This is a genomic window from Corynebacterium rouxii (assembly GCF_902702935.1).
In the GTDB taxonomy this organism is placed as follows: Bacteria; Actinomycetota; Actinomycetes; order Mycobacteriales; family Mycobacteriaceae; genus Corynebacterium; species Corynebacterium rouxii.
The window spans coordinates 1778799-1836469 of record NZ_LR738855.1 but is presented as its reverse complement, the minus strand read 5'-3'; the positions used below and the strand labels follow the sequence as shown (position 1 = coordinate 1836469).

General features: G+C 54.7%; 52 protein-coding genes (2 of these 52 cut by a window edge). 31 read left to right on the top strand and 21 right to left on the bottom strand.

What is annotated here, in order from left to right; all coding sequences use genetic code 11:
* From CIP100161_RS09020 to clpX, 3 genes are all read left to right on the top strand, one after another.
* A protein-coding gene (locus CIP100161_RS09020) for an ATP-dependent Clp protease proteolytic subunit (protein ID WP_003852475.1) crosses the window boundary here: on the top strand, positions 1 to 245 show its final stretch. 385 nt of this gene lie to the left of the window's left edge; the window shows 245 of its 630 coding nt (coding positions 386-630); the start codon falls outside the window, past its left edge; the stop codon is at positions 243 to 245.
* A gap of 91 nt (positions 246 to 336) precedes the next feature.
* Positions 337 to 2862: an aminodeoxychorismate synthase component I gene (pabB, locus tag CIP100161_RS09015; RefSeq protein ID WP_155873753.1), complete on the top strand. Its 2526-nt coding sequence runs from the start codon at positions 337 to 339 to the stop codon at positions 2860 to 2862.
* Between the two features lie 144 nt (positions 2863 to 3006).
* Positions 3007 to 4299 (top strand): ATP-dependent Clp protease ATP-binding subunit ClpX, encoded by a 1293-nt coding sequence (gene clpX / locus CIP100161_RS09010; RefSeq protein ID WP_155873751.1) that lies wholly within the window; start codon positions 3007 to 3009, stop codon positions 4297 to 4299.
* Positions 4300 to 4334: 35 nt separating this feature from the next.
* Here the strand turns inward: clpX and CIP100161_RS09005 are convergent, their stop codons facing one another.
* Positions 4335 to 5087 (bottom strand): TetR/AcrR family transcriptional regulator, encoded by a 753-nt coding sequence (locus tag CIP100161_RS09005; RefSeq protein ID WP_155873750.1) that lies wholly within the window; start codon positions 5085 to 5087, stop codon positions 4335 to 4337.
* Between the two features lie 513 nt (positions 5088 to 5600).
* Here CIP100161_RS09005 and CIP100161_RS09000 point away from each other — a divergent pair.
* The 4 genes from CIP100161_RS09000 to CIP100161_RS08985 all read left to right on the top strand — a co-directional run bounded on the left by CIP100161_RS09000 (position 5601) and on the right by CIP100161_RS08985 (position 11287).
* The gene (locus tag CIP100161_RS09000; RefSeq protein ID WP_155873748.1) at positions 5601 to 6581 is read left to right on the top strand and encodes a malate dehydrogenase; all 981 of its coding nucleotides are present in this window, start codon (positions 5601 to 5603) and stop codon (positions 6579 to 6581) included.
* A 94-nt stretch (positions 6582 to 6675) separates the two neighbouring features.
* The gene (locus CIP100161_RS08995) at positions 6676 to 9384 is read left to right on the top strand and encodes a valine--tRNA ligase (RefSeq protein WP_155873746.1); all 2709 of its coding nucleotides are present in this window, start codon (positions 6676 to 6678) and stop codon (positions 9382 to 9384) included.
* Entirely contained in the window at positions 9381 to 10877 is a 1497-nt protein-coding gene (folC, locus tag CIP100161_RS08990) for a bifunctional tetrahydrofolate synthase/dihydrofolate synthase (protein WP_155873744.1), read from the top strand. The genes CIP100161_RS08995 and folC overlap by 4 nt, the downstream gene beginning before the upstream one ends.
* Positions 10874 to 11287 (top strand): DUF4233 domain-containing protein, encoded by a 414-nt coding sequence (locus CIP100161_RS08985; protein WP_155873742.1) that lies wholly within the window; start codon positions 10874 to 10876, stop codon positions 11285 to 11287. Before folC ends, CIP100161_RS08985 begins: the two co-directional genes overlap by 4 nt.
* Here CIP100161_RS08985 and CIP100161_RS08980 read toward each other — a convergent pair whose 3' ends face one another.
* On the bottom strand, positions 11288 to 11839 hold the full coding sequence (locus CIP100161_RS08980) for a GNAT family N-acetyltransferase (protein ID WP_232053143.1): 552 nt from the start codon (positions 11837 to 11839) through the stop codon (positions 11288 to 11290).
* Between the two features lie 84 nt (positions 11840 to 11923).
* On the opposite strand from CIP100161_RS08980, the gene ndk reads away from it, so the two are divergent.
* The 17 genes from ndk (at position 11924) to CIP100161_RS08895 (ending at position 27882) form a co-directional block, all read left to right on the top strand.
* On the top strand, positions 11924 to 12334 hold the full coding sequence (gene ndk / locus CIP100161_RS08975) for a nucleoside-diphosphate kinase (RefSeq protein WP_155873738.1): 411 nt from the start codon (positions 11924 to 11926) through the stop codon (positions 12332 to 12334).
* Between the two features lie 279 nt (positions 12335 to 12613).
* Positions 12614 to 15559 (top strand): translation initiation factor IF-2 N-terminal domain-containing protein, encoded by a 2946-nt coding sequence (locus CIP100161_RS08970; protein WP_155873736.1) that lies wholly within the window; start codon positions 12614 to 12616, stop codon positions 15557 to 15559.
* A 174-nt stretch (positions 15560 to 15733) separates the two neighbouring features.
* Entirely contained in the window at positions 15734 to 16039 is a 306-nt protein-coding gene (rplU, locus tag CIP100161_RS08965; protein WP_003852455.1) for a 50S ribosomal protein L21, read from the top strand.
* Positions 16040 to 16079: 40 nt separating this feature from the next.
* Positions 16080 to 16346: a 50S ribosomal protein L27 gene (gene rpmA, locus CIP100161_RS08960; protein ID WP_003852453.1), complete on the top strand. Its 267-nt coding sequence runs from the start codon at positions 16080 to 16082 to the stop codon at positions 16344 to 16346.
* A gap of 160 nt (positions 16347 to 16506) precedes the next feature.
* Complete coding sequence (gene obgE, locus CIP100161_RS08955; RefSeq protein ID WP_155873734.1) at positions 16507 to 18033, top strand: GTPase ObgE; 1527 nt, start codon at positions 16507 to 16509, stop codon at positions 18031 to 18033.
* Positions 18034 to 18036: 3 nt separating this feature from the next.
* Entirely contained in the window at positions 18037 to 18288 is a 252-nt protein-coding gene (locus tag CIP100161_RS08950; protein ID WP_155873732.1) for a hypothetical protein, read from the top strand.
* Positions 18289 to 18308: 20 nt separating this feature from the next.
* The gene (proB, locus tag CIP100161_RS08945) at positions 18309 to 19439 is read left to right on the top strand and encodes a glutamate 5-kinase (protein WP_166443165.1); all 1131 of its coding nucleotides are present in this window, start codon (positions 18309 to 18311) and stop codon (positions 19437 to 19439) included.
* Between the two features lie 17 nt (positions 19440 to 19456).
* Positions 19457 to 20749, top strand: a complete 1293-nt coding sequence (locus CIP100161_RS08940; RefSeq protein WP_155873730.1) for a glutamate-5-semialdehyde dehydrogenase — start codon at positions 19457 to 19459, stop codon at positions 20747 to 20749.
* A 23-nt stretch (positions 20750 to 20772) separates the two neighbouring features.
* Positions 20773 to 21459 (top strand): nicotinate-nucleotide adenylyltransferase, encoded by a 687-nt coding sequence (gene nadD, locus CIP100161_RS08935; protein ID WP_155873728.1) that lies wholly within the window; start codon positions 20773 to 20775, stop codon positions 21457 to 21459.
* A gap of 22 nt (positions 21460 to 21481) precedes the next feature.
* Positions 21482 to 21949: a ribosome silencing factor gene (rsfS, locus tag CIP100161_RS08930; RefSeq protein WP_003852440.1), complete on the top strand. Its 468-nt coding sequence runs from the start codon at positions 21482 to 21484 to the stop codon at positions 21947 to 21949.
* Positions 21950 to 21955: 6 nt separating this feature from the next.
* Positions 21956 to 22678 carry a histidine phosphatase family protein gene (locus CIP100161_RS08925; RefSeq protein ID WP_155873726.1) on the top strand — a complete coding sequence of 241 codons (723 nt, stop codon included), beginning with the start codon at positions 21956 to 21958 and terminating at the stop codon, positions 22676 to 22678.
* Positions 22679 to 22682: 4 nt separating this feature from the next.
* Positions 22683 to 23504 (top strand): DegV family protein, encoded by an 822-nt coding sequence (locus CIP100161_RS08920; RefSeq protein WP_155873724.1) that lies wholly within the window; start codon positions 22683 to 22685, stop codon positions 23502 to 23504.
* 119 nt (positions 23505 to 23623) lie between these two features.
* Positions 23624 to 24244, top strand: a complete 621-nt coding sequence (locus CIP100161_RS08915; RefSeq protein WP_155874572.1) for a ComEA family DNA-binding protein — start codon at positions 23624 to 23626, stop codon at positions 24242 to 24244.
* Positions 24241 to 25914 (top strand): ComEC/Rec2 family competence protein, encoded by a 1674-nt coding sequence (locus tag CIP100161_RS08910; protein ID WP_155873722.1) that lies wholly within the window; start codon positions 24241 to 24243, stop codon positions 25912 to 25914. The genes CIP100161_RS08915 and CIP100161_RS08910 overlap by 4 nt, the downstream gene beginning before the upstream one ends.
* A complete protein-coding gene (holA, locus tag CIP100161_RS08905) occupies positions 25868 to 26842 on the top strand; it encodes a DNA polymerase III subunit delta (RefSeq protein WP_155873720.1) in 975 nt (324 codons plus the stop codon). The genes CIP100161_RS08910 and holA overlap by 47 nt, the downstream gene beginning before the upstream one ends.
* 10 nt (positions 26843 to 26852) lie before the next feature.
* Positions 26853 to 27254, top strand: coding sequence for an ankyrin repeat domain-containing protein (locus CIP100161_RS08900; RefSeq protein ID WP_155873718.1), 402 nt, complete (start codon positions 26853 to 26855; stop codon positions 27252 to 27254).
* Complete coding sequence (locus CIP100161_RS08895) at positions 27244 to 27882, top strand: LysE family translocator (RefSeq protein ID WP_155873716.1); 639 nt, start codon at positions 27244 to 27246, stop codon at positions 27880 to 27882. The genes CIP100161_RS08900 and CIP100161_RS08895 overlap by 11 nt, the downstream gene beginning before the upstream one ends.
* Positions 27883 to 27933: 51 nt before the next feature.
* Here CIP100161_RS08895 and rpsT read toward each other — a convergent pair whose 3' ends face one another.
* The 3 genes from rpsT to CIP100161_RS08880 form a co-directional block, all read right to left on the bottom strand.
* A complete protein-coding gene (rpsT, locus tag CIP100161_RS08890) occupies positions 27934 to 28197 on the bottom strand; it encodes a 30S ribosomal protein S20 (protein ID WP_155873714.1) in 264 nt (87 codons plus the stop codon).
* 160 nt (positions 28198 to 28357) lie between these two features.
* Positions 28358 to 28915 (bottom strand): type II toxin-antitoxin system PemK/MazF family toxin, encoded by a 558-nt coding sequence (locus CIP100161_RS08885; protein ID WP_155873712.1) that lies wholly within the window; start codon positions 28913 to 28915, stop codon positions 28358 to 28360.
* A 62-nt stretch (positions 28916 to 28977) separates the two neighbouring features.
* Positions 28978 to 29118, bottom strand: a complete 141-nt coding sequence (locus CIP100161_RS08880; protein WP_155873710.1) for a hypothetical protein — start codon at positions 29116 to 29118, stop codon at positions 28978 to 28980.
* 169 nt (positions 29119 to 29287) lie between these two features.
* On the opposite strand from CIP100161_RS08880, the gene lepA reads away from it, so the two are divergent.
* From lepA to CIP100161_RS08865, 3 genes are all read left to right on the top strand, one after another.
* Positions 29288 to 31135, top strand: a complete 1848-nt coding sequence (gene lepA / locus CIP100161_RS08875) for a translation elongation factor 4 (protein ID WP_003852416.1) — start codon at positions 29288 to 29290, stop codon at positions 31133 to 31135.
* 132 nt (positions 31136 to 31267) lie between these two features.
* Positions 31268 to 32395 (top strand): AAA family ATPase, encoded by a 1128-nt coding sequence (locus tag CIP100161_RS08870; protein ID WP_155873708.1) that lies wholly within the window; start codon positions 31268 to 31270, stop codon positions 32393 to 32395.
* A 938-nt stretch (positions 32396 to 33333) separates the two neighbouring features.
* Positions 33334 to 34056: a hypothetical protein gene (locus tag CIP100161_RS08865; RefSeq protein WP_155873706.1), complete on the top strand. Its 723-nt coding sequence runs from the start codon at positions 33334 to 33336 to the stop codon at positions 34054 to 34056.
* A 373-nt stretch (positions 34057 to 34429) separates the two neighbouring features.
* Here CIP100161_RS08865 and CIP100161_RS08860 read toward each other — a convergent pair whose 3' ends face one another.
* From CIP100161_RS08860 to uriT, 8 genes are all read right to left on the bottom strand, one after another.
* Positions 34430 to 34666 (bottom strand): hypothetical protein, encoded by a 237-nt coding sequence (locus CIP100161_RS08860; protein ID WP_174775764.1) that lies wholly within the window; start codon positions 34664 to 34666, stop codon positions 34430 to 34432.
* Between the two features lie 608 nt (positions 34667 to 35274).
* Positions 35275 to 36195, bottom strand: coding sequence for a restriction endonuclease (locus CIP100161_RS08855; RefSeq protein WP_155873704.1), 921 nt, complete (start codon positions 36193 to 36195; stop codon positions 35275 to 35277).
* Positions 36192 to 38987 (bottom strand): DNA methyltransferase, encoded by a 2796-nt coding sequence (locus tag CIP100161_RS08850; protein ID WP_155873702.1) that lies wholly within the window; start codon positions 38985 to 38987, stop codon positions 36192 to 36194. The genes CIP100161_RS08855 and CIP100161_RS08850 overlap by 4 nt, the downstream gene beginning before the upstream one ends.
* Positions 38988 to 39127: 140 nt before the next feature.
* Positions 39128 to 39787, bottom strand: a complete 660-nt coding sequence (locus CIP100161_RS08845; protein ID WP_155873700.1) for a hypothetical protein — start codon at positions 39785 to 39787, stop codon at positions 39128 to 39130.
* Positions 39788 to 39833: 46 nt separating this feature from the next.
* Positions 39834 to 41189, bottom strand: coding sequence for a TetR-like C-terminal domain-containing protein (locus tag CIP100161_RS08840; protein ID WP_155873698.1), 1356 nt, complete (start codon positions 41187 to 41189; stop codon positions 39834 to 39836).
* 74 nt (positions 41190 to 41263) lie between these two features.
* Positions 41264 to 42070: a hypothetical protein gene (locus tag CIP100161_RS08835; protein WP_155873696.1), complete on the bottom strand. Its 807-nt coding sequence runs from the start codon at positions 42068 to 42070 to the stop codon at positions 41264 to 41266.
* Between the two features lie 5 nt (positions 42071 to 42075).
* On the bottom strand, positions 42076 to 43014 hold the full coding sequence (uriH, locus tag CIP100161_RS08830; RefSeq protein WP_155873694.1) for a uridine-preferring nucleoside hydrolase UriH: 939 nt from the start codon (positions 43012 to 43014) through the stop codon (positions 42076 to 42078).
* Complete coding sequence (uriT, locus tag CIP100161_RS08825) at positions 43011 to 44414, bottom strand: uridine transporter UriT (protein ID WP_155873692.1); 1404 nt, start codon at positions 44412 to 44414, stop codon at positions 43011 to 43013. Before uriT ends, uriH begins: the two co-directional genes overlap by 4 nt.
* A 299-nt stretch (positions 44415 to 44713) precedes the next feature.
* On the opposite strand from uriT, the gene CIP100161_RS08820 reads away from it, so the two are divergent.
* Positions 44714 to 46270, top strand: a complete 1557-nt coding sequence (locus CIP100161_RS08820) for a cation:proton antiporter family protein (protein WP_166443164.1) — start codon at positions 44714 to 44716, stop codon at positions 46268 to 46270.
* On the opposite strand, the gene CIP100161_RS08815 is transcribed toward CIP100161_RS08820, so the two are convergent.
* Together CIP100161_RS08815 and CIP100161_RS08810 are read right to left on the bottom strand one after the other, a co-directional pair.
* Complete coding sequence (locus CIP100161_RS08815) at positions 46256 to 46513, bottom strand: metal-sensitive transcriptional regulator (protein WP_088267225.1); 258 nt, start codon at positions 46511 to 46513, stop codon at positions 46256 to 46258. The genes CIP100161_RS08820 and CIP100161_RS08815 overlap by 15 nt on opposite strands.
* Positions 46514 to 46524: 11 nt before the next feature.
* Positions 46525 to 48138: an FAD-dependent oxidoreductase gene (locus CIP100161_RS08810; protein WP_155873688.1), complete on the bottom strand. Its 1614-nt coding sequence runs from the start codon at positions 48136 to 48138 to the stop codon at positions 46525 to 46527.
* 408 nt (positions 48139 to 48546) lie between these two features.
* Between CIP100161_RS08810 and CIP100161_RS08805 the strand changes: the two genes are divergently transcribed.
* Positions 48547 to 49827: a YeeE/YedE thiosulfate transporter family protein gene (locus CIP100161_RS08805; RefSeq protein WP_155873686.1), complete on the top strand. Its 1281-nt coding sequence runs from the start codon at positions 48547 to 48549 to the stop codon at positions 49825 to 49827.
* Here the strand turns inward: CIP100161_RS08805 and CIP100161_RS08800 are convergent.
* Together CIP100161_RS08800 and CIP100161_RS08795 are read right to left on the bottom strand one after the other, a co-directional pair.
* Positions 49824 to 51212, bottom strand: coding sequence for an FGGY family carbohydrate kinase (locus CIP100161_RS08800; protein ID WP_155873684.1), 1389 nt, complete (start codon positions 51210 to 51212; stop codon positions 49824 to 49826). The two genes, CIP100161_RS08805 and CIP100161_RS08800, sit on opposite strands and share 4 nt — an antisense overlap.
* Entirely contained in the window at positions 51209 to 51874 is a 666-nt protein-coding gene (locus CIP100161_RS08795; RefSeq protein ID WP_155873682.1) for a YggS family pyridoxal phosphate-dependent enzyme, read from the bottom strand. Before CIP100161_RS08795 ends, CIP100161_RS08800 begins: the two co-directional genes overlap by 4 nt.
* Here CIP100161_RS08795 and CIP100161_RS08790 point away from each other — a divergent pair, their 5' ends adjacent.
* Together CIP100161_RS08790 and CIP100161_RS12380 are read left to right on the top strand one after the other, a co-directional pair.
* Complete coding sequence (locus tag CIP100161_RS08790; RefSeq protein ID WP_155873680.1) at positions 51875 to 53089, top strand: alpha/beta fold hydrolase; 1215 nt, start codon at positions 51875 to 51877, stop codon at positions 53087 to 53089.
* Between the two features lie 17 nt (positions 53090 to 53106).
* Positions 53107 to 53235 (top strand): hypothetical protein, encoded by a 129-nt coding sequence (locus CIP100161_RS12380; protein WP_003852383.1) that lies wholly within the window; start codon positions 53107 to 53109, stop codon positions 53233 to 53235.
* On the opposite strand, the gene CIP100161_RS08785 is transcribed toward CIP100161_RS12380, so the two are convergent.
* The 4 genes in view from CIP100161_RS08785 to CIP100161_RS08770 are tightly spaced (at most 6 nt apart) and all read right to left on the bottom strand, a layout consistent with a single transcriptional unit that may run on beyond the window.
* Positions 53232 to 54674 (bottom strand): ATP-binding cassette domain-containing protein, encoded by a 1443-nt coding sequence (locus CIP100161_RS08785; protein ID WP_155873678.1) that lies wholly within the window; start codon positions 54672 to 54674, stop codon positions 53232 to 53234. The genes CIP100161_RS12380 and CIP100161_RS08785 overlap by 4 nt on opposite strands.
* Positions 54671 to 55492, bottom strand: a complete 822-nt coding sequence (locus CIP100161_RS08780; RefSeq protein ID WP_155873676.1) for an ABC transporter permease — start codon at positions 55490 to 55492, stop codon at positions 54671 to 54673. Before CIP100161_RS08780 ends, CIP100161_RS08785 begins: the two co-directional genes overlap by 4 nt.
* Before the next feature lie 3 nt (positions 55493 to 55495).
* On the bottom strand, positions 55496 to 56443 hold the full coding sequence (locus tag CIP100161_RS08775) for an ABC transporter permease (RefSeq protein ID WP_155873674.1): 948 nt from the start codon (positions 56441 to 56443) through the stop codon (positions 55496 to 55498).
* 6 nt (positions 56444 to 56449) lie between these two features.
* Positions 56450 to 57671 carry the 3' portion of an ABC transporter substrate-binding protein gene (locus CIP100161_RS08770; protein WP_155873672.1) on the bottom strand. It continues 305 nt past the right edge of the window, so the window shows 1222 of its 1527 coding nt (coding positions 306-1527); its start codon lies beyond the right edge, outside the window; the stop codon is at positions 56450 to 56452.

Below are 57671 nucleotides of genomic sequence, written 5' to 3'. Positions count from 1 at the left end.
CACGTGTGCTGATTCACCAGCCAGCAACCCAAGGAACCCAAGGTCAGGTTTCCGATCTGGAAATCCAGGCGAAGGAGATCGAGCGCATGCGCACCTTGATGGAGCAAACGCTGGCACGTCATACTGGCCGCAGCGCAGAGCAGGTGCGCATCGACACCGACCGCGACAAGATCCTCACCGCTGAAGAAGCTGTGGAATACGGTATCGTGGATCAGGTTTTTGATTACCGCAAGCTCAATGGCTAATAGCTAAGCATGATTCCCCAAACACGAAGCAACCTCTTTGTGTTTGGGGATTGTTGCGTCGATAGGGTGTCACAAGGAACAATCAGGGGTTATGCAACGCGCGCATATTTTGGTGGTGGATAACTTTGATTCCTTCACCTACAACATCGTCGATTATCTCCACCGCTGCGGGGCCCACACCCATGTGGTCACCAACAATGTTTCCCCAGAAGATATTGATCTGGAATGCTATCACGGTGTGGTTATCTCGCCAGGTCCAGGCCATCCTAGCGTCGCCGCGGATGTGGGAGTAAGCGCGTGGGTATTAGAGACAGCACAGTGCCCAGTGCTGGGAGTATGCCTAGGTATGCAGCTGATGGTGGTCCACGAAGGTGGGCGAGTAGATCGCTCGCCGGAAGCTGTCCATGGGCGCGTGGATACCTTAAACATTGTGGCCGATGATGAGCTGTTTACAGGTATGCCCCGAGAGTTTTCGATTGTTCGCTACCATTCGCTCGCCGCGATCACGGTACCGCCCAGCGTGGAGGTTACTTCTTATAATCCCGAGGGGATTGTGATGTCGATACGTCATCACAGCCGCCCATGGTGGGGTGTGCAGTTCCATCCGGAGTCGGTGGCTGGTGATTTCGGTGTGGAGATCATCGACCGATTCGTTGACCTGTGCACGCCGGACTACCGCACAGAGGAAGTAGTGATCAGCTGTAGCCCCGTGGAGTTGTTTTCTGCGCTTGGCGGCAAGGGAACCCTGCTGGAATTTGAGGGAACGGCCATCATTGTGATCCCTAGTGGGCGGATGGCAACCAGCATTGATGAGCTAAAAGTGTCAGGGATTTCAGTAGCCCCTGAGGCGTGGGCACCCGTGGGCTGGTACGGCTACATCGGATACGAGGCTAACGACGCTTCCTTTGGCACTGCGGTCCATCAACCACAGCCGTCGGAAATTCCCACGACTGCCATGATGTACTGCACCGAGGTGATAGCGATTCGGGGTGATCGTGCCCAAATCACTGCGCCGAGTTCGCGCTGGGAGCAGTTGCGCGATGCGGTCGTGGCGGCGTCGATAAGCGCGCCTAAGGTGGCGCGTTTCGACCCCACTGCGATTGGTCGGCTGCAGGTACGCGACTCCCGAGAACGCTACATCGCTACGATCGAGCGGATTCAAGAGGCGATCCGAGCCGGCGAAACCTATGAAGTCTGCCTCACCACCGAACTGTTCGCCGAAGTATACGGTGAGGTGGACCCAGCTGCGATGTATCAAGCGCTGAGCACCGCCGTGCCAGCTCCTATGCGTTCGCTGGTGGTCACCGATGAGGTAGCGGTGGTGTCGGCCTCGCCGGAGCGTTTTATCACCATGAATGATCGCGTGGTGTTCTCCTCGCCGATTAAGGGCACGAGGAAACGCAGCGCCGATCCCGCCCACGACCAAGCCTTGGCTGATGATCTGCGCAGCAACCCCAAAGATCGCGCGGAAAATCTCATGATTGTCGACCTCGTGCGCAACGACCTCGCCCGTGTCTGCGAACCAGGTAGCGTCCGCGTACCCGAGCTATGCGCTGTGCATAGTTTCACCACCGTGCATCAGCTCATTTCAACTGTTGAAGGGCAACTTTGTTCCACCAGCACGCCTATCGACGTCCTACGCGCAACCTTCCCAGGCGGGTCCATGACCGGAGCGCCGAAACACCGCACCATGCACATCATCACTGAGCTCGAAGGCCACGAACGAGGTGTGTACTCCGGATGTATCGGATACATCGGCGACGATCTGCGCACCGACCTCGCCATGGTCATCCGCACGGTGGTCCTTAGCCCCACAACCTTGAGTTACGGGGTAGGCGGCGCCATCATCGCATTATCTGACCCAGCCGAAGAATGGGCAGAAATCACTACCAAATCCCGTGTGCTTCTCGACCTCCTCGACCAAGAATTCCCGCAATCACTCATCATCGATTCTTTCCTGATTAACGACGCTAAAACCCGTGGCCTCAATTTGCATCTCGACCGCTTCCGAACCTCCTGCTTGGAACTTGGCTACGCCACCGCGGAACATATCGACGCATTTTTCGCCGAAGCCCTAAGCAGTATCCCCGCAACAGGGAAGTGGTTCCCACGGCTAGAAGCCACCCCCACCGAACTGCGCATAGCGCTTCGGCCTGTCCCGCAGCTACGCCACACCACAACACTGACCTCGGTAACAGCAGTGCGAACAACCCCGAAGCACAAAGGCTTGGACCTCGACGACCTCGCCGATCTACGTAGCAGCACTGATACTGACGACGCCCTCCTGATCACTCCAGCCGGTATCATCGCCGAGACAACAACCGCCGCCGTCATCGCCTGGGATGGCGCCACATGGATGAGCATGGCTCCGGAGCGTTTAGAATCCGTCACCGAACGCCTGCTATTAGATAGTGCTCGCGCCCATGGCGAGGCGGTGGTTACCGCCGCCTTGACAGTGCCCGAGGCGCAGAAACTCAACCTGTGGGCTGTAAACTCCCTCCACGGTGTGACACCCATTACTGATATTGACGGGGTGGTACTCCCCAATAATTCGCAGCGCACCGCACTGCTACGTACCTGGCTGGCACAATCGGAAGAGAATATCTCCCAACAATGACAGTCGGGCACCCACTTAGTTTGACGCACCCAGTAGAGTATTGAAGAGTTTGGTCGTACAGATAACTGCGTTATGTTCGATCCTCCTCTTTACGGGAATGCCGTAGAGAACGTACCTTGAAGAATTGAGAGACTCCTACCTCTTATGACACGTATGCAAGAAAGCGCTGATCTCCTCAAATGTTCTTTCTGCGGAAAGAGCCAAAAACAGGTGAAGAAGCTCATCGCCGGTGGCGGTGTGTACATCTGCGATGAATGCATCGAGCTATGCAATGAAATCATCGAAGAGGAGCTCAGCTCGTCGTCGGCAGAAGCTAAAGATAATGGTGACCGACTGCCACGACCTTCGGAGATCTCCGCATTCTTGGATAAATACGTGATCGGTCAAGATGAGGCCAAGCGTATCCTGTCGGTGGCCGTGTACAACCACTACAAGCGGGTGCGTGCCGAGGAATCGCGCACGACGCACAAGCGTGCTTCGGAGGAAGAAACCGAACTCCAAAAGTCCAATATCTTGATGCTAGGACCCACCGGATCCGGCAAGACCTATCTTGCCCAAACTCTTGCCAGGCTTCTCGACGTCCCCTTCGCCATCGCCGATGCCACCTCGCTGACCGAAGCGGGCTACGTGGGCGAAGACGTAGAAAATATCCTGCTTAAGCTGCTACAAGCAGCCGATTTTGATGTGCAACGTGCCCAGCGCGGCATTATCTACGTTGACGAGGTAGACAAGATCTCCCGCAAGTCGGACAATCCGTCAATTACTCGCGACGTTTCCGGCGAGGGTGTGCAGCAGGCACTGCTGAAAATCCTCGAAGGTACTGTGGCCTCCATCCCGCCACAGGGCGGGCGTAAGCACCCCAACCAGGACTTTATCCAGCTCGACACCTCGAACATTTTGTTCATCGTGGCAGGAGCATTCGCTGGCCTTGAAAAGGTTATCGAAGAACGCCGCGGCAAAAAAGGCATTGGTTTCGGTGCCGATCTCACCACCAAAGCAGACGCCGACGCAGTCGATGTGTTCCGCGACGTACGACCAGAAGACCTCGTCAAATTTGGCTTGATCCCAGAATTTATCGGCCGATTACCCATCGTCGCCACCGTGAACAACTTGGACCAAGCATCCCTCGTCAAGGTGCTCACTGAGCCGCGCAACTCCCTTGTAAAGCAGTACCAGCGACTGTTTGATATGGACAGCGTGGACCTCGAATTCGACTATGAGGCGCTTCAGGCCATCGCTGACCTTGCTATCGACCGCGGCACCGGTGCTCGTGGACTGCGTGCAATTATGGAAGAACTACTCGTGCCGGTGATGTACGACATCCCAGACCGCGATGATGTCGCAGTGGTGCATATCAACGAGGCAGCTGTGCGCGGCCTGCAGGAGCCTGAGATGATTTTGCACAGTCAAAAAGACGAAGAGGAGAAGACAGCCTAGCGCTATCTTCTCCTCCGCACCGAGGGAAAGAATTTTTAAGAGAAAGGATCGGCTGCTACTTCGTAGGAGCCCTCCTCATCCACGTGCTCGGTCACCGTACTCAGCAGAGGACGGCTGAGGTAACTATCGGCATCGGTGCTCTTTAAGTTGGATGTTAAAAACGCAAGAACCGTGTCCACGGCCATACGGCGCATACCATCGGTGTTGTCAGCATTCATCATGTCGATGCCATAAAGGTTCAACGTGGTGGAACGCGAATTGATGCGGAATACCGCAATCGACGCGATGAGGGTGAATACATCCTGTGCAGAAATTCCTGGGCGGAATGCGCCTGCATCTTGGCCCAGCATAAGTAGGCGGTCCAACTGCAACGTAATTGCTGATTGGTCAGAAAGTGGGCTGGCTTCCGCTACTTTGCCGTAGTGGTGCAGATTTTCCATCTGTAGCATCCGTACAGCTTCTGGGTGCTGGACGTAGCGGTGGAATACTGCCTCGACGATGGTGCGTACACCCTCGACGGGCACAGCGCTGGCCAGATACATTTCCTCGGCGGTAGGGCGCAGGCGTCGTACCGCTTCTTCCAAGCAGCAGATGTACAGGCCTCGTTTGTCGCCGAAGTGGTAGTGGATCATGCGCTTAGACATGCCCGATTTTTTAGCAATTGCTTCTAGTTTGGCGTCCGAGAATCCGAGCTCAGAAAATAGGGAGAGCGCGATGTCAAGGACGGTGTCGGTGGAGACTTCCGTTGGGTCGTCTGCGACTGAGTCATGGGACGAAGATTCGTTCACGTTCTGCTCCTTGTGCGACCTGGGGATGAGGCAGATGAACGTTGATCTGTCTCTTAAAAAATTCTTTTCTCTGCTTCACTACAAAAGTCCGTGCTTTTGTTGTGTAAAAAGCAACGAACCTCACTGGTTAAGATAGCCGAAAGTGGTTCCTTGTAGGGGATGCGCGACCATAGGGGTGAATTCTGTGGATAATTCGGGGGTATTAAGGAGTCGATTCCTAGGGCGGATGTACGGGTTGGGCTGGTTCGTGTGGGTTTGGGGGTAGTTCAAAAGATAGGTGGACAAGTTGGCACTGGCGGGCAATTGTGTTGATTTATGTGAGTTCTACTTCACATGTGATGAAAAACTTAGGGTATGCGGGCGGGAATTTCTAAAATCGGGCAAGCAAAAATAGGCAGCACAGGTTACTCTGGGTGGTGTTGTTTGACGCAGTTCACAACAAAAGAATGCTTGATGTTGTTGTCATGTACGTTGTCGCTGCGTTCGTGAGACTGAAAAAGGAGAGGATTCGAGATGACCGAATCAGTAAAGAAGATTGCCGTAACCGGTGCTGCTGGCCAGATCGCCTACTCACTGTTGTGGCGCATTGCTAACGGTGACGTGTACGGCAAGAACACTCCAGTTGAATTGCAGCTGCTGGAAATCCCGCAGGCAATCGGTGGCGCAGAAGGTGTTGCCATGGAGCTTCTTGACTCGGCCTTCCCGCTGCTCAAGAATATCGTGGTCACCGACAAAGCAAAAGTTGCTTTCGACGGCACCAACGCAGCATTCCTCGTCGGTGCAAAGCCACGCGGTAAGGGAGAAGAGCGCGCTGACCTGCTCACCGCTAATGGCAAGATCTTTGGCCCGCAGGGCCAGGCGCTCAACGACAACGCTGCTGATGATATCCGCGTGCTCGTCGTGGGTAACCCAGCCAACACCAACGCGTTGATCGCACAGCATGCAGCCAAGGACATCCCAGCTGACCGCTTCAATGCCATGATGCGCTTAGACCACAACCGTGGTATCGCTCAGCTGTCTGAGAAGCTTGGCCGCGACAAGAACGGCATTGAGAAGTTCGTCGTATGGGGCAACCACTCTGCAGGCCAGTTCCCAGACATCAGTTACGCAACCATCGGTGGCGAGGCAATCTCTGGTCTGGTCGACCACGACTGGTACACCGGCGAGTTCATCCCACGCGTGGCAAAGCGCGGCGCTGAGATCATCGAGGTTCGTGGCAAGTCCTCGGCAGCCTCGGCAGCATCGTCTGCTGTCGACCACATGCATGACTGGATCAACGGCACCGATGGTCAGTGGCGCACAGCTGCTATCCCATCCGATGGCTCCTACGGTGTGCCAGAGGGCTTGATCTTCGGCTTCCCAACCATCTCTGAGGGCGGCCAGTGGAAGATCGTTCAGGATCTTGAACTCAGCGACTTCCAGAAAGAAGGCATCGCACGCAATGTCACCGAGCTGGAAGAGGAGCGCGAGGCAGTTAAGGATCTGCTCGGCTAATCTTTTCTGAACCGTTGTAGAACGAGAGCCCACCACAATGCTTGTGGTGGGCTCTCGTTCAGCTTCATAGCAAAAGGCAGTTAAGATGGTCCTCATGACTAATCGCGCTGACAAACTCCCAAAGTCTTGGGACCCACAGGCAGTTGAAAAAGACCTCTATGACGGCTGGGTAGAAAAGGGATACTTTACGGCGGATCCATCGAGCTCCAAGCCGGCGTTTTCCATTGTTTTGCCTCCTCCGAATGTGACGGGTCAGCTGCACATGGGGCACGCGTTGGATCACACGCTTATGGATAGCATCGCGCGTCGTAAGCGTATGCAAGGCTATGAGGTCTTGTGGCTTCCTGGCATGGACCATGCAGGTATTGCCACCCAGACTAAGGTCGAAGCAATGCTCAAGGAAACTGAAGGCAAGTCCCGTTGGGATTACAGCCGTGAAGAGTTTATCGAGCACGTCTGGGAATGGAAGCGTAAGTTCGGCGGCACCATTGGTACCCAGATGCGGGCTATTGGTGATTCCGTTGACTGGTCGCGTGAGCGTTTTACTCTCGACGACGGCCTGTCGCGTGCGGTCCAGACCATCTTCAAACAGATGTATGACCGCGGCATGATTTATCAGGCGAACCGACTTGTTAACTGGTCGCCAATCCTAGAGACCGCTGTCTCCGACATCGAGGTCGTGTACAAGGACGTCGAGGGCGAGCTGGTCTCTATCCGCTACGGTTCGCTTAACGACGACGAGCCGCACGTGATCGTGGCTACCACTCGTGTAGAGACAATGCTTGGCGACGTAGCCGTGGCTGTACACCCAGACGACGAGCGCTACGCCGATCTGGTTGGTACTACCTTGCCGCACCCATTCCTGCCGGATCGTCAGATGATCGTTGTTGCTGACGACTACGTGGATCCAGAATTTGGTACCGGTGCCGTTAAGATCACCCCAGCACACGACCCTAACGACTACGCATTAGGCCTTCGCCACAACTTGGACATGCCGAACATCATGGATGCTACCGGCCATATTGCTGGCACCGGCACCCAGTTCGACGGCATGGACCGCTTCGAAGCACGCGTGAAGATTCGCGAGGCACTTGCGGAGCAGGGACGCATTGTAAAGGAAGTTCGTCCTTACGTTCACTCCGTGGGTCACTCCGAGCGTTCCGGTGAGCCTATCGAGCCACGCCTGTCCTTGCAGTGGTGGGTCAAGGTGGAAAATCTTGCCACCATGGCTGGCGAGGCTATCCGCGAGGGCGATACCGTTATTCACCCTAAGTCGTCCGAGCCACGCTACTTTGACTGGGTCGATGATATGCACGATTGGTGCATATCTCGTCAGCTGTGGTGGGGACACCGCATTCCTATCTGGTACGGCCCGGAAGACGCTGAGGGCAACCGTGACATCGTCTGCGTTGGCCCTGATGAGCAGCCGCCAGCAGGTTATGAGCAAGACCCCGACGTGCTGGATACGTGGTTCAGCTCGGCGCTATGGCCGTTTTCTACCATGGGTTGGCCTGATAAGACCCCTGAGCTGGATAAGTTCTACCCAACCTCCGTCTTGGTTACCGCTTACGACATCCTATTCTTCTGGGTTGCCCGCATGATGATGTTTGGCACCCTTGCAGGTGAAACCACCCCAGAGATCCTAGGGCAGGGTACCGATGACCGCCCACAGATTCCATTTAACGACTTGTTCCTCCACGGGCTTGTGCGCGATGAGCAGGGCCGCAAGATGAGTAAGTCTTTGGGCAACGGCATTGACCCAATGGATTGGGTGGAGCGCTTTGGCGCCGATGCTCTGCGCTTTACTTTGGCACGTGGCGCTAACCCAGGTGTTGACCTGCCAGTGGGTGAGGATTCTGCACAGAGCTCTCGTAACTTTGCTACCAAGCTGTTTAACGCCACCAAGTTCGCGCTGATGAATGGTGCGGAGGTGGGCACGCTACCGGAGCGCAGTGAGCTGACTGACGCAGACCGTTGGATCCTTGATCGCCTTGAAGAAGTCCGTGTTTCTGTTGACGACTACTTCGACCGTTACCAGATTGCCAAGGGTAACGAGGCGTTGTACCAGTTCGCATGGGGTGAGTTCTGCGACTGGTACTTGGAGATCGCCAAGGTGCAGATCCCACGCGACATGGAGGCAGCATCTGCACAAGAGCAGGCCCGCGGCCGCAACACCCAAATCGTTCTGGGTCAGGTACTCGATGCTTTGCTGCGCATGCTGCACCCCGCGATGCCATTCGTTACCGAAGTGCTGTGGAAGGCCTTGACCGATGGTGAGTCCCTCAACGTTGCCGAGTGGCCAACGACTGCTATGACCAACGGTGGGGTTGCAACCGATGAGGTAGCAGCAAGGCGTATGGCTGATGTGGAAAAGCTGGTTACTGAGATTCGTCGTTTCCGTTCTGATCAAGGTGTGAAGCCTTCTCAAAAGGTTCCAGGCGTTGTGGACTTTGCCGCCGCTGATCTGGCAGCACAAGAAGACCTCGTGCGTTCTCTTGCCCGCTTGGATCAGCCAGCTGAGGACTTCGCGGCGTCGGCAAGCATTGAGGTGCGCCTGAGCCAAGCCACCATCGAAATTTCCGTGGACACCTCGGGAACCGTCGATAAGGAAGCAGAGCGTAAGCGCCTAGATAAAGATCTTGCTGCCGCCACCAAGGAACTCGAAACCACCGCGAAGAAGCTCGACAACGAGTCCTTCTTGGCCAAGGCGCCAGAGGCCGTGGTGGCAAAGATTCGCGAGCGTCAGCAGATCGCCCAAGAAGAGGTGGCCCGCATTAGCGCTCGCCTTGAGGAGCTGAAGTGAAAGACGAGAATCTCCACCTAGGAGAAGTCTCCCTGAACGAGACTGGCCTATCGCTGCCTATCGACGTCAACGCGGACACCGAAGCACCCGCCCCGCGCGAGATCACGGCCGATGACCTTATGGATTTGGTGACCGTCGAAGCGGAGCTGGATCAGCGCTGGTCCGAGGTTAAAATTGACCCCACGCTCGAGCGTGTGGAGATGTTGATGGATCTGCTGGGTCACCCAGAACATGCGTTTCCGGCTATTCACGTAGCCGGAACCAACGGCAAAACGTCGACGGTACGCATGATCGAATCCCTCATGCGTGCTTTCCACCGCCGTACGGGACGCACCACCAGCCCGCACCTTCAGCTGGTCACCGAACGCATTGCTATCGACGGCCAGCCGATCCACCCTCGCGACTACGTACGCACGTGGAACGAGATCAAACCCTATGTGGAGATGGTAGACACTCATTCTGAAGCCAACGGTGGCCCCAAGATGAGCAAGTTCGAAGTGCTAACGGCCATGGCCTACGCTGCGTTTGCAGACGCACCAGTGGACGTTGCCGTAGTAGAGGTCGGCATGGGCGGCCGTTGGGACGCCACCAATGTGATTAACTCCGATGTTGCCGTAGTGATGCCTGTGGGGCTGGACCACATGGATTTCCTCGGCGATACCATTGAGAAAATTGCTGCAGAAAAAGCCGGAATCATCAAGTCTCGTTGGGATGCCTCCGACTTGCTGACCCCGCCGGATAACGTCGCTATCGTTGCGGAGCAGGATCCCGGGGCGATGAATGTGATCCTTGAACAGGCTGTGAGCGTGGATGCTTCTGTGGCACGCGCCGGTGTGGAATTCGGGGTGATGGATGCTGCTATCGCGGTTGGTGGTCAACAGATCAGCATTCGGGGCCTAGGTGGCGAGTACACCGACATCTTCCTACCTCTGTCTGGCGAGCATCAAGCCCGCAACGCCGCGACTGCCTTGGCTGCTGTGGAGGCCTTCTTCGGCGCGGGTGCTGGCCGCCAGCTAGACCTTGATACGGTTCGCGAAGGTTTTGCTACCGTGCAGTCCCCAGGCCGACTTGAACGCGTGCGCACAGCCCCGACTGTCTTTATCGACGCAGCGCACAACCCCCACGGTGCTGCGGCACTGGGTAAGGCCCTAGAGCGCGACTTCGATTTCTCGCGCCTGATCGGTGTCGTAGCAGTGCTTGGCGATAAGGATTACGTGGGCGTGTTGCGTGCCCTCGAGCCGCACTTGTCCGAGATTGTGGTGACCACGAACTCCTCGCCGCGTGCTTTGCCTGCCGATGATCTTGCCGAGGAAGCGCGCAACGTCTTTGGCGAAGAGCGCGTGCACGTGGCGTACTCGCTGCCGTCGGCAGTCGAACTGGCAGTGGAACTTGCCGAAGATACCGAGGTGCAATCCGGTTCCGGTGTAATCGTGACCGGCTCTGTGGTCACTGCGGGCGAGGCCCGTACCCTGTTTGGAAAGGATCCCGCATGAGTGATGAGCAATATGGGCCGTTAGGTCCAGGACATGCGCCGGTGAAAGATCCGATGAAAGGTCTTCGCGGAGTCATGGCTGGAACGATGATGATGGAGGCCATCTCCTTTTATCTCGTTCTCACCGTGATCCTGCGCGTTGATAACGGATCCTATTGGACCACTCCCAACTGGGTGTACGTTACTGCGGTAGCCACCGTGATGTTGCTATTGTCTTTCCTTCAAGGAAAGAAATGGGCGCTGGGGGCGAACGTCGCTATTCAGGTGTTTGCACTCGCGGGATTTTTCGTCCACGTGTCCATGGGCATCATGGCCATCGTGTACATCGCGGTGTGGTGGTACTTGCTTTACCTGCGAAAGAACCTCATTGAGCGCATGAAGCGCGGGTTGCTCACCACCCAGCATTTGTAATTAGTTCACCGGCTGCACGAACACGGAATAATCCTTGCCGTGCAGCTGGAATGAACCTAGGACGGTAAATCCCAGGTGTTGGTGTAACCCCATGGAACGCTCATTGGAATGCTCCACAAAAGAGGCGATGTGGGTTGCGCCTACTGTACTGGCATGTTCGTGAACTGCGGTAATAAGTTTGCGGGCTGTTCCCTTACCTTGTGCGGGGGAATCCACGGCCATCGGGCCAAACATAAGGATGTCAGTTGCGGGGATGTCGCTATCGGCAACGACGCGTGCCACACCAGCAGTGGGGTGATCTGCTTGTGTATCGCGGGGGCACGGGGAATAAAGACACGTAGCCACAACGGTGTTGGCATTATTGACGGCTACAATCGCACCGAAATGCGGGCGTGCTATGCGCTCGCCTAGGGATTGTCGCGTCATGGTGCCTTGGACAAAGCCGGCTTTGGCGCGTTCTGCGGGGGAAAGATCGGTGTTTTTGGCGCGGCCTAAAACGTCGGCGATACCATCGAGGTCGGATTCGGTTGACTTCCTAAAAATATAGTCCATGTCAACAATCTAGACCCGTTGGGGGAGGCGAGGCAACAAGTGTAATTGTGAACGCCACCGTTGCGTTGGCTACACTATCCAACCATGACTGAACGTACCCTGATTCTGATCAAGCCAGACGGCGTTGAGCGCGGCCTCATCGGTGAAATTATCGCCCGCATCGAGCGCAAAGGCCTGAAATTCTCCGCTCTTGACCTGCGCGTTGCAGATCGCGAGACTGCTGAGAAGCACTATGCAGAGCACGCTGACAAGCCATTCTTCGGTGAGCTGGTGAACTTCATCACCTCTGCACCACTGATCGCTGGCGTTGTTGAGGGCACACGCGCTATCGAGGCATGGCGCCAACTTGCTGGTGGCACCGACCCAGTTGCCAAAGCAACCCCAGGTACCATCCGCGGTGACTTCGCTCTTGAAGTGTCCACCAACGTGGTTCACGGTTCCGACTCCCCAGAGTCCGCCGAGCGCGAGATCTCCATCTGGTTCCCTAACCTCTAAAAACACTTACTCAGAGGGAGCATGCACACCCCCGTGCATGCTCCCTCTTTGCTATGTGAGCAAGCATGCCTGAACTTTTCGTCACCGATGTGCCACAATGGATAATTGGTATGACATCAGCGAGACGAGCTCGCTGTGATAAACGCCAAGATTTTTACAACTAAACATCAAAAACCACGAGCTGTTCGAACTGTCTGTGCGGCGGCGGTGCCTCTGAAGAGAGCATCAGCGCCCGGATCGTCAATTGCTGTGGGTGAGAAGTATCAGGAGAAAAGTTCTGTGGCTGAAAAGTCCAAGAAAACAACCAAAAACCAAGCTGTATCTTCGCCGATTGGCCAAGCAGTAGCTGCATTGGATCGCTCGATTATCGGGGAAAAAATCCGTGTGCATATTCTGGCTAAGCAGCTAGGCGTTGCATCTAAAGAGCTCATCGCGCAGTTGGCAACCATGGGACTGAAAAAAGTAGCGCAGTCGACGTTGAATAACCAAGAAGCTAATCAGCTGCTCGACTCTTTCGTTCCGGCGCAACAGGAATCAGATGAGAAGTTGCGCTACCGCGTGGAAAAGAACGTGGAAAATGAGATCGCGCAGATCGAAGCCAAGGTCAACCGCGACCTAGAAGAAGCAGCGGCGAACGATCATGGTGTAGCGGATTCTGAAGAAGCGAAGTTGCGCTACCGCGTGGAAAAAAACGTGGATAACGAGGTCGAGCAGATTAAGCAGCAGGTCGAGCGCGAACTAAGTCAGCGCTCGGCGGAGATCGAGGACTTCCACGAGGTTATCGAGCTCGAAAAAGAAGCGGAGCCGCTCGAGGACGTTGAGCCGGAATCTGCACCTGCGCCAGCGAGCGTGTCCTACAGCGTTCCGCTGTTTATCGCCCCCACGGTCGTTGATGTCGTTGATGATGAGATCGAAGAAGCAGAAGACGACGAGGATGGGGAAGACGATACTGACGACGACTCCACTCACGCTAAGCGTCGTCGTCGTGGTCGGCGTGGGACCGGTCGGGGCAAGGGTGTAGATGATTCAGCTGAGATTGTTGAAGCAGAAGATGTTGACGAGCACGAAGCCGAAGAAATCACCGAGCCAGTAGGTATTAAAGGCTCAACTCGTTTGGAAGCACAGCGTCGTCGCCGCGCGGAGCTGCGTGAAGAGTCGAAAAAGAAGCGCCACATCGTTTCTGAGGCCGAGTTCCTAGCACGTCGTGAATCTGTCACGCGCACGATGGTGGTACGTGAGCGCGATCGCGTAGACCACCATGGCATGGTGACTCAGGTGGGCGTGCTCGAAGACGGCATGCTTGTTGAGCACTTTGTTACCAGCGAGGCCCAGGCCTCGATGATCGGCAACATCTATCTTGGTCGCGTGCAAAACGTCCTACCCAGCATGGAAGCTGCCTTCATTGACATCGGAAAAGGTCGCAACGGTGTGCTTTACGCGGGCGAGGTGGACTGGCGTGCCGCAGGCCTTGGTGGGCGAGGCCGTCGTATCGAGCAAGCCCTGAAATCCGGCGACCAGGTCCTTGTCCAGGTTGCTAAAGATCCTATTGGACACAAGGGTGCTCGCCTTACCACCCAGATTTCCTTTGCGGGACGCTACTTGGTCTACGTGCCAGGTGGACGCACCGCAGGGATTTCCCGCAAGCTCCCAGCTCCTGAGCGTAAGCGTTTGAAGGAAATCCTCAAGGAGGTCGTGCCTCACGACGGCGGTGCCATCATCCGAACTGCCGCCGAAAACGTTTCTGCAGAAGCAATCGGTGCAGACGTTAACCGCTTGCACAAGCTCTGGGACAAGATCCAGCAGCGCACCGAAGAAGAAAAAGCTTCTAAGGGCGCCAAGCCGGTGACCATGTACGAAGAGCCCAACATGCTCGTCAAAGTGGTGCGTGATCTCTTCAATGAAGACTTCACCTCCTTGGTTATCGATGGTGACCGCGCATGGAACACGGTTCACGCGTATGTGCAGTCGGTTGCCCCAGACTTGCTGGACCGCTTGGTGCGCTTTGACCGCAGCGAGCATGAGGGACGCGACGCCTTCGAGGTGCACCGTGTTAACGAGCAGATCAAGAAGGCTCTATCGCGAAAGGTATGGCTGCCATCTGGTGGCACCTTGGTGATTGACCGCACCGAAGCGATGACGGTGATCGACGTGAACACTGGCAAGTTCACTGGTGCAGGCGGAAACCTCGAAGAGACCGTGACCAAGAACAACCTTGAGGCCGCAGAAGAGATCGTTCGTCAGATGCGTCTGCGCGATCTCGGCGGCATGATTGTGGTTGATTTCATCGACATGGTTTTGCCGGAAAACCAGGACTTGGTGCTGCGTCGCCTTACCGAGGCATTAGGGCGCGACCGTACCCGGCATCAGGTATCCGAGGTGACGTCGTTAGGCCTCGTTCAGATGACCCGCAAGCGCTTGGGTACTGGGCTTTTGGAAACGTTTGCTACCGAATGCCCGCACTGTGAAGGCCGCGGCGTGATCATCCACGACGATCCCGTCGAGCAGCGGGATGCCGATGTGGCAATGGAAAAGTCCCATCGTGCTCGCAATGATCGCAAGAAGAACAAGAACCACACCCCATCCGAGCATCTGGCAGCAGCTGCCATGCATGAGGAAAAGAAGAAGGTCAGTATCGAAGACCTCGTCGCCGCCGTGGTTATTGAGGACGATCCACAGCCGGAGCCTGACGTAGTACCCACACCTGCCGATGTCGACGTGATGGACATCGTTAGCGCTGCGTTGGATCGTGCTTATGAGGAAGATCCTGACGAGCCTTCTGGATCTGACTATCTGCCGCTAGAAGAAAAGCCGCAGACCTATGCCGAAGCATTGAAAGAGTTTGAGCGCTCTCCACGCCGTAAGCGTAAGACTCGTGGCAATTCCGTCTCCGACGTGCCGCCGCGCAAGGCAGATTTTGAAAAATCGGAACCGCAACCGGAACCACAACCGCAACCACAGCCAGAACCTGAGGCTGTCGTGGAGAAAATAAGCTCGCGTGGTCGCCGTCGCGCTGTGCGACGCACGGTAGTGGAGGCTGCCCCCGAGGTGGTAGCGCCAACGGAAACTGTTGAATCCTCCCGTGGTCGCCGTCGCGCTGTTCGTAAGAAAATGGCTGCTCAGTCAGTGCAAGCGGAGCCTGTAGTGGAAGACAAGCGTGAGGTTTCCGCGCCATCTCAGGGTGGTCGGGGGCGTCGCCGTGCTTCACGACGCGCAACACGCCGTTAACTCAGTTTGTCTTTTGTGTGTGTTAAAGGGTAGTCTTTGACAGTCGCTGTTTTAGGCCAGATAGCCGTATGTGCTTGACGCTTAAAACGCAAATGTAAAAACGTAAGTCCAATTCAGTCTTGTAGGCACAATGCTTACAAACTGAGCCGAGTATAGATAAGGGGTAGCCCTCGTATGTACGCGATCGTCAAGACCGGCGGCAAGCAGTACAAGGTTGCCGAAGGTGACTTCGTCAAGGTCGAGAAGATCGAGGGTGAGCCGGGTTCGTCCGTGGCTCTCACCCCGATTCTGCTCGTCGATGGCGCAGATGTAACCACCAAGGCAGCTGACCTCGCTAAGGTGAGCGTCACCGCTGAGATCGTAGAGGCCGTTAAGGGCCCTAAGATCAAGATTCTGAAGTACAAGAACAAGACCGGTTACAAGAAGCGTCAGGGACACCGTCAGCAGTTGACGGTTCTCAAGATCACCGGCATCAAGTAAGCCTCACCGGCTTCGTATTTCCTGAAGGAGGGAAACCCACATGGCACACAAGAAGGGTGCATCAAGCTCCAGCAACGGTCGTGACTCTGAGGCAAAGCGCCTTGGCGTTAAGCGATTCGGTGGCCAGCAGGTCAACGCCGGCGAGATCCTCGTTCGTCAGCGTGGCACCAAGTTTCACCCAGGTGAGAACGTCGGACGCGGTGGCGACGACACTTTGTTCGCACTGAAGGCAGGCGCTGTTGAGTTCATCACCAAGCGCAACCGTCGTCTGGTCAACATTGTTGAGAACGAGACTGTAGACGCCTAAGTCTTACATCATTCTCTTTACAGCACCCGGGCAGCATTTCTGATTTGTCAGAAGCTGGCTGGGTGTTTGTGTTTTTACTCAGCATTTTTTACTAAGCTATGACTCACATATGGGTGAGTAATGCTCCTCGGGGAGTAATAAAGGAAGGCAACAAACACTAATGGCACGTTTCGTAGACCGCGTGGTCCTACACCTTGAAGCAGGCGACGGCGGCAACGGCTGTGCTTCTGTGCACCGCGAGAAGTTCAAGCCCCTCGGTGGCCCAGATGGTGGTAATGGCGGACACGGTGGCGATATTATCCTTACCGTCTCCCCGCAAGCACATACCCTCCTCGATCTGCATTACCGCCCACACCTGAAAGCCCAGCGCGGTGCTAACGGTGCCGGTGACCACCGCAACGGTGCTCGCGGCCAAGACCTCGTATTGGAGGTCCCCGCTGGCACCGTCGTCATGAGCGAATCAGGTGAGACGCTTGCTGATCTCACATCCCCTGGCATGACCTTCATCGCAGCCAAGGGCGGCTTTGGTGGCTTGGGCAACGCGGCACTGGCCTCCGCTGCGCGTAAGGCGCCAGGCTTTGCGCTCAAAGGTGAACCCGGCGAACAACACGACGTGATCCTCGAGCTGAAGTCCATGGCAGACATCGGTTTGGTGGGATTCCCTAGTGCAGGTAAGTCCTCGTTGATTTCTGTGATGTCTGCTGCAAAACCAAAGATCGGCGATTACCCATTCACCACTTTGCAGCCAAATCTCGGCGTGGTGGACATGGGCAATGATGCCTTTACCATCGCAGACGTGCCAGGTCTTATCCCTGGTGCTTCCCAAGGCAAGGGCCTCGGCCTCGACTTCCTGCGTCACATCGAGCGCACCGCTGTGCTCGCACACGTGGTGGATGCGGCAACCCTTGAACCTGGCCGCGACCCCATTTCGGATATTGAGGCGCTCGAGGAAGAACTCGCAGCTTATCAATCGGCGTTGGATGAAGACACCAGCCTAGGTGATCTGCGCGAGCGTGCTCGCATTGTCATTTTGAACAAGGCGGATATTCCTGAAGCCCTTGAGCTCGCAGAGTTCCTCAAAGAAGACATTGAGGAGAAGTTCGGCTGGCCGGTGTTTATCATCTCTGCGGTTGCCCGCAAAGGCCTTGATCCGCTGAAATACGCGATGCTGGATTTGGTGCAGCAATCTCGCAAGAAGCGCCCGAAGCAAAAAGTGGAAGAGCGTATCGTGGTGCGCCCGCAGGCTGTGGATGCCCGCAAGAAGAACAAGGACTTTGAGATTCTGGAGGATCCACAGGTCGAAAACGGCTACCTCGTTGTTGGTGAGAAGCCGGAGCGCTGGATCATCCAAACCGACTTTGAAAACGACGAGGCCGTGGGTTACTTGGCCGATCGTCTTGCCCGCATGGGCGTGGAGGATGCCCTGTGGAAGAAGGGTGCGCGCGCAGGCTGCACCGTGACTATCGGCGAAGTGTCCTTCGAGTGGGAGCCCACCACCGCAGCGGGCGTGGAAGTCCAGATGTCGGGCCGTGGTACCGATATGCGTCTCGAGCGCAACACTCGTGTTTCTGCACAAGAACGCAAGCGTGCGTCTCAGGTACGCCGTGGCCTTATCGACGAGTACGACTTTGGCGATGACCAGAAGGTCACCCGTGAGTCGGCTAACCGTGATCGCTGGCAGGGCTAGCAAATGGTTAAAGCAGCGTGGGCGTTGTACGGTGCGGCCGTGGCAATTTTCCTCCTTGGAATTGCTTCTGAAGGCTGGTTGCCTACTTCTGTCCGCGCTGTTTGCATTTGGCTGGCGCCATTACTGGGGTGGGGTAGTGGCGCCGCGTGTGCCTACCGCGTACGCACACGTCGCATGTGGATCGTGGGGCTCGTGCTCTTTTGGGCGTGGATCCCCTTGGTCTTTGGGCTAGGAACATTGTTGCTGGGGCCTTAAAGCCTCTACCATGGCAAGGTATGAATGCCCAGCACAGTAGCGCCGATCTGCGTGACGTGATTAGAAACGCCAAGCGGATTGTGGTCAAGATTGGTTCTAGTTCACTGACCGGCGAAAATTTTGAGGTCTCTCCGGGTCGTATCGACCGCATTGTGGAGGCCCTAGAAGATCGTATGCAGCGCGGTTCCGACGTGATTGTTGTATCTTCTGGTGCTGTGGCTGCTGGTATGGCTCCGTTAGGGTTGACTTCGCGGCCGAAGGATTTGGCAACAAAGCAAGCTGCCGCCTCAGTGGGGCAGGTGCATTTGGCTAATGCATGGGGTAACAGTTTTGCCCGTTATAACCGCACGATTGGCCAGGTGCTGTTAACGGCCTCCGATGCAGGCCAGCGGGATCGTGCGCGTAACGCGCAGCGCACTATTGATCGCTTGCGGTTGTTACACGCAGTGCCGATTATTAATGAGAATGACACGGTTGCAACCTCTGAGATGCACTTTGGCGACAACGACCGCCTCGCCGCGATTGTGTCGCACCTTGTGTCCGCGGACGCTTTGGTGCTGCTCTCGGACGTAGATGGGTTATATGACAAAAACCCTGCGGATCCTTCGGCACGATTTGTGTCTGAGGTCAAAGACGGCAACGACCTGAAAGGTGTGATCGCAGGTGACGGTGGGGCGGTGGGGACCGGTGGCATGGCGTCGAAAGTGTCGGCCGCGCGGTTGGCGTCGCGAAGCGGCGTGCCCGTGTTGTTGACCTCCGCTGACTGTGTGGCCGAGGCGCTGGGTGATGCCGAGGTAGGCACTGTGTTTTATCCCAAGGATGATCGCCTATCGGCGTGGAAGTTTTGGGCGCTGTATGCGGCGGATACCGGCGGCGCGCTGCGTATCGACGCCGGTGCGGTCGCCGCTGTCACCGCCGGCGGAAACTCCCTGTTGGCCGTGGGAATTACCGAGGTCATTGGTGATTTCCATGCGGGTGAAATCGTAGAGATTCTAGGCCCAGAAGGTGAAATCATTGGCCGAGGTGAGGTGGCCTATGATTCCGCAGTGCTCACCACCATGCTGGGCAAACAAACCGCGCAGCTGCCCGAGGGGCTGCAACGTCCCGTCGTCCATGCTGATTATCTTTCCGATTACGCGTCACGCGCGTAGATCTTTAGGTACGGTAAATGCTTATGAATAACGCCGATGTACGGTCCCAAGAACGCGAACAGGTGCTGGCATGTGCACGTGCCGCGCACCGTGTTGCGCCTATCCTTGCCCAATTGACCAGTGCTGATAAAAATGCGGTACTTCTTGCCGCTGCTTCGGCTTTGGAAGAAGCGAGCGCTGAGATTCTTGCTGCTAATCAACGCGATATTGATCAAGGACGTGCACGTGGGCTCAGCGAGGCGCTTATTGATCGGTTGGCTTTGAACAACGCCCGCATTGCTGGGATCGCCGGCGGTTTGCGCCAGGTAGCAGCGCTGAGCGACCCAGTAGGTGAGGTTGTAGGCGGCAGCGTGATGCCGAATGGTATGCAAATGCGCAAGGTGCGTGTTCCGCTAGGGGTGATGGGCATGGTGTACGAGGCGCGCCCTAACGTGACGATCGATGCCTTTGGGTTAGCGTTGAAGTCCGGCAACGTGGCGCTGCTGCGTGGTTCAAAGTCGGCGCAGCACTCCAACGCGGCACTGGTTGCGGTCATGCATCGCGTGCTTGAAAACCATGGGTTGCCACGTGAGGTCGTCCAGTTGCTGCCTTGCGAAACACACGAAAGCGTCCAGGATTTGATTACCGCACGCGGGCTTGTCGACGTCGTCATCCCGCGTGGTGGTGCCGGCCTGATCGAGGCTGTGGTGACCAACGCGACGGTCCCCACCATTGAGACGGGCACCGGAAACTGCCACTTCTACATTGATCGTGATGTCAGCGATCTAGACCAGGCGATCGCCATGCTGCTCAACGGCAAGACGCGACGCTGCTCAGTGTGCAATGCAACTGAAACGGTGCTGATCGATTCCGCTTTGGATCCCGCAGATCAGTTGGCAATTATCACCGCCTTGCAAAAAGCTGGTGTTACTGTGCACGGCGATGTTGCCCAGTTAGAAGCCGTGGGCGCGTCGGGAATCGTTCCTGCCGAGGAGCACGATTGGGCGGAAGAATACTTGTCGCTTGATATTGCGTGCGCCTTGGTTGACGGTGTGGACGCTGCGATGGAGCATATTCGCATCTATAGCACCAAGCACACTGAGGCGATCGCTACCGGCAACATTGTGACTGCCCAGCGCTTTGCAGATCGTGTCGATGCCGCGGCGGTCATGATTAACGCATCGACTGCGTTTACTGATGGTGAGCAGTTCGGTATGGGGGCAGAAATCGGAATTTCTACCCAGAAGCTGCATGCCCGCGGACCCATGGCATTGCCGGAGCTGACCACCACGAAGTGGATTGTTCAGGGCACGGGGCAAACACGCCCGTAGTGCACTGCTAGAATTTCACGGTTATGACACTGCCACGCCAACCCAGCCGTATCGGCATCATGGGTGGAACCTTCGATCCGATTCACCATGGGCACCTCGTTGCCGCAAGCGAGGTTGCAGCACGGTTTGATCTAGAGCTGGTGGTCTTTGTGCCCACTGGCCAGCCGTGGCAAAAAGCCGACCGTGAGGTTTCTCCGGCGGAGGATCGTTATTTGATGACGGTCATTGCTACGGCTTCCAACCCGCGGTTTACGGTGAGTCGAGTAGACATTGATCGCCCAGGCGCTACTTACACCATCGATACTTTGCAGGATCTGCGCTGTTCCTACCCCGATTCGGAGTTGTTCTTCATCACAGGTGCAGATGCTCTAGGCCAGATCCTCACGTGGCGAGACTGGGAAAAAGCGTTGGAGATCGCAACCTTCGTAGGCGTTACGCGCCCAGGATACGTACTCGAAGAAGATATGCTGCCGGCGCAGTATCACGATCGTGTGGAATTAATCGAGATCCCTGCCATGGCGATTTCGTCCACGGGTTGTCGTCGCCGCGCCAAAGAAGGACTGCCGGTGTGGTACCTGGTTCCCGATGGCGTGGTGCAATACATCGCAAAACGGCGGCTGTATCACCCAAGCGGAGTAGATGAGAAACGTAACCCCGCGGGTGCGGCAGCGTCGCGGTTAGCTTTTGACCGCGATAACGTGGAACAATAGCCACGATAAGAAAGGATCTTTAGTGACTGCTACGCACGACACCATTCGCTTGGCCGAGATCGCTGCCAAAGCCGCAGCGGAGAAGCTGGCTACCAATATTGCGGTTATCGACGTCTCTGACGTGATGGCTATTAGCGAGGTCTTCGTTTTGGCTTCCGCAGACAACGAGCGCCAGGTGCGTTCCATTGTGGAGGAGATCGAGGACATGCTGACGGCTGAGGGCGAAGAGCCTAAGCGTCGCGAAGGCAATCGCGAGAACCGTTGGGTTTTGCTCGACTACGGCATGCTGGTCATCCATGTTCAGCGCAACACCGAGCGTGACTTCTACGGTCTTGACCGCCTGTATCAAGACTGCCCTTTGATCGAGGTCGAGGGTATCGACACCATGGCGCGCCCAGAGGAATGGGCTCAGGACGTGGATGTTCGTACCGTCGAGTCCCTCGATGAGATTCCACTTGCTGGTGAAGAACCAGCTGACGAGGAGTTTTAATCCATCATGTCCCGTCGCCTCATTGTGCTGCGCCACGGCCAAACCGAATACAACGCCACGAAGCGTATGCAAGGACACTTGGATACTGTGCTGTCGGATGCTGGTTGGGCGCAAGCAGAAGCGGTGGCGGATTTTCTTGCCACGTTGCCGATCGGCAAGATTGTCTCCTCTGATCTCGCCCGCGCCCATGACACCGCAACTGTTGTGGGGCAACGCCTTGGCGTAGAAGTCTCTACTGACCAGCGCCTACGCGAAACCAATCTGGGGGATTGGCAAGCAAAAACACACGAAGAGGTAGACGAACACTATCCCGGTGCGCGTGCGTTGTGGCGTCACGACGCCACCTGGGCGCCGCCTAACGGCGAATCCCGTATCCAGGTTGCGCAGCGTGCTCGCGCGGTTGTCGACGAGCTCATGCGCGACTATGACGAATGGGATGATTGCAGCCTGCTCCTTGTTGCCCACGGCGGCACCATTAGTGCACTGACCTCTAGTTTGTTGGGGTTGCACCAGGAGCAGTATTCGCTGATTTCTGGCCTGGGGAACACCTGCTGGGCGCAGCTGGCAGCGCGTCCTCGCTTCCACGGTGCGGCTTCAGAAAACGCCGAAAAAGAGGCTGCGGATTATGCCGATCAGCTCTCTGCGCGCTTTACCCCACAGACGGTGACTGATGCGCAGTGGTACCTCGAAGGCTGGAACATGGGCGTGGCGTTAGGGCGCAACCTCTAGCGCTATGGCTGTTCGCATTGTCACGGATTCCTCGTCGGGATTGCCCGCGGAGATAGCAGAGGAACTGGGGATCACGGTTGTGGATTTACACCTTGTGCCCTCAGAAAACCAGGTCAGTACAGCGGGATTGTCTGCGTTAGAGCTCGCAGCTGCCTATGCGCGCCAGCTTGAGCGTGGTGGCGACGCCGGTGTGGTGGCCTTGCACCTTTCCAAGGAGCTTTCGTCTACGTGGTCCGCTGCACATACCGCGGCCGCCGTATTCGATGGAGCGGTTGACGTAGTAGACACTCAGTCTGTGGGAATGTGCGTAGGTGCTGCAGCAATGGCTGCCGCGCGTCTAGCTCAAGGCGGGGCGAGTTTGCGGGAGTGCGTAGACATGGCTCGCGATACGTTGCGACGCTCTGAAACATGGCTGTATCTCCATCGTATGGAAGAAATGCGTCGCTCTGGGCGGATCACCACGGCAACAGCTGTGGTGTCTGCAGCGCTAGCCACCAAGCCCATCATGCAGCTGCGTGGCGGACATGTAGAACTAGCAGTGAAAACTCGGACTCAGTCCAAGGCATTTGCGCGCTTAGTAGCCGTGATCTCTGATCGCTGCGCCGGCGAACCCGCCTTCGTGGCAATCCAACATCATCAGGCGTTAGAAGCCGCACATTCATTGCAGTCTCAGTTGACTGCGGCGCTACCCAAGGGCTCAAGCTTCATGATTATGGACATGGACCAAGCCTTAAGCGTTCATTGTGGTGTAGGCGCACTGGGAATCTCGGTGGTTTTTAGCAGCTATTCCGATACTGCTCCCACAGATTTGTCAACCACCTCCTAAAAGTTATCCACATAAAGCCCCGCGGAGCGGGTGCCCCCGACGCAGTTATCCACAGGTTTATCGTGACTGCGCCTCGAGCAGCGTGGGCTCGTATCTCCCCGTGGCTAGTGTCGGCGCGTATGAAACGTGTACTTCAACGACTAGGACAACTAGCAGCACCTACTGGCACTGAAGACCTGATGGTGGTGGAATACCCGCGGCAACGTCGTCTCGAACTCAGCCGCACACACAGCGTCATCGGCGCGGGCGTTATTGTTGCCGTAATTGCCATAATTTTTCTGCTGCAGCCCGCACCGCCACCACCACCGCCGCCTGTGCCTGTGGCCGCTGCTGAGACGAGCACGCCGGAGCTCGTAGTCTCAGTCGTGGGGGAGGTGCATACTCCAGGTCTGTACACCTTCGCGCCGGGTGCCCGTGTTGCCGACGCACTCCAAGCAGCAGGCCCTGTAGACCCAGCACATATCCTCGGCCTTAATCAGGCAGAAAAGCTTGTTGATTCCTCCCAGATCGTTGTGGGAAGTCCTTCCGAACCAGTGCCCGTCGCCGATGGCCGCGTTCGCCTCAATAGTGCTACCGTGGCCGAGCTTGAGCAGCTGGATGGAATTGGCGCAAAGACCGCGGCCGCTATTGTTTCTTATCGTGATTCCCATGGTGGATTTGGCAGCCTCGAAGAATTACAAAAGGTCAAAGGAATAGGTCCTGCCAAATACCAAGCAATAGCGCAGGATCTTGTGTTGTGACAGAACTGCGGCTGGTACCCAGCGCTCTTGCGGTGTGGGGGTGTACATGGCTATGCCTGTGGCAGCGCACTATCTGGTGGCCGCTGATCGCCTGCGCGGTCGTAGCCGTAGGACTTGCAATGTGGCGGCCTGCGCAGGGGTTTCTTGCTGGATGCATGGGCGCTTGTGCCACGGCAATCACTGCGATGCACACAGCCCGAGTGGACGCTTGGCAATGGGGAAACACCACGGTGGTGGAGGCAATTACTCCGGTAAAACAGACAGCAACCGGCTGGATCTTTCGTGCCCAGATAAGCGGGTACCCAGCCGAGATTCCCGTGCTCAGTAAAACCCAGCCCAGCGTTGAGCCAGGCGATCACGTGATGGTCACCGGTACGGTTTCTCATAGCGGATCTATAGGGCTTAGCGACGCTCTCTTGCACTCCGAAGGCAACATCACCGTGGTCAGTCCGCCCACGGGGTGGGGCGCAATCAGTACACACATCACACAGCACTTCCAACAGCTTGTAGTAGACCATACCGACGGGCATGCTACCGGCCTCATCCCTGCCATGGTGCTAGGCGATACCTCTTTGCAGTCGGCGCACAACGTTGAACTCTATGCTGCAACGGGACTTGCACATCTTTCAGCAGTCAGCGGTGGCAACGTCGCCATTGTCACCTCATGGACAGCTGCACTCGCGGCGGTTGTAGGCCTAGGGCCGCGACAACGAGTAATAGCCAGCATGCTAGCGCTTGTCTGTTTTGTCGCCGTCGTTGGGACTGAACCTTCGGTACTACGCGCAGCTGTCATGGGCATGGTCGGTCTTGTAGCAGTGCTCACGTACACCCGCACTCCCACAATTCACGCACTAAGCATCGCGATCATTGGGCTATTGCTGTGGGATTGCTCCTTAGCAACGCACTTTGGATTCGCATTATCCGTGGCTGCTACCGTAGGAATCATAACGCTCTACCCAGCGATCTACCGCAGCCTCGCCATTGTGGACGTAACCCCCAACATCGTGGTGCGAGCCTTGGCTATTGCCATCGCCGCTGATATATCCACCATGCCCATAGTCATGTTGATGTCTGGAAAAGTATCCGCCGTTTCAGTATTAGCTAACCTTTTAGCAGCCCCGGTTGTTCCGATCGTTACCCTCATTGGCTTACTAGCGGTTGTAGCTAGTTGGCTTCCTGTCGTGCCTAGCATTCTTATCAACATCATCGAACCCTGCGCCGACTGGATCGGATTAATCGCTACCATACTCGGCGGCCACACATGGACCAGCATTGACCAGCCTTTTCCAGAATCCCGCGGACTGTCTACCCTTTGGGCCATGCTCGGCGCTATGTGGTTGCTTACTGGGTTCGTCGTTAAGCCCAAAATTACGCTGGCAACAATAAGTTGTGCCATGGTCGCCACAATCTGGTGGCAGTACACACCGACCGTCCCCACTACAGATCTGATTGTCGTAACCGTCGCTGACGAAGAGGAAATAGCAGGTAAAACCGCAGATGTTTTCGTCGTTACGCAACGCTCTCGCCGCACCCGCGAGACAATGACCACCGACGGAACACCCATCTACTATGAAACCGTGCCGGATCGAATCAGCACCGGCCGCATATGGCACGATAGACACCATGGGTCAGCAACTTCTACCAGTGCACCTCGTAGTTGGCGACGATGAATTCCTAGCCGAACGCGCACGACACACCATCATCGCAGCCATCAACAAAACCATTGGCAGCGACGTACCTGTGACCACCCTTCGTGCAGGCGAAGTCAACGCTTCCGAGCTCATCCAACTCACCAGCCCGTCGCTCTTCGGCGAAGACCGCATCATTGTGCTGACCAACATGGAAGACGCTGGCAAAGAACCCGCGGAACTCGTCCTCAACGTTGCCGTCGACCCAGCACCAGGAATCTATCTCATTATCGTGCACTCCGGCGGCGGACGACAAAAAGCACTGGTACCCAAACTCAGCAAAATCAGCGAAGTTCACGAAGCCAACAAACTCAAACCCAAAGACCGCGTTGGCTGGGTCACCAACGAATTCAAACGCCACGGAGTACGCCCCACCCCCGACGTGGTCCACGCCCTCCTCGAAGGCGTGGGATCCGACCTCCGCGAACTCGCCTCCGCCATCGGGCAACTTGTCGCCGACAACAATGGTGATGTCACCCTCGCCACCGTCCGCGACTACTACGTGGGCGTTGCAGAAGTCTCCGGCTTCGACGTCGCAGATCTTGCCTGCTCAGGGCAAACGCAACGCGCCGTCGCCAGTGCGCGCCGGGCACTACAATTGGGTGTTTCTCCAGTGGCCTTGGCGGCTGCGCTGAGCATGAAAGTTAGCGCTATCGCGCGGTTGTATTCCACACGAGGGCGTATTGACTCCCGCAAACTCGCAGGAGAGCTAGGCATGCACCCCTTCGTTGTTGAAAAAACCGCCAAGGTTGCGCGCATGTGGACGGGTAATGCTGTGAGCCAAGCGGTGATCTTGATGGCAAATGTGGATTCCAGTCTCAAAGGCCACGGCCTTGACGGTGAACTTGGCGGTGACCCCGACTACGAAATCGAGGATGCTATCCGCAAGATCTCTGAGCTCGCAGGCTAATCTAGAAGACGTGAATCAATCCGAAATTCCACAAGACGTGCAAGAACTTGTATCCCAGTTGTTTGACATGGCACGTCGTGGCGATACAGAAACCCTCGCCCAGTACATCGATCATGGTGTTGACGTCAATCTACGCAACCAAGACGGTAATTCCTTGCTGATGATCGCGGCTTATTCCGGACATCATGCATGCGTTGACATGCTTGCTCACCGCGGAGCCGATGTCAACGCCCTGAATGACCGTGGCCAGTCGCCGCTGGCAGGTGCGATTTTTAAACAAGAGCCAGAAGTAATCGACTCCTTGCTGCGCCATGGTGCAGACCCCACCGTTGGGCAGCCAAGCGCTATCGACACAGCACGGATGTTTAGCCGTGAGGATCTCGTCGAAAGGCTTCAGGCACGTGGGGCTTAGCCAATTACTTACCCTCGTGGGCCTCAACGCGGTGGGTATGCTCACGCCTGGCCCTGATATTTTCCTTGTTACCCGTATTGCCACCAAGTCGCGCCGCCATGCGTACGCCGCTGTGGCTGGTATAGCCACTGGATTATTAGTGTGGGTTACGTTGACGGTTTTCGGCGCGACGGCCGTGCTCACCGCGTACCCCTCGGTACTTAGCGCTATCCAACTTGTGGGTGGGGCGTGGCTTTTGTGGATGGGTACGAAATTGGCGCGGGTGGCGCGTCGACAGCTAGGGGAGGGGGTTGCGGTTGCCTCGACTATCGACGACCTCCTGGGCACCCCAGCCCAGTGCTATCGCCAAGGATTGGCCACCAACCTTTCCAATCCCAAGGTGGTGCTGTACTTCGCGGCGATTATCGCGCCGTTTCTTCCCACGAACCCGAGTCTGCTGACTGCGCTTTCGGTGATCGTGGTGATTGTGTTGAGCAACCTCGTGATGTTTTCACTGCTGGCTACTGTGATTAGCACCAATGCGCTGCGGCGAGCCTTTTTAAAGGCAGGCCCGTGGATTGATCTGGTTGCCGGTTGTTTCTTCATCATCGCCGGTATCGGACTCATCATCGCAGCTATCCGCTCATAGGTATGAAAAATCCCGCCCTGTAAAAACAGAGCGGGATTTTTTAAAAATAGCTTAGGCCATCTTGTTCAGAGCGTGAGCCATGTTGGACTTCTTGTTAGCCGCGTTGTTGCGGTGGAAGACGCCCTTGGTCACGGACTTGTCCAGAGCACGGGAAGCAACGCGCAGCTGGGTCTCAGCAGCAGCCTTGTCACCGGCAGCAACAGCTGCGCGGAACTTGCGGATCTCGGTGCGAACTGCAGAGCGGATAGCCTGGTTACGCTGACGAGCCTTCTCGTTGGTGAGAATGCGCTTCTTCTGGGACTTGATGTTTGCCATGGCAAATACCTCTTAGTTTCTCGTTGTGTCTCTACCATCAAGCTGGCTTATCGCCTGCGCAAAGCATGAAAGCGGACCCAAGGTCCTGACCGCCGTTGCTGTGTGCGCTCAAGGTAGAAGAACATGAATGTGGACAACGAGGGGATATGCTACCACAGTTTTAGGCCCAGCCGAAGTCTGATCGCAGGCGGTGAGCGATTCTTTCAAAGCGTCGGTTGGGAATCACAGCCCCAGAACGGCGAATGTCTGATTCTGGCACGGAGATGATTTTGTCGAGCCGAACCCAACTTTGGCGGCCTTGGTCATTCCACGGGCCGGCTCCGATGTCGAGCCAGTCGCTTTCGTCTCGGTGCACCTCGTTGGGGGAGGTAATCAGACCAAGGACGTGATCGTTGTGGCGGCCGACGACCACGATAGAGCGTTCTTTAGGGTGGTTGTTAGCGTCGCATTCTGGGGACCAGAACCACACGACTTCGCCTGGATCTACGTGTCCGTCCATGTTGGGGGCGTAGAAGACTGTGCGCGCGCAGTCTTGAGTGCGTTTAACACAGCAGGAGGATTGGTGCCGTGGGCTGCGTGGTGTGCTGTGGTGATCGTGCAGCCCGATTCGGGAGCTTAGCCTGCTGAGGCCGCGTTCGAGAGGCATCTCGGATTCAACGGTGAATGACGCGGCTACCTTGCGTAAGAATCGGTTACGCACGCGATCTTTCATGCCCATGGTTATTTACCCTATCAGCGGTTCTGCAATCGTGCCGCGCGGTGTTGTGAGAGCAGCTCGTATTACACGTCGCGACGCTCCCGTAAGGCTTCTTCTGGGGTTGCGGTCAGTAATGCGTCGAGGAGGGTACCCATGGACCAGTAGTTGCGTACTACCAGATCTCGGCCATGTATTGGCAGAAACACAAGACGAGTAGTTGCCACGCGTTCGGGCGTGCAGGGATGGGGTCGATGGTATGGGGGCGTGTGCGGTCACGCGGGTGGGCGCTCCTTCCAGTTAGTTGACCTATCAATAATAGTGTGGTCGGGGATGAGCGAAAAGTCGGGTAATGTAAGAGGGACTGTCTTGAGAAAGGTGCGAGTAAAAACAACCATGGCCGAAAAATTCGCGGAGAAGACGTTCACGGATCCACAGCAGATCCGAAACTTCTGCATCATTGCACACATCGACCACGGTAAGTCCACGTTGGCTGACCGTATTTTGCAGCTGTCTAATGTTGTAGACGCACGCGACATGCGCGACCAGTACCTCGACAATATGGATATCGAACGCGAACGCGGCATTACCATCAAGGCCCAAAACGTCCGACTGCCATGGATTCCACGTACTGGCCCCTATGCTGGCGAGCAGATCGTCATGCAGATGATCGACACCCCAGGTCACGTGGACTTCACCTACGAAGTCTCCCGCGCCTTGGAAGCTTGCGAAGGTGCAATCTTGCTTGTCGACGCCGCCCAAGGCATCGAAGCCCAAACACTGGCTAACCTCTACCTGGCCATGGAAAACGATCTTGAGATCATCCCTGTTTTGAACAAGATCGACTTGCCAGCAGCCGATCCAGAAAAATACTCTCTGGAAATCGCCAACATCATCGGCTGCGAACCAGAAGACGTACTGCGCGTATCCGGCAAAACCGGTGAAGGCGTGGAAGAACTCCTCGACAAAGTCGCCGAGCTCATCCCTGCACCGACCACCGATTACCCAGACGATGCGCCCGCCCGCGCCATGATTTTCGACTCGGTCTACGACACCTACCGTGGTGTGGTCACCTACATCCGTATGATCGACGGCAAACTCACCCCACGGCAAAAGATCAAAATGATGTCCACCGGTGCCGTCCACGAACTCCTCGAAATCGGCATCGTCTCCCCAACACCAAAGAAGTGCTCCGGCCTAGGTCCTGGCGAAGTAGGCTACCTGATCACCGGTGTGAAAGACGTGCGCCAATCCAAGGTCGGCGACACCGTCACTTGGGCACACAACGGTGCCGAAGAGGCACTCCAAGGCTACGAAGAACCCAAGCCCATGGTCTACTCGGGACTGTTCCCAATCTCCCAAGCGGACTTCCCAGACCTCCGCGACGCACTAGAAAAACTCCAGCTTAACGACGCCTCCCTCACCTACGAGCCAGAAACTTCCGTAGCACTCGGCTTTGGCTTCCGCTGTGGCTTCCTCGGCCTGCTTCACATGGAGATCACCCGCGACCGCCTCCAGCGCGAATTCGACCTCGACCTGATCTCCACCGCACCATCGGTGAACTACCGCGTTGTAGCCGAAGATGGCAGCGAACACCGCGTGCACAACCCATCCGACTGGCCAGCAGGCAAACTGCGCGAAGTCTACGAACCCATCGTGAAGACCACCATCATCGTGCCTTCCGACTTCGTAGGCACCACCATGGAACTATGCCAAACCAAGCGCGGCCAGATGGATGGCATGGACTACCTCTCCGAGGACCGCGTAGAACTGCGCTACACCATGCCACTCGGCGAAATCATCTTCGACTTCTTCGACCAGCTGAAATCCCGCACCAAGGGCTACGCCTCCCTCAACTACGAAGAAGCCGGCGAACAACTCGCCGACCTAGTCAAGGTAGATATCCTGCTCCAAGGCGACCCAGTGGACGCCTTCTCCGCCATCGTTCACCGCGACAACGCCCAGTGGTACGGCAACAAGATGACCAAGAAACTCAAAGAGCTCATCCCACGCCAACAATTCGAAGTGCCCGTCCAGGCAGCCATCGGCTCCAAAGTGATCGCACGTGAAAACATCCGCGCCCTGCGCAAAGATGTCCTCGCCAAATGCTACGGCGGCGACATCTCCCGAAAGCGCAAACTGCTAGAAAAGCAGAAAGAGGGCAAGAAGCGCATGAAGAACATTGGTTCCGTTTCCGTGCCGCAAGAGGCCTTCGTTGCGGCATTGAGTACCGACGAAGGGTAGCTGCTTTCAACGACCCCGCCACCACATGAGTATTCTGCTCAAAGTGGAGGCGGGGTTTCTTTGTTATCAGTGTTTTCGTTTGAGATGAGATACACAAGATAAACAAGATAGTAAAGGATACATAAGCGCGGTATGCTGCTAAGCATGAACCGTGTCAGCAATCCTTTTCGCGCATCGCTCGGCTCGACTCCTCCTTACCTTGCAGGGCGCCGGCATGAGATCGAAGATTTTGCAGAAGCGCTGGATGACGGTCCGGGGGCACATGAGCGCATTTCATTGATTACAGGGCTGCACGGTGTTGGCAAGACAGTCTTACTTAATGCTTTCGAAGAAGAAGCGAGAGCGCGATCATGGTGGGTTATTTCTGAGACCGCAACGGCGGGTTTTACGCAACGCATCATCGATGCGTTGTTTAGAAAAGCAAGTGAAATTTTGCATACTCACCGCCGGAAATTTTCCGATATCCTCGAGCATCAGCCGAAAATAACATTAAGGTCGGTTTTGACAGAGATATTGAGTTGGCAAGAAGAAATCGATCGTAAGCTAGGGCAAGACTCTGTAGGATTGCTCATTACACTTGATGAGCTGCATTATCATCGACGGGAAGAAGTTATCGATTTTGGTGCGACGATTCAACACCTAGTACGTGAGGATCTCAATATTTCAGTCGCTATGGCTGGAATTCCACAGTCGATTAAACCGCTTTTAGCCAGTGAAGAAGGCAAAAATCCTGTGACATTTCTTCGTCGCGCCAACCGAATTGATCTTGGACTGATTGATAATAATGAAGTTCGTAAGGCGTTGGCTGAACCCGTCGAAAAAGTCGGAGTTACGTGGGAGCCTGATGCACTTACTGATGCAGCTGAAGCATGCGGTGGGTATCCATTTATGATTCAGCTTATTGGCCAGCAGTGCTTCAAACGGAAGAGATCAAACTCCATCACTGTTGCCTCAGTGGCAGAAGCTGCAGTCGTCGCAAAACGCAAGCTAGAGCAATTGGTTCATGAACCAGCGCTGGCTGATCTATCGGAAGTGGATCGCACTTTTCTTGTTGCAATGGCTGCAGATGACGGCCCATCGACAATGTCTGATATTGCACAGCGGTTAGGAGTCAATCCTCAATACGCAGGCAATTATCGACGCCGTTTGATTGATGCAGAAATTATTACCAGCAGTGGATATGGTCAAGTCGACTTTGAACTACCGTACATGCGGGAATACCTCCGCGAGCACGCAGTGGTGGATGTGTTTAAACAGTAGAGATAGTAAAGGATACATAGAGTGGCAGCAGTGATTAAGGCTGCGTGCTTTCGCTCGTGGTTCAAGCCCCCGCACGTTTGAAGATTTCGTATTCTTCAATGCGGTGGAAAGCGCGAATCTTTTTGGATATATACAGCTTGGTTAAGAGTTAAACCATTACGTGACGTGCCATACACTGCTGCAGTAGTTTTACTTGCTTCTTTGAGTGCGGACAAGGTTACACACGCTAATATGACCCCTGCACCTTGGGCAAGCTCCCGAACCATTTGATCTTGGGTATCATCATAACCTTCAAATTTGTGTACCGTTGTTTCATTATTTTCATCTACAGAAAAATGAAACGATCACCAGAGAAGGTGTTATTTAATTCGTTCAGGTCGTATCCAAAATAAATATTACGCTGTGAATTATAAGAAGATTCAGTGAGATATTCTTGCGAAACGTATTGTGACTCTATATTTTCGATGAAATCTCGATAGATGATGTCATTTAATGACTAATGAGAATGCGGATCTTTTGGATCTATAACATTATTTTCTTGGCTATTGGAGGCTATCGCAGATGATATAGGGGGTAGTCTCCGAAGAACTACTGCATTCTACGAGGGGGAGGGCTACGATAGCGCTGATTAAAGCAGGGGAAGAGGGACGCAAGATTTTTCCTAATGCAGGAGATTAAATATTTACAATGTCACCTTAACAAGGAAACGATCTGGGTGTAGCACATTTGACATTAAAATTTAATACTTGAAGGAGTATAGGGTTCCATCTTGAATAACTTAGTTTTCCAACGGTGAACAGTACGTAGGGCAAGCTGGAAACATCGTCAGTAGGTTCACCACACATCGGCATGGTTCAAGTCATCATCCTCCTTGGGACGATGTTGTTGCGATCCAATTCGCTTCGGTTCCAGTGTTGCCACTGTCGCCTTTGGAAGCTATGCATATCAAGGCGTTGCATCATCAGGGCGTGCGGCTGCGCAATAAGGTTGGCATTATTGGGCATGCACAGCCGTCGCTGCTCGACGCGCATATAGCGATACAGGACCAACAACATTGGGCCACGGGTGGGGCAGTCTATCAGTCTGTAAATTTTGAGCCTTGTGCTGGTAACAAAAGATCCAAGCTAAACAGCGCTATAGGGGATTCGTCCTCTGAGGTTTTAGACGCCGTATACCGAGATATAAAGTTTGCGCTGACTCATTTGATTCCTAATGCTCAAGAACTCGAAGGAGAATTTTGGACGCTTTCTGACTATCCCTCTACATCAGGGGGCCGGTTCGCCGCTTTAAATGTGGGGGCATTGGAATTTATGGTGTGGCCTCGCCAGAAATTTGGCCTCGAAGAGATTCAACCGCAGCAGCTATATACGTTTATAAACTTCCCGAAAGCAACATTAATCCCAGAAGAAGAATGGGAAGAATTTCTAGAGTTCTACTGTGAGGAAGAACCGGATTGTTTTACTGTCTGTCTGCGCTATCCACTAGTTGACACCGATCGGCAATATATACCGGTAGGAAAAATAGAAGAGTGGTTTAAAGATAACCCTGATTTAATTTCTCCAGCGCGAACCCTTGTTCTAGATCTCATGCGTAGGTCGAAGTCCAACTTGTTCAAACGGTGGCATTCGCCGGATCTGGTCCGTGAAGCAATGAATCAGTAAAAATCGGCCGCTGTCAATTACTTGTGAGATTGTGCAGGTAGTCAGGGGGTGATGGAATCCTGTTTTAGGTTAGGAGTTGGGCAGCTAATTTTTTTGATGTGTGGTCATCGGGGGTGTTGTGGATGTTGAAATGTACTTCAGGTGAAGTGCCCCGAGTTTTGTTCCTAGGCATTTGCCTTGATTTTTATTATTTCTCGACTGGGGTGATACTCCCAAAACTCGGCTTCCACTTCAGCTGGCGAAAGATCCGGCCCTTGGATTGGCGGTAACCACGCAAGCTAAGAAAACCGCCTTCGCGATGCGTGTTTAACGTCTGGCAGATGAACAAGGCAGAGAAACGATTCCGATGCTTATCAATGAAGCGGATCATTTCTTAACGTTTTAGGTCTGGTTCGGATGCGAAAAAAGCTGAGGCGGCTTTCAATAACTCGTTGGTGTCGCGAAGCTGGTGATTTTCTCGACGCAACCGTGCGTTTTCTGCCACAAGGTCCTCAGGCAATGGCTCAGTAACAGGTCCTTCGCGTCGAGCGGGCTTGCGTCCATTGCCTCGCCGTGTGCCACGAGGCGGACCATGCGATCTTTGGCTTCCTGATCGAATTTTCCTTGGCATGTTCGAGGATTTTCCCATCTGCTCAAACGGAACAAAACCTGGGGCACTTCAAACCGAAATGTTGTTGATCTAGGTATTTTCCACCTTGTGGATGTGAAAAACCGGAAGATCCACTAAACGGGGGTATTTCGAAGCATTTTTCTCAGAACTTCACACCAAATCGCAAGAAAACCGGCCGTTTGAGCAGATTTGGTGTGAAGTGCCGTCTTTTCGGGGGTGAGCGGGGGTGGCGCGCCACCAACGCCCACCAACGCCAGCCAAGCCATGGTTATGGAAAACGTCCTACTCCGCGTAGTGCCACGCCCGAACCCCGGCGAACTAATCAATGCACTCTAAAACCGGAAGAGCCGAAAAACCCCAACCAGTTCAAGAAGATCTATCCAACACTTGCGTTAGTCGCATATACGCTTTCGTTCCTAGATCCTGAAAATGACTGGCGAAAATCGAATGGGTGTATTAATAGAAGCGTTTCCAGCAATTAAAGGACTCAGCCCTGAAACCATGGGTTTTCCTAGTAACTGGGCAGATCTGGCAATTTGGCGTGCTGACGTAGCATTTGTAAACGGATTTGTAAGGATCTAATCCGACGTTTAAACAATGTTCCTCGGCTACTCGAATCGGTTAAACCATGCCTCGTTTACCACGGGTTCCATCCGAACCCCAGCGGCGCCACAATCGCGGATAAGCTCGCAGAGGCGGTCACCATTGATGAGTTCCACATTGGGTAATGCTTGGCGGGCAGTCCTTTTTGCAGGAGCTGTGAAGCTACTCAGGGTGACAAAAATTGCACGTTCGGCACCTTTAACTCGCGCATCGTTTTGGAAAAGTGCAATTGCCTCGCGGCTAACTGTGTTGTTAATCGGATCGTAACGCTTGATCTGTACGGCGACCCGTGAAGACAAGACTGGGCTCAGAGGAGCGGTGCCAATGGCGTCGACTCCCTCGTCGCCGGGACCTGCAACGTGGCTAAGCTCAAGCCCATATTGCTTGAGCAAGAAGATGACATACTTTTCGAATGCAATCGGGGACATCTGATGCAGTCGGTTGAGCAATAGGTCTTTCCAATCGTAGGTTGATTGGTTTTCGTCTTGTTGGTCTTCAATTACTTCGGAACTGGGTTCATCTAGTGCAGGGTCTGTTGATTCATTCTGTTGTTTTTCGAGTCGCTTCTTTTTGTTGTATTTGCGTTCGAACTCAGTGCACCACTGGACAATCGAGTGGTCATCTTTCTTGAGAAGAGATTCGCCCACATCAGTGATCATGTAGACGCCTCGTGAAGGGCGACTTGCGGCACCGCTAAGGTATGCGGTGCTACGTGCCCATGCTAAGCGGTTTTTGAACACCGAAACAGTTGGTTTGTTGGGGTAGTGGACGTTTAGTAATTGCTCGGCATCTGGAAATACGTCTATTACCGTGTCTTCAATTTCCGAATTTTTTCCAGTGCCTCCGAGTTGGACAAGTGACCGTAACAGATATGGAACGAGCTCGAGATGCGTAGGCATTCCTTGTACGGGGATTGATTCGCTCATTTCTCTACTTTCTCGTTGTACAGCTTGAAGAGGTGAGCCACTATCTGCTGCTCGTCGCCACCGAAGTCCACACCATAAGCCATCTCGACAGCGCGGTCCAGCTCGCGGTGGGCCTTCATGAGCTCGGGGTAGAGGAAGTCATTGTCGGGATCATACATGTCAGCAAGCGTCGCTTCGGGGTAAAGAGAGCGTGCGTCGAGCACCGCCTGAGCACGCTTTTCGACGTCCATCCGTACAACATCGTTGACCTCTGGGAAAACGAAGTTGTTGTAGATGACGCCACTTGAATAACTGTAGTCATTCTTGAGTCGCCCACCGATGGATCTAACCCAGGCATTGTGAAAGGTGGATTGAAGAACTCCGAAGTGGAACAAAGTACCGTCTGCAATCAACTTGATTTTATTTGAGCATAAAATGTCGGGTGTCAAGAATCCCATAGGAATGAATTTCCGACGCTGCGAAGAAACCTCGGGAACTACAACTGAGCTAGTAGTAGAAATTACTTCGGTGCCAAAATGATTCGGCGTGTTAGCGGCTTTCTTGGTCTGCAGCCGCCTCGAGGATTGACGGTATTTTCGGACTTTTTCAACCAAATCTCGAGCGAGGGGCATTTTTCTGAAGTCGCTTGAGCTGGCATTGGCCAGCCACAGAACCCAACGGTCTTGATGTCTTATGAATTCTCTCGAACCCCAGAAATGAAAGAAGAATCGTTCAGAATGTGGCTCTAACTTTACGAATTCATTTTTTTCGTCTGGTTCGAAGATATAGTTTTGCCCGTCTATAGGTTGGGATCCGATTACCATTCTTGGAACGTCAGATAAGGGGCGTGATCGATCCCAAATGAAGTTGTTCGGTGCATCCACCAAGTAAGGGTTTAACTGAGTAGGCAATTGCAACTCCGGCACAGAATCTGGCTTCTCGTAGTGATATAAGCGCACGGGATCGTCCTGCTTTGAAAAACCAACAATCACACAAAAGACATGCGCTTGAGTTGCAGCCTCGTTTGCCCACCGGAAAGTATCGTGTGCAAAGTTGATGCGAAAGCCCATTTGCGTGATCGGGTACCAGATGTTTGCCACCTGTTCGCCCTGGCAAATCGAGTTGGTGGAAACAAACGCCGCGCGAATTGGGAAGCATTCCATGTATTCGGCGGCTTTGATGTACCAGCCTGCCACGTAGTCGATGTTTCCCACATTTTTGGTGCCAAGCGGGAAAGCGTCTTTAATCTCGGCTTTTTGTTCTTTCGACTGGTTGCGAGCACCCAAAAACGGCGGATTTCCAATAATGTAATTGCACTGTTCAGGCGCGAGTACCGAAGCCCAGTCGGTGCGGAGCGCATTACCGAGGTGGATGTGGGCGGCGTCGCGAAGCGGGAGGCTTTCGATGTTTGCGGTGACGATCGATTCGGCCTCGATGTTGGCCTGGAGCTGCGCAATCCACAGGGCGGTTGAGGCTACGGAGACGGCGAAATCATTGATCTCGATGCCGTAGAACTGGTCCAAACTGACCTTGAGCGTGACGTTGCTAAAGCCGAGCTGGGTTTGGTCGCCGGCGAGCTCTGAGAGGATCTTGTTTTCGATCTTGCGCAGGTGGATATAGGTTTCTGTGAGGAAGTTTCCCGAGCCGCAGGCTGGGTCGAAAAATTTTAGCTCTGAGATCTTGGTGTGGAATGCCTCGAGTTGTTTTTTGCGCTTGTTTGCAGTTATCCCTGATGCGTTAAGGATGGAATCTAGCTCTGCCTTGAGAGAGTCAAGAAACAGCGGGTCAATCACCTTATGGATGTTTTCGGGACTCGTGTAATGCATGCCTCCACGAGCGCGAGTTTCTGGGTTGAGGGTGGATTCAAAAACACCGCCAAAGATTGTGGGCGAGATTTCGGCCCAGTTAGTTTTCTCCGATACCTCGTGAACTAATAGGTCAAGAATTTCATCAGTGAAATTAGGGATCTGCTCGTCTTTGGCAAATAAACCACCGTTGACATAAGGGAAGTTTTTAAGCTGTTCAGAAAGATAAGGGTCACGTGAATCAACTGGTGTATTGAGTACTTCGAACAAATCTCTCAGCGCGACGCGAACTTGATCGGCGCGTAATCCGTCAAGATAACGATAAAACGCATCCTTTTCAAAGAGGCCGGCGTCTTCAGCAAACAAACAAAATACAAGGCGCACGCACAAAACGTTGAGGGAGTGCTGGCTCGCATCACTGTTGGGATCTAGGTACTGATCACGCAGGGCGTCGTAAAGCTTGCCGACGAGTGTGCCAGCGTCCATCGACACTTTTTCTTCGCGAACAGCACGAGATTTTTGTGGGTCGATAAGAAAATCTAGAAGATGGATTTGGTCAGGCAATTCTGCCAAAGTAAAGGAAATATAGTCAGTTTCCGCATTCACCTTATTTAAGTCATGAATACGAAACTCTGCGAAATTACACGTAATGATGTAGTCAGGTCGCAGTTTGTTCGGCATAGTGTTGGCGTAATTCAATGCTTGTCTAAAAGCAGTGACCACTCGCCCCTGACGGATATCAGCTTTGTCCAAACTAACATCGATGGATTTTTGTTCAATGAACGTTTTGGCGTCCTGGATCACCACATCGATGTAGCCGCGTTGACTCGTGCGCGATTCGAATCGCACGTTGGTAGTCACATCTTCCATACCTACAACATCACGAAGAAGCTCCAACCAGAAACTGTGAGTGTCGCTTTTCTCATTGCCACGGTTTTCCCACTTTTCAGCAAATAGCTTGGCGGCCAGTTTCTTTTCGCTCGGAGAACACGATGTCATGGGTAGCATTTTATCTAAATGCGTACATGCTTTTGTAACATCGTGAAGAGCGTGAGCAATTTTTGTACCTTAAGGCCGCTGTGGAAAAACTCGACCAGCGGAAATAGAAAATTAGGGTGCAAAAATTGCTCACAGCCACAGCCACAGCCCTACTGCTTGCGCTGTTTCCACCAGATCTGGATGAACATCCATGCCAAAAGTGCGATGGTGATCCAGTTGATATAGCGGTTGGCTTGCTCGAGGACTCCTTGGACTTCCATGCCAAAGCGCAGCCCAAGGTAGGTGTAGAAGCTCTTTAGCGCGATGGCGCAGACGAAGGCGAGGCAGCCGATGAGCCAAGGGTTCATTTTTTTGATGCCGGCGAGCACGAGGAGGATTGCTGCGGGGATGGGAGAGAAGGGGATAAATGCTGCGGCCAGCATGAGGTAGAAGTAGCGGTAGATGAAGCGTTCGGTGACGCGGTACCAGCGTGGGGGGTGGCCCATGAAGGAGTAGTGGAGGAATTCGGTACCCCAGCGATAGCCCATGAGGTAGAACAGAGGCAAGAACTTGATTGCGGAGGCCGCAGCGAGAACCGTCGATAAGCAAAGGAAGCCTATGCGCTCTGGGTTGGAGGCTGCTAGGGAGACTAGGGAAAAACCTGATCCGGTGAGCATCGCATAGAGGAAAGTGTGGTTCAGTAACAACACTGCGCGGAAGGGGATCAAGCCGAGCTGGTAGATGCCGGTCAGTGCGAAGGCCCACCATAGGATCCAGTCGTGTTTGCTGGCGTTGGTGAGAAAGTTAGGAAGCTGGGATTTCTCAGTCACGGGGAAAACACTACCTATGGTGCAGGCGGTGGCCAACTAGCAGGTGTTAGGCACGTTCTGGTTCGATAAGGCCGAGTCGTTGGATCATGCCGTCGAGGGCGGTGTCCATAACAGGGGCCATGAAGTTGAATTTGGTGTTATTACTTAGGCCGCTTAATGGCCCGTTTACGCACATAATGGCTAGACCGTGGGCGGTAGCCCAGAGAGATATCGTTTGTTCGAAAAGGATCCAAGGGGATTTTGGGCCGCCACCTTCGATGATGGTCTGACGAACCAAATCAAGTAGAGCGCCGAAAGAGAAACCTTTGGGGAACCGATCGTCATCAGCCTCAAAAGAGGCGGGGACTATAGAGCCTGAGGCGATTTCGATCAATGTTTCGAAGCCGCAAGGATCAGAAAATGCGAATCCTACATACCCAAAGCCTGCCGCTTTGATCATTTGCGCGCCGGTGGGTTGGCCGGGGATCGACATGATCTGGGCGCTGATTTTTTGCTGGTCAACCATGTCGAGGAAGTCTTCTACCGATTTGCGGAAGGTTTTCTCCGGATCGAATAGCACCATCGCGGCGGCGGAGGTCAAACCTGCACGTGCGGCTGAATTTTGCACGTCCATGTTGTCTAGGCCTTCGGCTACGGCGACTTCCACGGCACCGCGGACAAGCGCCCAACGTCGCTGATCGACGGTATCCTTTGGCAGCGAAATTGCAGGCGGAATGGATGCGAAATCTGGCTCGCCAACAAAATTCGTTGGCACGTACGGCCGCCCGAGTCCCTTAGACAGTGTGCACTGTAAAGATTTAAGAATATTCTCGTGCACTGCCATGAATGTTTGGCGTCGGGCAGTCGCGTTGAGATAGCGGGCGGCACCGAATGTGCACAGGTGGGTGATACCTTGCACTGTCGACGCCATTACTATCGTCTGGGAAATCCACAAGTCAAGATCCCGTGGCCCATCAAGTTCGAGGATGGCGTCGCGGACGAGTTCGAAAGAGAGCCGAACTCCTGGGTGAATATGCAATGAGTTGAGATCAGTGTCGAAGCTCTGCGGTAGTTCGGTGGTCGGATTAAGAATTGAAAGTACTGAGAACTCGTGTGGGTTTGCGGTCGCGAATGCGAAGTATCCACGTGCGCTGGCCAAGGCTCGTTCCCGTACCTTTTCCATCGAAGTTAGCGAAATAGTTTCGGCGTCAATATACGTTTGACAGTGCTGGATAAGATACGTTGAGATTGCCAAGTGGAAGTCTGCTACCTGGTCAAACTCGGAGCTATAGTCGACCGATTCTAGAAACGATGAAACATCAGTGCACCCAATATGCTTATCCGCAATAGCTTGGACACCTGCGCGGATGAGCTTTAGTTGGGCTGGTGAGAATTCTGTCATTTCAAGAGCCGTTCGTTTCACATAACGGACTATATGCGCTAACGCATATGGAATAGAAGTGTTGCTACGAAAAAGGGGTATCTGTTGGGAGTCGTCTAAGAGGAAACTTTTACCTCTGCGTGGGCGGATAGTGTGATGCAAGCTCCGAGGGTCAATGCGAAACCGATGAGCGCTACTGGCCACAGACCGTCGCGGATGGCGTCGCCAAGCAGGAGGAGTCCGATGGCAGAAGGAATGATGGTTTCCACTGTGAAGCATAAGGAAGCGGCTGTGGTGGTGGGGAGTTTGTCGAGCGCGAATCCGTAGACGACAACGGCTAGGCCACCATATACGATGACGGACCACGTCAGCGGCGAGGCAAGGAAACCATGGGTGGGCACAAGTCTGGCGGATACACCCACCATTGCGAAGGCGAGTCCTGCAATAAGAGCTAAGGATATTCCTGAGTTAGCGGTCAGGCTGAACCATGCGGCGGCTGCAAGCGGTAATACTGCGGCAAGAACGCCCCATGCAAGATACTGCGGTAGTGCGATGGCGGTGCCTTCGTGGGCAGTGGCACCTAGGGCGCTTAGTCCGATGACGAGTACGGCTAAGGCAATGATTTCTACACGCCGGAGGCGTTGTTTGAGTAGAACTACTGCGAGAAGTGCTGTGACTGCGACGGAGGAGGCCACGATGGATTCGACGAGGAAAAGTGGCAGGACACGCAGCGCTAGTGCATTGAGGAGGAAGCCTGCAGCGTCGACTGCGAGGCCTACTCCGTAGAGCCAGCCGGTTCGGACTCGCGTTAGCAAGGTTGTGGATTCCGGCATGGCAGACATCGCCGCCACGGCTACGGCCTCGCAAATGGTGGCGATGCCGTAGCAAAGTGCGGCAGCTAGGGCTCCTATTAGTGCTAACACATGGGCTAGCTTAGTTCTTTGACGGCGCTTTCAACCAAACCCCAGAACTTGTCAAAGTCGAGGGCGACAGCTGCTTGGGTGTGGCAATCGGCGGGGGCTGGTGCACGGAAGTCGGCGACGGTCATGCCGGTGGTCAGTGCACCGGTCAGCTCGACGTCGATAGGCACCTTGACCGTGGTGAATACGGTGGGGTCGATCACGTAGGCCACTGCGCACGGGTCATGGACTGGTGGGTTATCAAAGCCTTGTGCGTCTTGGTAGTTCTTACGGAATGCGCCGAAGAGTGCGACTACAAAATCGGCAACGTCGGAACCGATTGCGCTCAGGCGTGCTTCTACTTCTGGGGTTGCGAGGGCCTGGTGAGTAAGGTCGAGGCCCACCATAGTCAGCGGCCATTTCTCGTTGAAAACGATGTGCGCTGCTTCGGGGTCGATCTTGATGTTGAATTCTGCAACGGGGGACCAGTTACCTACGTGGTATCCGCCACCCATGAGCACGACTTCTTGGACTCGTTCGACGATGCGGGGCTCTTTGCGTGCCGCCATGGCAATGTTGGTGAGTGGGCCGGTAGGAACAAGGGTGACGGTTCCTGGCTCGTGGGTCATGATGGTGTCGATAATAAAGTCCACGGCGTGGGTATCAGATACTCCTACAGCTGGCTCTGGCAGCGTGTAGTTGTGGATTTCCATACCAGTATCGCCGTGAATACTCTCGGCGACCTCGACATCACGTACGAGGGGGCGGGAACATCCTGCGTAGATAGGTGTGGTGATCCCCGCGATAGTAGCAACAACCTGCGCATTGTGGGTGACCTTGGGCAGAGTTTGGTTTCCACCGATGGTGGTAATTCCCAGCAGCTCGATGTTGGGGTTTGCAGCGGCGAGCAGCATGGCTACGGCGTCGTCGTGCCCTGGGTCGCAGTCGAGAATAATCTTTCGGGTCATAGTAAGCGTCCTTGTGCAGTTTCGGCAGCGGTGACAGCTGCGAGCGTATCGGAGATTGTTTCAGGTTTGGGGATCAACAAAGAAGTGCCTAGTGCGCAGGCGACAATAACGGCACCTGTGACAACACCGAGCTGGTAGCCGCTGGCCGTGGTCACGGCAAACAACACGGCGAAGGATAAACCAGCGCCGAGGTTAAATGCACCGGCGTTCATTCCTGGCAGATAGCCTTGGTTATCTGCGGGGGAGAGCACGATGCCTAGTCCGTTGAGCATGATGTTGGCGATGCCCGCGTAGGTAACGCCAACAAATAGGCTGATTATGAGTAACAGCGCCGGGGTTAGAGCACTACTGAGGGTGGCCGTGGCAATAAGTCCGAGGAGTGTGCCAACCAAGCCGATCCGAAGCACCAAGGTGTATCCCCAGCGCGCTGCGAGGGTGCCGGCGATAGGGCCAAAGAAAAGGCCAGCCAGCGCGTAAGGGGTCAGCGTCCACCAAGAAACAACATCCGCTGCGAGGCCTGGGCCTTCAGCTGCTTGGGCCAGGTTCGGAATCAGGCCATTCATGACGGCGAACACGCCAGTCATGGTCAGTAGCGTAGTCAGTAGCAGCGCCCACGTGCGACGCTGCGCGAGGTAGTCGATAGTGACCAGTGGATGGGCTACTTTCTGTTCGACTTTCCAGAAGATCATCACGCCGGACACGCCAACGACGGCGAGCACAGCTACGAGCAACCAGCGGGCGTCGCCAAGCTTGCCGGCCTCGTTGAACGCGATCAATAACGCGCCAATTGCTACGGCCAACGGCGCTACGCCCGCCCAGTCCATCGGTGCGGTTTCCTCAGCCGTGGATTCGGTAGTAAACAGTTGCGCGACGATCACCGCGACGACACACACCGCCGCCATGACCCAGAAGATTGATCGGAAACCAAACGAGCCTGCCAGCCAGCCGCCTAGCAGCGCATCGACGCCGCCAATGCCACCATTGACTGAGGTGAGAATCCCCAGCAACAATGCATATTGCTTCTCATCAGGTATCTGTTGACGCAGCATAATAAGGCACAATGGCACCGTTGGTCCGGCAACACCTTGAATGACGCGACCGATAAATAGCACCGTGACATTAGGTGCAAGGGCAGCAACCACACAGCCCATGGCCGTAAGCGCCATCATTCCCACAAGAACTTTGCGACGGCCAATCAAATCACCCCAGCGAGGCAAAAATAGGGAGAACAACGCAGCCGCGGTAAAAAATGCGGTCTGTGTCAGCCCAATCTGGGCAGAGGTGGCGTTAAGTTCTTTTTCCATGGTGGCCAAAGCTGGGGATAGCATGGACGCATTTAATTGGAACGCAAAAACTGCGGCGAGTAACGCCAACATGAGGGGGACCGTGCGTACCTTCATATGAGGGGGTTCCTTCTCGTTGAGAAATAAAGACGTGATGATTTTAAATGCGTTACTTCAAAAAACCTAGGGATTTGAATTGTGGTTATAAGTACACAAATGTGTGGTGTTCCCGAAAGATTTATTTACAGATTAAGGGGCCTAAAAATGGGAAGTTGAACATGACTAAAGCCCATAGTGGTAAGGCGTTCGCGGGCAAAACGCAATGATGAAAAACGCGAGTGCTGCGATGAGGGCGATGCCTACAACGAACAGGGGGATAAATTCATAGGACATGCTTGTCACAGTATCGTGAAAGCGTGGAGTCTATCTATTTAATCGCGATTGTGTTATCTATTGCTGGCGGCCTGGGGGCGTCGATACTGCGTTTGCCGCCGTTGATCGGTTTCCTTGCTGCTGGGTTTATCATGAGCGCGCTTGGTTTAGAACAGATTCCCCTTATTGATTACATCGCTGAGCTGGGCGTGACCACGCTGCTGTTTACTATCGGCTTGAAGCTCAATCCTCATGATATTGCCCGTCCGCGGGTGGTGGGTACGGCCACGATGCATGCGATGGTCAACACCATTGTGTTTGCTGGGTTGTTTGCACTGTTCGCCATCGTGGGTTGGACTGGTTTGTTATATATCGGTATCGCGGCATCGTTTTCCTCTACGGTGTTTGTGATGTCGCAGTTGGAAGTCCATAGCCGCAGCGGCTCGGCGGTGGGGCGTATTTCCATTGGTGTGCTGGTGCTTCAAGACATAATCGCAGTGGGCGTGCTGGTGGTGTCGGCGGGGACGACCCCACGGCTGTGGGCACTGTTTCTCCCATTGATCTTGTGCTTGCGCCCGTTGGTTACACGTATGCCGGATCGAATGTTTCGCACCGAATTATTGGTGCTCACAGGCGTAGGTATTGCCGTGGGAGCATATTCTTTCTTTGAGCTTGCCGGTGTTTCTGGTTCCCTTGGTTCTTTGGTCGCGGGCATCGTTTTGTCGGGGCATCCTGTTTCACAGCGTTTGTCTCATGCGCTGATTAGCGTGCGGGAGTTGCTACTGGTGGCCTTCTTTATTCATATTGGGCTCGGCGGAATTCCTGATGCTGCAGGTCTTGGCATCGCCGCAATTTTGGTGGCTTTCTTAGCAGTAAAAGCCGCAGTTTTCTTTGCGATTTTGCCACTGATGGGGATGGGAGTTCGCACGACGATTCTCGCTGGTCTTACCTTGGCTAATTATTCCGAGTTTGGCTTGATTGTGACTGCAGTGGCGGTATCGCATGGTGCGTTGCCTGACCAATGGTTGCCCATCATGGCTATTGCCGTGGGAGCAAGCTTTATCGTTGGCTCGATCGTCAGCGCCCAAGAAGAAAACCTTGTGCGAATCTTGGCGCGGTTTGTGCCCAAGGTATCTGAGCATAGAAAGGCTCCCAACGAACGCCCAGTTATTGTCGCCGGTGCCGATGCCATCGTGCTAGGTATGGGACGTGTGGGGGTGGGGGTTTATGATCGCTTGACCGAGGAATATGGAATGCATGTCTACGGCATCGAGTTCGACGAGGATCGCATTATTGAGCTACGTGACAGGGGCTACCGTATCGTTGCCGGTGATGTGACCGATCCGGAACTGTGGCGGCGTATCGAGCTACTTGATATTCCGCAGCTTTTTGCGATGTCGCTGCCACGCTATACCGACAGCGACAAAGTTCTTGCACGCATCCACCACGATTATCCGGGGGCAACGGTTGCCACCATTACCCAAACACGAGGTAGGGAACAAGCGCTATTAACTGCTGGTGCCGACGTCGCCGTGTACCTCTATGAGGGAGTAGGCGACGAATTGGCAGACCAAGCAGTTGCTCACTTACGCCAAGGATAGGAACAGTTTTTCCAAGCGGTCTTGGTCGAACTGTTCGCCACCTTCCATGAAACACTGCTGCATACCACGGGCAACCACCAAGTAGGCGGCGCGATCGATCGCCTTAGACACTGCCGCAAGCTGCATAACCGTGGATTCGCATTCTTCGCCGTTTTCTAACATACGAATTACAGCTTCAAGTTGGCCCTTTGCCCTCTTGAGGCGTGTGATGGCTGGTTTAGACTCTTCCGGCGAGAGTTTCATGGCGTTGCTCCTTAAGAGGTGGCAGTTTTCCATGTGAGATAACCACCGTCGAGGTTGGCGGCGTTGATACCGCTATTAGTCAAAAGAGTAGCGGCAACGTGGCCCCTTAGGCCAACCTGACAATGCACCAGCACATTCTTACCCTGTAGCTCGTCGAGGTGCTCACGTAGCTCATCGACAGGAATATTGATGGCACCTGGAATATTGCCGGCGGCGAATTCACCGGCGGTGCGAACATCTACCAAAATCCAGCCATCGGCAAGCTGAGCATCAAGCTCATGCCATTGCACACTGCGCTCTCCGGAGCGGATGTTGTCGTTGACCATTCCGATGAGGTTCACCGGATCTTTTGCTGAACCATACTGCGGGGAGTAAGCCAGCTCGAGATCTGCGAGATCGGTAGCGCTGAGACCAGCACGCATCGCGGTGGCGATGACGTCGATACGCTTGTCCGCGCCGTCTTCACCAACGGCCTGAGCACCGAGAATAGCGTCGTTATCAGCGTCGACGACCAGCTTGAGGTGCAGTTGTGCTGCGCCAGGATAGTAACCGGCATGGCTTACTGGGTGCGTGTGAATAACACGAATGTTCTTGCCCGCAGCTACCGCACGCTTTTCGCTCCACCCAACGCTGGCAGCTGCCAATCCGAAAACTCCAACAATGGCGGTGCCCAAAGTAGAAGTGCGCTTGACATCGCGACCAGTGATGATGTCTGCTACCAAGCGACCATGGCGATTAGCGGTTTGTGCGAGTGGGACGAGAGTATCGGCACCGGAAATAGCATCGCGTTTTTCAGCAGCATCGCCAAGCGCAAAGATCTGGGGGTCGGTAGTCCGCAGCTGATCATCGACAACGATGCCGCCGCGTTCCCCAACAGCTAGACCTGCCGCACGGGCAAGGTCGCTTGCCGGTGCTACACCAACTGCCGCAACGACGATATCGGCGGTGACGGAGCCGTCGGCAAGCTCAACGCCGGTGTCTGTGATCGCCGCGGCGTTGGCGTTGGTACGCACGATGATTCCATTGTCACGAAGACGCTGCTCCACAAACGCTGCCATCTCGATGTCGAGGGGGCCAAGGATCTGCGGTCCGCGTTCAATGATCGTGGTGGCAATACCCCGGTGTGCCAAGTTTTCCGCCAGCTCAATGCCGATAAAACCGCCGCCGATAATCGCTGCAGACGACGCCCCAGCGACACGCTCAATGATGGTATCGACGTCTTCCACAGTGCGTAGCGTTAGCGCCTTTTCGATGCCCGGGAGTGGTGGCAGGATCGGGCGCGCGCCGGGAGAAAGCACGAGGTGATCGTAGTGATGCTCGCTTAGCTCGCCGGTGACGAGATTTTTCACGGAGACGCTGCCGGAATCGCGGTTAATGGCGGTGACCAAATGATCAACGCGCACATCGATGTTGAACCTAGCGGCTAAGGATTCTGGGGTTTGCAGCAGAAGTGAGGAACGCTCGGGGATTACGCCACTGACGTGGTAGGGAAGGCCACAGTTGGCAAAGGATACGTGGTTCGATGCTTCGAACACGAGGATGGTCATGTTCTCGTCGCGTCGGCGCAGACGTGCGGCGGTAGACATGCCGCCGGCAACGCCGCCGACGATGATTGTGGTGGTCATGGCTGGTCCTTAACGTCCGAAAAAGGAGGCGAATAGTCCTTGTTTTTGCGGTTTCTTGCAGGTGCACCACTGTCCCTTAGGTACCTGGGCTTTCACTTGCTCGATGTGCTGGCCGCAGCCAGCCCACGTGGTTTTGTTGCAAGCGGTGCAGCGAACTGGACGACACATATGAGGTTCTCCTTGGGGTTTAAACAACTGATAGTAGATACCCTAGGGGGTATTACTTAAAAAGTAAACCCCCATAGACTAAGTTGTATATTTTGCCCCTCAAAGGAATTTTTGAATTTATTAAAACCGCAGCCAGAGGGCATTTATTCATTGTAGACAACTTAGTTTGCAAAAATGTTGTATTAATAGACTGACGGGTCTACGGTGTGGTGAAACGCCTCCACAACAAAGGATCACATCATGATAATTACGGGACTAGCCCTCGGAGCCGTGCTTGGCGCTGTACTTCAACGCGGACGGTTCTGCGTAACTGGAATGCTGCGCGACATCGTGCTGCAAAAAACATGGCGCAGCTTTGTAGCCCTCCTGATCGTTATCTCCATTCACGCTGTAGGACTCGCAGCTCTTACTAGCGCTGGCATTATTTCGCCCGAGGTGGACCCCCTTGCGCCCATTGCAGTAATTCTGGGCGGTTTTATCTTCGGAGTCGGTATCGTGCTTGCCGGTGGCTGCGCGTCCGGTACGTGGTATCGCTCCGGTGAAGGGCTCGTCGGCTCGTGGTTCGCGCTTATTACTTATGGTTTTTCAGCTGCTGCAATGAAAACCGGCGTGTTGTCAGGCTTTAACTCTTGGGTCAAGGGATATCAGTGGAATATCACCACGATTCCCGAGACTCTAGGCGTTTCCGTATGGTGGTTTGCTATTGCGATTGCGTTACTCACCATCTACTTGGTGCATTACTACAATTCTCGTGATGTAGCGGCGGCAAGCCTTGGCAAGTCACTGAACCAGTACACAGCGGGTGTTTTGGTCGGCATTATCGGTGTAGTTGCGTGGCCGCTTTCTGCCGCCACTGGGCGTAACGACGGCCTCGGTATCACCACTCCGACAGCGAACCTCACAGACTGGTTGGTCACTGGAAAATCCAGCTATATGAACTGGGGAACCCTGCTGGTAATTGGTATTCTGATCGGATCATTCCTAGCTGCAAAATCTGCGGGCGAGTTCCGCATTCGCATTCCCGACTCAACAATCACGGTGCGCTCCATCGCCGGTGGCGTGCTCATGGGCGTAGGTGCTGCGCTTGCCGGCGGCTGCACGGTGGGCAACGGCATGGTCCAAACCAGCCTGTTTAGCTACCAAGGCTGGATCGCGTTGTTGTTCATCGGCCTTGGTGTGGCTTTTGCCACCAAGCTCTGGCTCAAACCCACCACACCTGTGAAGAAGCAACCCGCATTCGCTGTGGCACCTCTTAGTTTGAGCGTTCCCAAGGGCGGCCTGCGCAGCATTGCTCCAGAAACCTATGCTCTTGATACCCTTGGTGCTGTATGCCCCTTCCCGCTTATCGACGCCAAAGAGGCCATGGACCAGCTCGATTCGGGGGAGAAACTCGTCATCGATTTCGACTGCACCCAAGCTACTGAGACCATTCCGCGATGGGCTGCAGACGAAGGCCACGATGTGGCAGACTTCCATGAAGTCGGTGACGCTAGTTGGCAAATTACCGTGGTGAAAAGCTAATAACTTAAGGCCGCTGCGAACCGGAATAGTTCCAGGTGCTTCGCTATGAGCGGCTCAAATGAAGCGACAACCTCTGGCTCGGGCTCGATTTCTACGATCGCCCGAGCCGCAAGTGTAGGAAGATACTCGCCAGATGTTGCACAGGCAGCAAGAGAAGCAGCACCATGCAAAGCGGCATCTTCTGAAACAGTGACGTGAATATTGCGATTGGTCACACTGGCTAAAATGCGCATCCACGGCACTGATCGAGCACCACCGCCGGTGGCCGGCAAAATTCCACCAGGTTTGATGTCATGCGCCAGTGTCATACAAATGCCCTCGATAACAGCGGTGTAAAGCGTGAGAGGGTCTTGGTTGCCGCGCATTCCTAGGATGCAACCGCCTACGCTGTGGCTGCGCACAGGGAAGCTTTCGCCCTGAATAGAAGGCAGCGATAACAAACCAGTAGCCAGTCTCGGGCGCTGCAGCATAAGGGCGTCTGCCTCTTTTGCGCTTACTCCAGGCAGGAGTACGGATCGTGCCCAGTCTGCTGTGCCACCAACGCTAAGTACTGAGGCGATACGGAAAATCCCGCCGTCGGGAAGCGCAAACTGTCGCACTTCTGAAGGATCGGACACTGTAGACACCACCCGAGCATGCCAGCCGGAGGTGCCAAGGGAAACAAAGTCGTCACCTGCTCCTAGTCCCACTATTCCGCAGGTAGTAGATGCGGCATCGCCGAGCGAGAGCACTACTTTGGTGCCGGCAGGTAGCCCTAGGCAATTATCGGCACCCACGGTATCTAAGAACCCGCTCGCAATAGTGGGCAGCATGTCCATGTGCAATCCACATGCCTGAACAATCTCATCTGACCAGCAACGATGGTGAATATCAAAAAGTCCGGTGCTCGAGGCGGTAGTTTCGTCGCACACCAGACCACAGCCTAACTGACTGATCACGAAGGACGCCGGTGAAAATAGCACCGAGGCAACATCTGATACATCCGACTGCTCCATGAGCCGCAGCCACATTGCCGCCGTCGAGGTAGCGGTTTGTCGATTCCCCGTGATGTCCTTCCACTCAGTTACCAACGTGTTCAGTCGTGCTGCCTCAGCAGCAGCGCGAGCATCGTTGTAAAGAAGGGCTTGACCAAGGGGCCTTCCGGCATGATCCAAGCAGATAAGATCTTGCATTTGACCTGTAAAACTAACTACGGAGTAGCTACGCGGCAACCGAGTGACTGCTTGCCGTGCCGCTGAAACCCACTGCATGGGATCTTGTTCCACGCCGCCGTTGGGAAGTTTCGTGGTGGAGTAGGCCACGAATGTTTGTTCATGCACAGCTCCAGCCGAATCGATGATGGCGGCTTTTGCTCCAGAAGTTCCAAGGTCAATGGCAAGAATCATAAAAACAATGCGCTTCCTACTCGAACAGAAGTGGCACCTTCTTCGATGGCCCACTCGAAATCCCCCGACATGCCCATGGATAATTCGCCGTGGGGGAGGAGGGCGTTGCGAAGCTCCCTTAGCTCGCTAAACGACGCTTTGACGACGCGCTCGTCGGGGTCGTTGCGCGCCATCGTCATCAGCCCGCGCACATTGAGATGTGAAAACTGCGACAGCTCAGCCAAAAATGGCCCGACTTCGCTTGGTGCGATACCGCCTTTTTGCTCCTCATGGGAAGTGTTCACCTGCACAAACACATCGAGCTGGCGATCGAGTCGCTGGTCAAGTGCTTGCGCCAAGCGTAGTGAATCCAGCGCATGAAACTCCTGAGCGTATCGGACGATATCTTTTGCCTTATTGCGCTGCAACCGACCAATGGCACACCAATAGGCGTTCGGAATCGCCTGGGCTTTTTCCACCAATTCTTGCGGTCGGTTTTCTCCGAACACCGTCACACCTGCATCCATGGCTTCCTGAACTGCCTCAACAGGATGGTTTTTACTCACTGCGATGAGGCGAATATCGCTGGGCTGACGCCCAGAACGTTGAGCTGCTGCGGCGATTTTTTCAGAAACGATCTGGTAGCGGGTGCGAAAATCGGACATGAATCCTACGATACACATATGAACACACGGACTTCGCGCTATCTAGGCCTGACTATTCACGAGCACACCCTTGGACGCATCTTTGCCAGGGAGCTTGTTCCCGATGGTGGTGAAGACTGGCCAGCAATGGTGTATTTCCAAGGTGGGCCAGGTTTTGGGGCGCCGCGGCCACAATCGATCGATGGAGTCATTGGGCAAGCACTCAAAACGCATCGCGTGATTCTGCTCGATCAACGGGGTACTGGCCGTTCGCAGCCTATCGACGTTCCCCTCGCGCAGCTGCGTCAAGAATATATTGTGCACGACGCCGAGGAATTGCGAAAAGCCCTTGGTATCACGAAATGGTCTCTCTACGGACAAAGTTTTGGTGGTTTTTGCATCACTGCTTATCAATCGATGTATCCCGAATCGGTCACTGAAGCTTATATCACCGGCGGGTTGCCCAGCCTCGACCGCCACGTTGACGATGTGTATCGAGCGACCTTTAGCAAACTGCTGTATAGACACCGCCAATTTTATACCCAGTTCCCGTGGATAGAAGATCGAATCCGCGAAGTGTGCCACCATCTGGATGTTTCCGAGGAATTGTTGCCCACAGGGGAGCGGTTGTCGTCGAGACGCCTGCGCACCATTGGCATCGACCTTGGCCGCAGTAGTGGTTTCTACTCACTGGCATACCTTTTTGAGGACCCCTTCATCACTGTCCGCGGCGAAAAGTGCCTCCGCCCAGAGTTCCTCGTTGATGTGGGACAACGCGTCAGCTTTGCAGGCGCACCGTTGTATGCCGCAATCCACGAATCAATCTACGGCGGAATCGGTGGAACAACCACTAACTGGTCGGCACATCGCATCCGTGAAGAAATCCCAGGATGTGAAGAAAACGCTGATCCAAGATCTGCGGAACCCTTCTACCTCACCGGCGAGCACATCTTCCCATGGCAGTTCGACGAAGACCCAGCCCTGCGCCCCTACAAGGACGCCGCTGAACAGCTTGCCACTACTCAGTGGGAGTATTCTCCTTATGATGCCGAGGTGTTAAAAGAACAAGCTGCGGTAACAGCTGCGTGTGTGTACCTAGACGATGCGTTTGTTCCTTTCGAACTATCCATGGATACTGCACACACCTACCGCGACCTGCGTCTTCACGTAACTAACCGCTTCCAGCATGACGGAATCCGATGGGATGGTGCTGGAATTTTAAGCACGCTACGCGGCAAGGTTTTAGACCACTAGGTGTTAAAGTAACACCCATGAACAAAGTGGTTCTTAGCGGCGCAGAACGCCAAGAGTTCGAGGAACTAGTGGAGCTATTTCATGTAGAGCGCACCGAAGAGCATCTGTTAGATGATTCGGTGCTGCTGTACATCACATCTTCTTAAAGGCTAGGGATCGCCTCGATGAGTGCCTTTGTGTACTCGTGCTCAGGATTGTTAAACACATCCTCGGTGGGGCCGTATTCTACGATTTTTCCTTCTCGCATGACCGCAACGGTGGTGCAAAGAGAGCGCACCACGTGCAGGTCGTGCGAGACAAAAAGCATGGTGAGCTGGCGGTCACTGACCAAACGGTCGAGGAGTGCAAGCACTTTGGCGCGCACGGAAACATCGAGTGCTGAGACGGGTTCGTCGGCAAGCAAAATGTCGGGGGAGGACACAAGCGCACGCGCAATAGAAATACGTTGACGCTGGCCGCCGGAAAACTCATGAGGCAAACGCGTTATCATCTCTGGCTCGAGCCCTACTTCTTCGAGCGCACGTTCCACAGCCTTGAGGTCCCGATGCCCAAGCGGTTCGGACACGATGTCGGCAATGGACATGTGGGGGTCGAGAGACTGCATGGGGTCTTGGAAGACAATGCGCATAGATCCCTCAGCGTTAATATGTCCGCTGGTAGGGGAGCTCAGCCCTGAGATCATTTTCAGCAGTGTGGTTTTTCCGGAGCCGGAGCCACCAACGATTCCGAGGCGTTCGCCACGGTGCACTGTAATGCTGACATTTTCCACTGCTGTGGTGCCGCGATACTTTTTGGTCACGTTATCTACACAGAGCACTACGTCGCTGCTGAGTTCCACTTGGCGGGCAGGGGCCAGCGTTGAAGCCTGAACGAGCATGGCGGTGTAGTCTTCACGCGGATTTTTCAACACATCTTCAACCGTGCCCGATTCAATAATGCGCCCCTCGCGCATGACGAGTACACGTTCACAGGTGCGTGCCACAAGGCCCAAATCGTGGGTGATAAATAGTAATCCGGTGCCACGCTCGGCGACGAGTCGCAAAATGAGATCCACGATTGCTTTTTGGGAAGTCACATCCAAGGCTGTGGTGGGCTCGTCGCAAATAAGCAAATCGGGATCATGTGCGAGCGCCATCGCGATAAGAACGCGTTGGCGTTGGCCACCGGAAAGCTCGTGTGGGTATCGCGACCGCAGCTCAGGATTAAGCTCAACACTGTGCAGTAATGCGTCAGCTTTTTTGCGGGCTTGGGCCCGAGATACTGAGGAGTGAATCCTGATGGCGTGGCTGATCTGGGTTCCCACTTTCATCAGCGGGTCGAGCGCCGTCATGGGTTCTTGGAACACCATAGAAATGCGTTTGCCGCGTAGGGCACACATTTGTTTTTCGCTGAGCCCTTGGATGTCAGCGCCGTCGAATACAATGCTGCCGCTTGATGGGATTAACCGCAGGATCGACATCGCGGTGATGGTTTTACCTGAGCCGGATTCTCCGATGAGTCCGACGCGCTCACCGCGTTCGATGGACAGCGATAGGGCATCGACAACGTCCATGATCTGAACGTTCGTCATGTTCAGCAGGGTCATGAGGTGCGCCTCCTTGTGCGGGGATCGACGAGGTCACGGAGACCGTCGCCAAGCAGATTGAATCCAAGAACCGTCAGTGCGATAGCCATACCAGGAAAGACAGCGAGCAGTGGGGCGGTAGCCAGCGAGGACTGTGCCGACTGCAGCATGCGACCCCAGCTAGGATCCGGTGGGGGAGTGCCGAGGCCGAGGAAGCTAAGACCGGCCTCAGCCAAAATAGCCAGTGCAAAGGCAACAGAGGCCTGCACGATGACCACACCCATAATGTTGGGCAGTACGTGGCGGCGCGCAATGGTCAACCAGCTTTGTTCGGCGTTGCGGGCGGCCAGAATGTAATCCTGCGACATGACCTGCATGGTTGCCGCACGCGACATACGCGCGAAGGTCGGAATGCTGGCAACACCAATCGCAGCCATGGCGGTGACGGAACTTGCGCCAAACATCGCGGTAGCAACAATCGCCATGAGAAGTCCTGGGAAGGCCAACACGATGTCGGAAAATCGCATGATGATGGTGTCGACAAGGCCACGGCGCATGCCGGCCCACATGCCGAGCGGTGTTCCAATGAGCGAGGCGACGGTCACGGCAACCACGCCGACGAGCAGCGTGATACGCGATCCCACCATGATTTGAGAAAACACGTCGCGGCCATAGCGGTCAGTGCCTAACAGATGGCGTATCGACGGCCCCTGCAGGCGGTCATCGGCGATCACGTGCAGGGGATCATAAGGAGTCCATACCAAGGACACGAGGGCGAGAAGCGCAACAACGATCACAATTGATGCACCAATTTTTCCGCCTATAGAAAGATGACGCATATCTTATGCCTCCCGACGAATACGCGGATCGATGATCACATACAGCAGGTCCACGATCGCATTGATGACCACAGCGATCACTACCAAGAGCATCACAATCGTTTGGACCGTAGGCAGGTCGCGATTGCTCACCGCAGACAACAGCATGGAACCTAGACCAGGAATGACAAAAACCTTCTCAATAACCACTGCGCCGACAAGCAAGGTGGCAAGCTGCACACCCGTCACCGTGAGCACTGGCAGTGCTGCGTTGCGTACGCCGTGGCGTCGTAACGCCTGACCCATGCTGAGCCCCTGGGCGCGTGCGGTGCGCATGAAATCAGCGTTCATGACTTCCAACGCCGCCGATCGCACGTAGCGGCTCATAATCGCAGCCTGCACGATTCCCAACGAAAACACCGGAAGAATCAGGCGGGAAACAAAACCCGCAAAATCAGAAGATGGCACCATCCAACCATTCGCAGGGAACCAGCCAAGATGCACCGAAAACACTGTGATGAGCAAAATCGCAGCCAAAAAACTTGGGATGGCGATACCGATTTGGCCAAGTGCGGCAATAATCACGCCATCTGCCTTATTAGCGCGGCGGGCGGCCCACAACCCTAGCGGAACCGCCAGACACAAAGCCGTGGTCATGCCCAAACCGACCAAAATAAGGCTCACCATGAGCTTGTCCACAACCTCGGTGGAAATATCAGTAGAGCTGAGCAACGAGGAACCAAAATCTCCGCGAAGCATATTGCCCACCCACGAAAAATACTGCTCCACAATCGGGCGATCTAAGCCCATGGAAGAACTAAGCTGTGCAACCGCATCCGGCGTTGCCGTGACGCCCAAGGCAACCTCGGCAGGATTGCCGGGCACAATTCGAAGCGCAAAAAATATGAGAATGCTGGCGGCTATCAGTGTGGTCACGTACTTCACTGCACCGCGGGCAAGGGTAAGAAGCATGAGGGGCTAATCCTTCGAGCGGGAAATGTTGGCAACAACGAGGCCATCGGCGACCAAGTTGGTGGGAACACCAGAAATATCAGGTTGGGTAACCACGATATTGGGCAGGTTGAACAGGGTGTCTGCACCTGCTTGATCCATGATCCGGTTGACTACCTTTTTCATCGTGGCCACATAGGTATCCGCGTCTCCGGAGTCAGCTTGCGCTAAAAGATCTCGGACCTGCTGGTCATCAAAGCCCAGGTAGTAGTCGGGGTTGCCAAACAAGTTCGGAATGTCACGGGCCTCAACGTGGGCAACCACAGACATGTCATAATCCTTGGCCTTATAAACCTTGGACAGCCATACGGAAGGGAACTCCGTGGATTCAAGGCGGACGTCGAATCCGATATCGCGTAGTTGAGAAAGCACGATTTCCGACGCCGAATTTGCGTAGGGCAGTGACGGTACCGAAATCGTAATCGGGGTACCTACTGCTCCCGCCTCACGCATGAGCTCGCGAGCCTTTTCTAGATCGTATGGGTAACGATTCATCTCCTGATACCACGGATCGGTAGGCGGAACCGGCTGACCACCAGTATCTGTGCCATAGCCTTCCCACGTGGTGTTAATAATGTCTTGGCGGTTCACGCCATACATGACAGCCTGGCGCACGCGAACATCATTAAACGGCGCACGGTTGTTATTCATGCTGAGCACCACCTCGCCATTGGTGGAGCCCACATGGACCTTCAAATCGCCGCGAGAGGTAATGGACTCCAAAAGCTCAGGGTTTTGCAGGCCAATCGCCGCATCAATATCTCCAGAGCGTACGGCGTTGGTCAGCGCAATGGCATCACCGAAGTAACGGAATACCACGCGGTCGTTGCGGGTCTGCTCACCCCAGTAGTCGGGGCGTGCTGCCAACGACAGGGAAGTCCCAACGGCCCATTTATCCACAACATAGGGGCCAGTTCCTACAGGTTTAGTGGCCAAGTCTGATACCCCATTAGGGGTCATCATCGCGCCAACGAGTGTTCCCATGGACCACAACCAGGTGTTGGAGCGAGCCTTCAGCGTTACTTTTAATGTGTGGGGGTCAACGGCTTCGGTGCTTTCCACCTTGGCCATTTGTTTTTTCAATCCGTTGGTCCACGCATCGGATTTAACTGCGTCGATGGAAAACTTGGCGGTTTCTGCCGTGAAGGCGTCGCCATTGGAGAACGTCACGCCGTCGCGAAGCCGGAAA

Excerpts from the sequence above, each read along its gene's own strand:
- uriT (WP_155873692.1), bottom strand. The coding sequence starts at position 44,414 with ATGAAGGTACGCACGGTCCCCCTCATGTTGGCGTTACTCGCCGCAGTT.
- CIP100161_RS08805 (WP_155873686.1), top strand. The coding sequence starts at position 48,547 with ATGATAATTACGGGACTAGCCCTCGGAGCCGTGCTTGGCGCTGTACTT.
- CIP100161_RS08950 (WP_155873732.1), top strand. The coding sequence starts at position 18,037 with ATGGTTAAAGCAGCGTGGGCGTTGTACGGTGCGGCCGTGGCAATTTTC.
- holA (WP_155873720.1), top strand. The coding sequence starts at position 25,868 with ATGGGTCAGCAACTTCTACCAGTGCACCTCGTAGTTGGCGACGATGAA.
- CIP100161_RS08870 (WP_155873708.1), top strand. The coding sequence starts at position 31,268 with ATGCTGCTAAGCATGAACCGTGTCAGCAATCCTTTTCGCGCATCGCTC.
- CIP100161_RS08795 (WP_155873682.1), bottom strand. The coding sequence starts at position 51,874 with ATGTGTATCGTAGGATTCATGTCCGATTTTCGCACCCGCTACCAGATC.
- rpmA (WP_003852453.1), top strand. The coding sequence starts at position 16,080 with ATGGCACACAAGAAGGGTGCATCAAGCTCCAGCAACGGTCGTGACTCT.
- CIP100161_RS08865 (WP_155873706.1), top strand. The coding sequence starts at position 33,334 with ATGCATATCAAGGCGTTGCATCATCAGGGCGTGCGGCTGCGCAATAAG.
- clpX (WP_155873751.1), top strand. The coding sequence starts at position 3,007 with ATGACACGTATGCAAGAAAGCGCTGATCTCCTCAAATGTTCTTTCTGC.
- proB (WP_166443165.1), top strand. The coding sequence starts at position 18,309 with ATGAATGCCCAGCACAGTAGCGCCGATCTGCGTGACGTGATTAGAAAC.
- CIP100161_RS08860 (WP_174775764.1), bottom strand. The coding sequence starts at position 34,666 with ATGCCAAGGAAAATTCGATCAGGAAGCCAAAGATCGCATGGTCCGCCT.
- CIP100161_RS08815 (WP_088267225.1), bottom strand. The coding sequence starts at position 46,513 with ATGAAACTCTCGCCGGAAGAGTCTAAACCAGCCATCACACGCCTCAAG.
- CIP100161_RS08915 (WP_155874572.1), top strand. The coding sequence starts at position 23,624 with ATGAAACGTGTACTTCAACGACTAGGACAACTAGCAGCACCTACTGGC.
- rpsT (WP_155873714.1), bottom strand. The coding sequence starts at position 28,197 with ATGGCAAACATCAAGTCCCAGAAGAAGCGCATTCTCACCAACGAGAAG.
- CIP100161_RS12380 (WP_003852383.1), top strand. The coding sequence starts at position 53,107 with ATGAACAAAGTGGTTCTTAGCGGCGCAGAACGCCAAGAGTTCGAGGAA.
- uriH (WP_155873694.1), bottom strand. The coding sequence starts at position 43,014 with ATGACCCGAAAGATTATTCTCGACTGCGACCCAGGGCACGACGACGCC.
- CIP100161_RS08995 (WP_155873746.1), top strand. The coding sequence starts at position 6,676 with ATGACTAATCGCGCTGACAAACTCCCAAAGTCTTGGGACCCACAGGCA.
- CIP100161_RS09000 (WP_155873748.1), top strand. The coding sequence starts at position 5,601 with ATGACCGAATCAGTAAAGAAGATTGCCGTAACCGGTGCTGCTGGCCAG.
- CIP100161_RS08790 (WP_155873680.1), top strand. The coding sequence starts at position 51,875 with ATGAACACACGGACTTCGCGCTATCTAGGCCTGACTATTCACGAGCAC.
- CIP100161_RS08850 (WP_155873702.1), bottom strand. The coding sequence starts at position 38,987 with ATGCTACCCATGACATCGTGTTCTCCGAGCGAAAAGAAACTGGCCGCC.
- CIP100161_RS08980 (WP_232053143.1), bottom strand. The coding sequence starts at position 11,839 with ATGGACTATATTTTTAGGAAGTCAACCGAATCCGACCTCGATGGTATC.
- CIP100161_RS08810 (WP_155873688.1), bottom strand. The coding sequence starts at position 48,138 with ATGACCACCACAATCATCGTCGGCGGCGTTGCCGGCGGCATGTCTACC.
- CIP100161_RS08785 (WP_155873678.1), bottom strand. The coding sequence starts at position 54,674 with ATGACCCTGCTGAACATGACGAACGTTCAGATCATGGACGTTGTCGAT.
- CIP100161_RS08985 (WP_155873742.1), top strand. The coding sequence starts at position 10,874 with ATGAGTGATGAGCAATATGGGCCGTTAGGTCCAGGACATGCGCCGGTG.
- CIP100161_RS08925 (WP_155873726.1), top strand. The coding sequence starts at position 21,956 with ATGTCCCGTCGCCTCATTGTGCTGCGCCACGGCCAAACCGAATACAAC.
- CIP100161_RS08855 (WP_155873704.1), bottom strand. The coding sequence starts at position 36,195 with ATGAGCGAATCAATCCCCGTACAAGGAATGCCTACGCATCTCGAGCTC.
- CIP100161_RS08780 (WP_155873676.1), bottom strand. The coding sequence starts at position 55,492 with ATGCGTCATCTTTCTATAGGCGGAAAAATTGGTGCATCAATTGTGATC.
- ndk (WP_155873738.1), top strand. The coding sequence starts at position 11,924 with ATGACTGAACGTACCCTGATTCTGATCAAGCCAGACGGCGTTGAGCGC.
- obgE (WP_155873734.1), top strand. The coding sequence starts at position 16,507 with ATGGCACGTTTCGTAGACCGCGTGGTCCTACACCTTGAAGCAGGCGAC.
- pabB (WP_155873753.1), top strand. The coding sequence starts at position 337 with ATGCAACGCGCGCATATTTTGGTGGTGGATAACTTTGATTCCTTCACC.
- CIP100161_RS08940 (WP_155873730.1), top strand. The coding sequence starts at position 19,457 with ATGCTTATGAATAACGCCGATGTACGGTCCCAAGAACGCGAACAGGTG.
- CIP100161_RS08885 (WP_155873712.1), bottom strand. The coding sequence starts at position 28,915 with ATGGGCATGAAAGATCGCGTGCGTAACCGATTCTTACGCAAGGTAGCC.
- rplU (WP_003852455.1), top strand. The coding sequence starts at position 15,734 with ATGTACGCGATCGTCAAGACCGGCGGCAAGCAGTACAAGGTTGCCGAA.
- lepA (WP_003852416.1), top strand. The coding sequence starts at position 29,288 with ATGGCCGAAAAATTCGCGGAGAAGACGTTCACGGATCCACAGCAGATC.
- CIP100161_RS08920 (WP_155873724.1), top strand. The coding sequence starts at position 22,683 with ATGGCTGTTCGCATTGTCACGGATTCCTCGTCGGGATTGCCCGCGGAG.
- CIP100161_RS08775 (WP_155873674.1), bottom strand. The coding sequence starts at position 56,443 with ATGCTTCTTACCCTTGCCCGCGGTGCAGTGAAGTACGTGACCACACTG.
- CIP100161_RS08800 (WP_155873684.1), bottom strand. The coding sequence starts at position 51,212 with ATGATTCTTGCCATTGACCTTGGAACTTCTGGAGCAAAAGCCGCCATC.
- nadD (WP_155873728.1), top strand. The coding sequence starts at position 20,773 with ATGACACTGCCACGCCAACCCAGCCGTATCGGCATCATGGGTGGAACC.